A 57,671-nucleotide genomic window follows, 5' to 3' on the forward strand; every position below is an offset into this window, starting at 1 on the left:
CGGCGCGGATACGCGACCGTTCCAGGCGCGTTCTGCCCGGGACATTCACACTGGCTGAAAGTCCTGATGGACCCCTACATCCTCTTGCTGGCAGGCGTGGGCGTGCTGATCCTGCTGATGGCCTGGCTGCCCATGGTGCTGCGGGAACTGCCGCTGTCCCTGCCCATGTTCTGCGTCGCCTTTGGCTTCGTCGCCTTCGGCCTGTCGAGCGGCAACACCCCGCACCCGCAGGATCACCCGGAGATCACCGAGCGGCTCACCGAGATCGTCGTCATCATCGCCTTGACCGGTGCCGGCCTCAAGCTCGACCGACCCTTCGGGTGGCGCACCTGGGCGATGACCTGGCGCCTGCTCGCCATCGCCATGCCGCTCTCCATCCTCGGCATCGCGCTGGTTGGCCACTAGATGCTTGGCTTTGGCCTGGCCACTGCGCTGCTGCTGGGCGCCGCGCTGGCCTCGACCGATCCGGTGCTCGCCGGCGACGTGCAGGTGGGCCCGCCACGCTCGGGCGAGGAGGACGAGGTGCGTTTCACCCTCACCGCCGAGGCGGGGCTGAATGACGGCCTTTCCTTTCCCTTCGTGAACCTCGCGGTGGCCGCTGCCGCGCACGGGAGCCTGCCCGGACCCTGGCTGCTCGACTGGGCAGCCGACGACGTGGCCTGGAAGCTCGGCGCCGGCCTGGCCGTGGGGCTGGGAGTTGGGTGGGCGCTCGGCTGGCTGGTCTTCCGCGTGCCGAACCGCGCCGGGCTGTCGCGCACCGGGGAGGGCTTCGTTGCGCTCGGCATCACGTTTCTCGCCTACAGCCTGACCGAGCTTGCGCACGGCTATGGCTTTCTTGCCGTCTTCGTCGCGGCGCTGGCGGTGCGCGCGGCCGAGCGCGAGCACGAGTACCACGAGCGGCTGCACGACTTCGTCGACCAGACCGAGAGGCTGCTGCTGATGGTCCTTCTTGTGCTTTTTGGCGGCGCGCTGGCGGGCGGGCTGCTGGAGGCGTTGACCTGGGAAGGCGTGGCAGCGGTGGTCGTCATTCTTTTCGTGGTGCGGCCGGCGGCGGGGATGGCCTCCCTGGCAGGCGCGCCGCAACCCCTGGGCGAGCGCGCAGCCGTGGCCTTCTTCGGCATCCGCGGGATCGGCAGCTTCTACTACCTCGCTTATGCCTTGAACGAGGAGCGCTTCGAGGCAGCGGAGGAGCTATGGGCGGTGATCGGCTTCACCGTGCTGGTCTCAATCCTGCTCCACGGTGCGACCGTGACACCCGCCATGCGCTGGCTCGATAGACGGCGCCAAGCCCAAGGCACCCTGCCGCTGGAGTCCGACTGACCACACCTCCTGTCTCGACAGACAGCCCGATCCCGAAATCCCATGATCAGGAACGGAATTTCTACCGCCCACCCGGAGGTTTCCGGGCGAGAACTTATGCAAGTACTCGCCAAATCCAGTCGGGGTCTGCATCCTGGCGCATGGTGACGGAGTTGTTTTCGTCAAGGTGCAGGGCACGCGGTCAATGGATGCACATCAAATTCCTCAGTGGCGCAGCTTTGACGTTGAGAGCGGGCAGGTCGAAGCTACACAATCTCGCATCCTTATTTTGGAAGGAGTTCCTGTCGTTGGGGTTTTTGTTGCGGCGCGGCTTCTTGGACAGGGCGCCCAGGTCCTTGGCCCCTTTATTCATGCCCCAGACGCGCTGATGGCGCTTAAGCAGGACCACCCGACGGCGGCGCTGGTCGATGCCGACATCGCCCACGAGCGCGGCCATGAGGAGCTGCTGGCCGAACTCGCTCAGCGGAAGGTGCTGACCGTGCTTACGACAGGCGAGCGGATCGATGCCATGCGTTTGCATTTCCCGGATTGGCCGTTGCTCGGCAAGTCCTTTGCAGGACATCACGTCCAGGATGTTCTGCGGCGCCTTCGGGTGGCTTGACGCGGCATTGAAGTCCCACAGACCCATGCCGGAAAACTGCTTCTTCCATCGGCAGGGCGTCGGCTCCGAGACTCCGAGCTTGCGGCAGATCTCGGAGATGGTTGTGCCGCTTTCTGCGTGAGGCCGGGCGAGGCGACCTGCTTCTACCGTGTAACGCTTCTTCTTCATGGCACCTTTTCCGCCTCTTCAGGGGTTCAATGTGCGCACGAAAATTTCGCTCCGGCCGGACCAGTCTCCGAGGTCAGGGGCCTGAGTTTGCCCTGGCACAAACCCTCACTCAGCAAGGCGCTCCGGGCCCGGTTCCGAAATGATTTCCATGGTCGTGGCAGGGACCGAGGCGCGTGGCTCCTCTGACTGGCATGCGGGTTTCCGGTTGGTTCCCGGCGTAAGAGAAGTCGACCCATGGCCCGCGATCAGCCTTCAAGTGCCGGGAGCGCGAGACGCTAGCTCAATCAGGTCGGTCCCCTCAGCCATCTCGGGCCGGTGGGCAATGCTGATCCGGGTGATGTCGAGCCTCCGGAGCGCCACGTTGATCCGCCGCTCGCGCTCCAGGTCGAGATGGGCAGTGCCTTCATCAAGAAAAAGCACCCTCGGTCGCCGGTAGAGTGCCCGCGCCAGCAGCACGCGCTGCTTCTGGCCTCCGGAAAGGGAGCTGCCCATGTCGCCGATCAGGCTGTTGTAGGCCATGGGCATGGCCATGATCTCGTCGTGGATCTCGGCCATTCGCGCGCATTCGGTTATCCATTCCTGGTCGAAGCCGGCTTCGAAGAAGCAGATGTTGTCGGCAATGGATCCGGACAGGAGCTGATCCTCCTGCATGACCGCGCCCACCTTCTCGCGGTACGCGCGCGCTCCGATGACCGGAAGCGGCACGCCGTCGATCAGCACCTCCCCGCTCGTGGGCTCGAGCAGGCCGAGCATGATCTTCATCAGCGTGGTCTTCCCGCCTCCGGACGGCCCTGTGATGGTCACGAACTGCCCTGCCGCGATAGTCAGGCTAACATTCTCCAGGACGAAGCGCTCGGTCTCGGCGTAGCGGAACGACACGTTCCTGAGCTCGATCCCACCCCGGATCGGGCGGGAGGCGTCGAGCGGGGCGTCGTGGCCAGGCTCGGGCTCCGCGAGCGCGATGTCCGAGATTCGTTCCAGGTGCAATCCCAGGAGCCGGAACTCGATCCCCTTCTCGACGAGCAGGACCGCCTTCTCGATAAAGTGACGCTTGTAGCTCATGAACGCGAAGATCATGCCCACGGTGAGGGCGTTGTTGAGCGCCAGCCGCGCGGCCAGATAGATGACCAAGATATTCTCCACGCCGAAGATCAGGTCGTTGAGGGTCCTGAAGGTGATGCTGGCCCGGCCGAGACGCACATTCGCGTTCACCACCTCCGCATGGCGGTTGAGCCACTGGCCCTCGCGCTCGCTCTCGCGGTTGAACAGCTTCAGGCTCTGCACGGCCCTCGCGGTTTCGATGAACGTCGAACTCTCCTGCGCGCGGCTCTGGATCAGGGCTTCGCTGCGCTGGCGCAGGATCGGGAAAAGGGCGAGCCGGAGCGCCGCGTAGAGCAGCAGCGCCACTACCACGACGCCTGCCAGGGCAGGGCTGTAGAGGAAGATCATGACCAGCGTCGCCAGCGCCATGATCCCGTCCACCATCGCGATGATCAACCCTTCGGCCAGCAGGTTCCGCACGGGCTCGATGGAGCCAAAGCGGGACATCACGTCGCCCACGTGACGCTTCTCGAACCAGGCGAGCGGAAGCCGGAGGAGGTGGTGGAACAGTCGCGCGCCCATGCGGAAGTGCAGCAGGTTCTGCACGATGAGGACCACCTGACCCCGCAGCGCCGTCGTGGCGACCGTGAGAAGCATGAGCAGCCCGAAGCCGAGCGCCAGCACGAGCAGCAGGTCCGCGTCACCACGTGCGATCACCTCGTCCACGGTGATCTGCATGTAGAGCGGCCCGGCAATCACCAGGATTTCCAGCACCGCGGACAGGACGAAGATCTGCACCAGCGGGTGCGTGAGCCCGCGCGTGCCCGACCAGAAGGCCGAGAAGGGAAGCTGCGACCTCTCGTCCTTTCGCGCGAAGTCCTCGCTGGGCGAAAGCTCCAGCGCGACGCCTGTGACATGGCGCGAGGCTTCCGACAGCGAGTAGCTTCGCTCGCCAAGGGCCGGGTCGTGCACCACGATCCCCTTGGCCGTGACCGACTTCAGGACGACGAAGTGGCTGAGATCCCAGTGGAGGATCGCTGGCAGGCGCAGCTGGCCGAGGTGGTCAAGCTCGAAGCGGAGCGCTCGGCAGGCGAGGTTCATCTGGCTTGCGACCTGGACCATGCCCCGCAGCGTCACGCCCTTCAGCGAGGCGGGGTGGCGGCGGCGCAGCGTGTTCAGGTCGATCTTGTGCCCGTGATAGGAGGCGACCATCGCCAGGCAGGCGAGGCCGCACTCCGCGGCCTCCGTCTGCCGGATCACGGGCAGCCGAGCGCGGCCACGGAAGTCCAGCCGGCTCTCGATCACGGCTGCAGCGCCCGCGCCCCGGCGCCGAGGAGTGGATTCACGAGCCAGCTCACAAGCGTGCGGCTGTCGAGGATGATGTCGGCTCGCAGGAGCATGTCGGGCTGCAGCGGGATGCGGTTGCCATAGGCGTCCACGTCCGGCCGCTCGAGCTCAACGGTGACTCGGTAAACGGGCTCGTCGAGCTGGACCGGGACCGTGATGTCGGCGGAGGTGAGCACCGTGTGCGAGATCCTGATCACCCGCCCACCATAGGTGCCGAAGTTCTGGTAGGGGAAGGCGTCGTAGAGGATGCGAACGCGCTGTCCCTGACGGACGAAGCCGGCGGCGCGGGTCGGCACGAAGAGTTCGGCCTGCAGGAGGCTGCCTTCAGGCACGATGGTGAGCTGGAGCTGACGGGGGTCGGCGGGCCTCCCGACCGTTGCCTGCAAGGTCGAGACACGTCCGGCGATGGGCGCGCGGATTTCATACGCCCGGCGTCCCCCGATCTCGGCGATGCGCTGATCCGTGGCTGAGAGCTCTCCCTCCAGGATGCGGATGCGGTCAGCCACGGCGATGGGGAGCTGCTCCAGCGTGAAGCGCTGCTCGGTGATCTGGTTCCGCCGCGCGGCCAGCTGCAGGCGGAGCGCATCGAGGTTCTGTCGCTGCTCAAACAGATTCTCCTCACGACGCCGGAGGTCGAGATCCGAGACGTAGCCGCGGGGATTCAGCCGCGTGGCCGCGGCAACAAATTCCTCGGCCAGGCGGATGCGCTCACGCTGGGTAGTAACCTGGCCCTCGATGTGGGTCGTTTCTGTCTCCGATCCGCGGATGAGGGCGGTAAGGCGAGCGCGCTCGGACAGGTCGCGCTCGCCCTCGGCCGCGATCTGGCGCGCCAGCACATCGCGCTGCCGGTTGAGTGCGTCGAGCACGGCTGCGTTTACGTCCCGGCCGTCGGCCGAAACTTGCGGTGTCGTCACGCTGAGAAGTGGCTGGCCCTCGCGAACAAGTTGACCTTCTTCCACATGGACCGCGCTGACGATGCCGGACTGCAGGGCATGGATGCGGGCGGTGCCGGTTGTCGGAGCAAGGTAGCCGGCCACGGTTTCCTTGCGCGCATAAGGCGCGATGAACAGAAATGCGATGATCAGGACAAGGGCCGCGAGGGCCCCCCAGACCAGGATGCTGGTCGAAACTGGCTGGAGAAGCGCGACCTCGCCCCATTGCCGACGGTCGCGTTGAAACGCCAGCGCTTCCGAGCGGAACAGCGCACGCTGAGGTGCTGGAGGGTCGACTGGCTGGTTCATCCGCGCTCGAGAGATTGCAACATCACGGCCGATCCGCATGCTTGGCTCGGGAGGCGAGTGGTCAATCATTGCGAAACAGGCGCCTCCGCCGCGCAGCCTGGATGACTATCCCGGGCTGGCGGCGGAGGCCATGTGATGGTCGAGGCTCAGGCCTGGACGATACGGCCCGGCCTACCCTGTGCTGCACCGGCCACTGCGCCACCAAGGACGCCGATGGCCACCGCAGCGTTTACAGGGATGGCAACCGCCACGTTGTTGTTTTCAATGTCGACGACATCGACCGCGACGACATTGATCAGCCCGCCAGCCACGGCATCGAGTTCGGCAGCGGTCAGCTCCATCGGAGCAGCAAGACGGTCCTCAGACATGTGATAGTCTCCCTCGTTATTTGCCGACAGTGGTGCCGGCCGAGTCAAAACACATGCCATTCTATCGAGTTTCCGAAAAAATCAGCGACAAATCTTCGTATTGTATTTATTATTATGGGAGGATACTGTTGGATGGCCCGAATGGATTGTGGCTTTCTTTGGGCAATGAATAATTCTCAGAAGGTATATTTCCAGAATGGCCTCGAATGTTGTCAGGGAATACTGAACCTTGGAAGGGCACCCTGGTGGTCTTCAATGTGAAGAATGGCCAGCCGCGTTGCGGGTCGCGGAACTTGAAGGAGGTGGACCATAGGCTCCGCGACGTGCCGTACGTTATCGTCTATGGTGCCCGGACTATCCTCCTAACCACGGCCTGAAGGCCGTCACAGGCGAGCAGATCTGAAATCGCATCCCTGGAAACCCACCTCGCCGGTTACCGGTTCTTGCAGCCTGCGGCGCCACGCAATGGCGTGGACCTCAGAAAGCAAGGAGGAAAATGCCCCATGACCATCCACCATTCACTGTCGCTGCTCGCCACCGCTGCCATTTTGGCAAGCACACCCCTTGCATATGCACAGACTCGGCCCGACGGCACGCCTGGCAACCCACCTTCGACCGCGACTGGACGCGCCGTGGATCGCGCGCAGGGTGAGGTGCCCCGTCCGGACGGTACGCCCGGCAACCCGCCCGGCACGGCCGTGGGCCGCGCCGTTGACAGCCCCCTCGGCACCAACACCACGGGCGCAAACCCATCGGGCGCGGCGACAGGCGCAACGACCATGCCCGCGACGACCTCGACCTCCCCGATGACCGTTGATGCCGCAAGCCTGCGTGGTGCACTGAGCGCCCAACGGCTGATCGATGCGGATATCTATGGCGCCAACGACCGTGAGATCGGCGAGGTCGAGGACGTCATCATCCCGCAAGGCGGGACGGGAGGCCTCGTCGTGGTGCTTTCGGTCGGCGGCTTCCTTGGCATGGGTGAGCGGCACGTCGCCGTGCCCTTCAGCCAGCTGCAGCACAACGCCGAGCGCAACCGCTGGGTCCTGCCGAACGCCACGCAGGAGACACTCCGTGCAATGCCGGTCTTCAATCTTGACGAGTTCGGGCGGAACCGGAATCGGGCCAACTCCGATCGCACGACAAGGCGTGACTCCGTCACTGGCACCACGACGGACGGCACAGCGCCGCGGCCGGGCGTTCCCGCCGGCACCAGCACGACGCCCGGGCAGTCTGCCCCGGCCAACGCGCCGACGCGTTGATAGGAGAGCATTAGAGCGGGAGGGGGGAAAACCACCCCTCCCTGCTTGACCCGTAGCGTAATGCCCCGCTTGGGAAGTGTCTGGCTTAAGCTACCAAGAGCAAATCAAGATGTTTGCGTGTCCCCGCATCCACCTTTACCGAACCGGTGAACAAAGAAAGCCCGTCTGAATCCGCAGACGGGCTTTCGGCGTTTCTAAGCCCCATACCAAGCTTCGCCGAAAGGGTCCCCTGGAGCTCGATGTGGTCGCGATGCACCTCCACGCGCTCGACCAGAGCCCACAGCGCCTCACAGACTTCCACGCCGCCCTCGCGAGCCATCGCCTCGCGAAGCGACGCCACGCGCTGATGATAAAGATCCGGCAACCGGGGATGCAGGGCAGGGGCCTTGGCCACCTGACCAGCCTCCCGGAGTTCTGTCTCGAGCTTGGCCAGCGCCGTGGTCGTCCGCAAAGGGCGGGCGGGGGCAGGAACGGCGCCGCCGGCGACCATTCGGCATCGGTCAGGCATGTTGCATAGGGCTGGCTTGAGCGCGCAAGCTGCGCCCGGGAGGCGAGGGTCCACATGGGCGACCTCGAAGGACACACAGACATCCCTCGAACGCACGAGACCCGCCGCTCACCCCTCCCGCAATCATTGCGAAGTCGTTCCGAAGCGAGCTCTCACACCAGGCCACCGAGGCTCTGGCGAATTTCTCATTCCGATGCCGCCACGTCGTCTATTGCTTCCCTTTATGCGATCACATCACAAGGATGATTTGATGATCGCGAAATAGCCAAAGAACAGAAAATGCAAATCTCTTGAGATCCATGGATCTCCGACGCCTCATGATCATCTCGCAGGCGGCTCAAATGATTTGCTTTTTCATGCCGAGGAATGCAACGTTGCGGAGAAGCGGGGAGGGAGCTTGTTCATGCGAGGGCTGTGCTTCTCCTATTGGCGTGAGCAAACATCTTGTGACGGATTGGGTGCAGTCGTGGCTCGGGAGACGCCCGGAAGCGGCGAGATTCTGGCCTCGCAGCCGAATCCTGCGACCGTCCAACGGGCTGCGCCATGTCCGCCAACCCTCATGAATTTTCCGGACTAACACTCCACCGGACTACCATCGCGGAGCAGGTCACGCGACACTGGGCAAAAGAATCACCAGCGGTCGCATTGTCTCCAGTTCTCTCGGGAGAGTAGGGAGGATGTGCCGATGTCGACGCCGCTGGCCGACCTGTTCAGTGGCCCCTTCGGGTCCCTTTTTCGGGACATTGCGGACCGCTTCACGACGGATGGCGTCACCTCGACGCCCTTTGCTGGCGGAGTCCAGCATAGTGGCACGCTCAAATCCGTCCGAACCGACCCGATCGACCTCGGCTTCGGCGAGCTGGAACTGCTGGGGATCACCGCGGGTGTTCCGTTTCGCCTTGCCGAGTTCGATAGCCCAGATGGGCATTGGCACCTCGACATCGTCTCGAACGGGCTGAGCCTCAAGCTGCGCGACCTGTACGGCGCCGACTTCGTCAAGGAAAGCGGAACGACCCCGCGGCGGCTGATCCGCCGCGCGACCGACACCGCAGTGGTGATCTCGGGCGACGCGACGATCCGATTTGCCAAGGCCTCGGCCGACGCACCGGTGATCCTGCTGTTCGTCGAGAACCTGTCTGCTGCGGATCCGCTCGCCGACACCGGTGCGGTGGTCGAACTACGCTGCACACCCAAGCACTTCTTTTTCGGCACTTCCCAGTTCGGCATGACGCTGGCGGAGGTGCTGTTCGACGCCTCCGCGACCTTCTCGCCCAGCTTCGTGATCGGTCAGGGGCAGACGAACGAGTGGATTGGGTTCGCCGTGTCCGAGGCGACCTTCTACGCACCGCCGAACGCGATAGGCCGGGGCGGCTTCTCCGGCGGCGTGCGCAACCTGCTGATCGGCAGCCCGCGCGGCGTGCAGGGCGAGTTCGAGATCCAATGGGGGCGCGCGCCGCTCGATCCGTCGACCTTCGTATTTACGCAGGCCGGCCACCCGCAGACGGGCGCGACCGGGAGCGGCAACGCCCGCCTGGTCGCGATCACCGGCGGCCAAAACGACGACGTCGCGATGACCGCGAGCTTCGTCGCCTCGCAGCCGCCCGAAGGCGGCGCCGTCACGGACTGGAGCGCCACCTGGCGCTGGCCCGACGGAAGCGAGAGCAACGGCGATGCCGCGACCGGTCAGGTGCGCCATGGCCAGGTGCTCCGCGTCGTTCCAGAAGAACGCATCCCGGGTCGGCCCATGGTTCGCCATCCCGAGATCGTGTTCCGCTTCATCGCCGCGGGCGAAGTGCCCGAGATCGACATCATCACGGCCGGTACCTCGGTCGTGAACGCGGTCCACATCGCTGGTCCGCAGGCCGAGATCGCGGGACTGTCGTTCCGCGCCCGCTCCACCGCCCCAGTCGCCGGCACGTTTCGCTGGAAGGTCGAGCCCGACGGCGCCGAGCAGACCGGCACGTCGGTGACGATCCCGACCGGCGAGCTGTCCGGCGACAAATATTTGGTGCTGCGCGAGACCGACGCGAGCGGCCATTCCCGGATCGCGCGGATACGCCTGCAGGTCGTCGAGGGCGTGACCTTGCTTGTCGGCAGCGAGGACGGCGTGGTGGCAGCGCCTTCCCCGACGAGCCCGATCACGCCGGCCGGTGTCGAGGGAACGTACGACCTGCCCGACTATCATGCGCGGGCGCGCTTCACCGCAATCCTGGACGATGCCGAGATCGACACCTCGCGGCCCGAGAAGGTGATGGTGCCGTCGGGCGGACTGGCGCTGGTCACGATCCCATCGGTCGGGGTGCCGCCGACCGTCGAGCACGACCGCCATGTCGAGATCCTGTTCGAGTTCGCGACCGGGCGCGCCTTACGTTGGGGCGCGGACCGGCCAGCGGGCATCGGCCAGGGCGGCGACGAGGCGGGCTTGCAGCGCCAACTGCTGCAATGGGCGGCCAATTATCCGGGCGCCGAGTTCCTCGTCGTCGGGCGCTGCGACGATGTCGGCAGCGACAGCCTGAACGCGACGCTCGCCCGTACCCGCCGCGATACCGTGGTCCGCTTCCTGACGACCGCGCCGGCGGGCAGCAACCTCGTCGCGATCGATCCGTCGAGGATCACCGCCTGGGGTGAACAGGACGGGCAGCCTGGCAGCGTCGCGACCAGCCCGCTCGACGACGAGGAGAAAGCGGCGCAGCGTCTCGTCCTCGCGACCGACGCCGGCGGTAATCCGCTCACCGATCGCAGTGACTGGATCAGCGGCGCGGCCGCCCCGACCGAGCCGCGGCGCGAGCCGTTCCGACGCGCCGACATCTACGCCGTCGGCGGAACACCTGCCGCAGGCGCCGTCCGCCGCGAGCTCGATCCGGGCCGCGCGCCCGACCTGCGTCGCATGCTGATGCCCGGCGAGACGGCTGATCCGGTGCCAGCGACGGTGACGACACCGGAACTTGATTATCGCGTGAAGCTGCTGGCCGCCTGGGACAAGCCGACAGGGGAGGGATGGAAGGACCTGATACCCTCCAAGGCCGAGTTCGAGTATGCGTGGTCGCCCGCGGACCAGCCGCTGCCGTCGCTGGGCGGAAAACCCGTCACGCTTGAGGTGTTGACCGTCTACGGCAACTGGCGCCACGACGACGCGAGCGGCTTCACGCGTGCGCAGCTCGGCATCCGCTCGGACGGCGATCCCGACGGGTTGGTCCGCATCGACCAACAGAATCTTGTCGCCGCCCTGGCGCTTGGCCCGGTGCTGTTGTCCGGCGTCAATTCGACGACCGATGCGGTGGAAACCGGCGCGCGGGTGGCCGCGCTGGCGGCGGGCGTCGCCTTCGCACAGGTCGATCTCGGCGGTGGGCCGCTGCTCGGCACCGCGTCCAAGGCCGCGATCAAGAAGCTCGAGGCAACGGCCCAGATCAAGAACGTCGACGATGTCGGTGATGACTATAAGATCAGCCTGACAAGCGACTATACGACCACGCTTCACGTCAATACGGGCCGGCTTGGCCTTCGCACGCATCCCGACCAGCCGGCGAAGTTCCGCTACAAGGACGTCGGGATCGTTTTCGACCAGTCCAAGTCCAACTTCTGGGACAAGATCGCTCTCGCATACCCGACCGATGCGCTCAGCATCGAGGATCCCGGGCGCTGGCAGATCGACGGCGTGCTTGGCCAGCTGCTCCGCGCGGTCGAGACGGCACTCGGCCAGGGCTCGATCTGGATCGAGACGCGCTTCGCCTTCGCGCTGTCTATCGGCGTGGTCGAGGTCAGCGAGGCGGTCATCCGCGTCACCTTCGACGGATCGAGCCCGATTCCCGCCTTCTCGCTGCGCGGATTGGTCGCGAAGATCGACGTTCCGGCGACCGTGAAAGGCGAGGGGCGGCTGCGGATCGAGGATCCGGGCGGCGTGATCAAGGCGGGCATCGACCTCGAGGTCATTCCGCTCAAGCTCAAGGCCTCCGCCGCCTTCGCGATGGCGCAGATGACGACGCCGGAGCCGTTCACCTTCGTGAACCTCTACGCGAAGGTGCAGTTCCCCGTTGGCATCCCGCTTGGGCCGTCGGGCGCCGCGCTGCACGGCTTCATCGGGCAGACTGTAATCAACGGCACGCGCGACGTGATCGCTTCGACCGACATCGTTGCCCGTGAGATCGGCTGGTGGCGCAAGAACCCCGAAGACAAGTACAAGCCGCTCAAGAACCAGCACGCGCTCGGCATCGGCGCCGTGGTCGGCACGCTGCCCGATGCGAGCTTCTCGCTGTCGGCTACCGGGATGATCGTCGTCGCCTTCCCGGATCCCGAGGTCATCTTCGCGGTCGAGATCTCGCTGCTCTCTGTCCCGGACAAGACGCCCAAGGAGAAGAAGGACGGGCAGAGCGCGTCGATCACGGGACTGATCGTCATCAACGACGAGGCGGTCGCGCTCGCCGCGCAGGCACGGTACGAGATCCCGAAGGTTCTGCAGGTCACCGTCCCGTTCGCGGCTTACTTCCCCTATTCGGGCGTCGGCACCTATGTCCGCATCGGGTCGGACGGGCAGTCGGGCCGCGCTGGCGAGCCAGTCACGCTGACGTTGCTGCCTTCGACGCTGAACCTGAAGGCCTGGTCGTACCTGATGATCGAGCAGGATGGCCTGCCCAATTTGGGCGGCGACCCGCGCTTCTCGTTCCAGGGCTTCTCGGTCGGCTTCGGGGCCGGCGCCGGACTGGAGTGGAAGGCGGGCCCGATCCGCCTGTCCGCCTCGATCAAGCTGCTCGCCGGGATGGGCACCGACCCGCTGCTGATCAAGGCCGGGATCTTCGTGAAGGGCGAGCTTGATCTCGTCGTCATCTCGATCTCGGCGCGTGGCGAGATCCTGCTCACCTACCAGGACAGCCGGATCTGGATGGACGGCGAGTTCTGCGGCGAGGTCGACCTGTTCTTCTTCTCGCTGAAGGGCTGCGTTTCGTTCCGGATCGGCAGCGACATGACAGGCCCGCCGCCGCCGCCGCTTGCGCCAGTCGCGAGCATCTTCCTGACCGACCGCGGCGGCCGGGTGATGGGCGAGGCGCTGCGCGACGGCACGGGCACGATCCAAGCGCTGCCAATCTTCGATTTCGTGCAGATTGGCGACAAGGTCGAGAACCGTGGCGTGGCGCCCAGCGGCAACCATACCGTGTGGGCCGACACCGCGCCGCTGGTCAACTTCCGCCACTACATCATCGATGCCGAGGCCGGCACGCGGCAGTTTGAGCGGGCGGCGCAGTATTCGGGGCAGGTCTGGTTCGGCTCCAACCGCCTGAAATACGCCTATCGGCTGGATGGTGTCCGGCTGGTGCGCGACTCCGACGGCGCGCCGGTCACCGGCGCGCAGCCGCTCAAGGCCGGCTGGCAGACCTCGCCGGCGCGGCAGCCCGGCAGCGGGGGTCCGGTGGTTCCGTCGGGCGCGGAGACGCTCAGCCTCAAGCTGCTCGATTGGCAGCCCTGGGGGTGGGCGCTGCCGATGTCCGACGGCGGCGAATCCGCGCCAGGCGATCCGGCTGATACGGTCGGCAATCTCTGCCAGCCCCTGCCGACGCCCACGCGGTCCTGCCTGTTCGGGCGCGACGCGCGCGGCTTCGGACCCGACCGGATCGGCCTGTTCCACGAGACACCACCGTCCGCGCCCTATCCGAGCTGGTTCACGCTGATCGGCCGGCCCGGCCTGCGCATCGGCGGCACGGTCCTCGAAGGACCGGCGCTGACCGGGCTCGTCGCGTCGGCGGGCGCGCTGCCGCTCCCGGGCGGCGTGATCACGCTGTCGCAGCCGGTCGCCGGCCCGCAGGGGTCGCTCCAGCAAGGCTATCGCCTCCCTGCGGCGCAGCTGGCGACGCCGGGGCAGGTTTCGGTCACCACCTTGCCGTGGCTTGCCGAGTTCGACCGCACGATCCGGCGCGGGTCGCTGCTGCTCCTGATCTGCGACGCGCGTGGCGGTCGCGCGACGGAGCCGCCGCGCGACTGCTACCGCTTCACAGGGCTGCCGCTGGGCAAGCAATTCTCCGCGCTTGAGGTGCCGCGTTTCAAGCTCGAGGCCATGCGTGCGGAGCGACCGTTCACGATCACCGATCGCGTCGACCTGACGCATAGCGGCGGGATGCTCGGTACCGACCAGCAGCCCGACGTGCTGATCGCCGAGCCCGGCCTCGTCATCCGGCCGACCACGCCCGTCCGCGCGATTGAGCTGCATTTCTTTCGCGGCGGCCCGCTGTCGGCCGCGATCAACTGGCAGGACGCGGCCGGCAACGGCGACGTGATCAAGTTCGAACCGGACGAACAGGGCGCCAGGACGGTTCGCATCGATGCGTCGGCCGACCTCGCCGAGATCGCGATTCGCGTGAAGGGCGGGATGCTCTTCCTAACCGAGATCTGCACCCCCGAGGCCGGCGGCGACCACACCTGCTTCGACTTCGGCAAGGTGCCGTTGCGCGCGGTCGCGCAAGGCAGCTTCAGCCATGGCGGCGTCACCTTCACCGTGCTCGACCCGACGATCGGCTTCAACCTCGCCGACTGGGTCGACGCGCGGCCATCCCCTGCCACGCGCGGACAGGATCACACGGCAGAGCTGCGCTTCCCTGACAAGGGGCTCGAGATGCGCCTGGCGGAGGCGTGGGACGCGATAGACCTCGGCGTCTGGAGCGGCGGCGGCGGAATCGTCGCGACCGCGTTCGACACGCGCGGTAACGTGATCGACCAGACGCGCGCCGATGCGCACGATCCGGTCGCGCTGCATCTGCAGGGTCCCGGGATCGTGCGGGTAATCGTCTCCGGCGGCAGCAACGAGGCAGTGCTGTTCCGCGTCTGCCGACGCCGCACCGCGCTGGCCGACCAATGCGTGACCTTCGGCGACAAGGCGCAGCGCGGGCTGAAGACGCTCGAACGGAATGGACTGACGTTCACGCCGCGCAGTGATGCCGAGACACTGATCCTCGCCGATATCGGGCGCGAAACCGAGCCGGTCGGAGCCGGGCGCGATGGTTCCGTCGAACTGATCGTGCCTCCCAAGGGCTTGGTGATCGCCACCGGCACGCCGCGCGCGTCGCTGACGCTGTTCGTGCTCGCGCTCGGCGATGCCCGCGTCCAGGCGGCTGCCTTCGACGCAGCGGGCACGAAGCTCGCGACGGCGACGGGCGGCGGCGCGGGCAACTCGCTGGTGCGCCTTGTCGTCGCCGCCGCAGGCATCGTCCGGGTTGAGGTGAGCGCGCGCGGCCGCGCCGCGGTGACGCGGGTGTGCAGCGAGGCGCCGCAGACCGGCATGCTCGCGCGCGCGGCAACGACCGGCGGGCTGCCCATGGTGACGACGCGACTCGGCGCGCAGGTCGAGCGCTGGCCGGGAACGGTCGTGGGGGCCGTCGTATCGCAGGAAGGTCGCCCCTGCCGCCTGATGCGCTTCGATCAGCCGGCGACGCTGGTGGATGCACCGGGTTTCGACATCGTCGCTCCGGCCGGCCTCAGCGTCACGCTGCTATCAGTGTGCGGCGTGGACACAGTTGCGGACGTTGCACAGGCGCAAGATGCCGCGGCGCGGGCCGATCTTGGCGCGACGGTCGGCGGCGCATCGAGCGCCGATCCCGCCGTTCCCTCTCGCGAAGTGCTGCTCGAACCGGGTGAGACCTATCGCATCGAGGTCCTCTGGAGCTGGCAGGCCTGGACTTCGAACCCGGCCGGGACGGACAGCCCCGGCGCGCCCGATCCCGCCAAGTGGCAGCCCGGCGCGTCCGAGACGTTCCGCTTCCGCGTGGCGGCTGAGGAGCTGGCCCCGACCGGCACGCAGGACGGGCTGAACGAATTCAAGTTCGATCCGCGCGACATCGTTCGCTACCTCGGCCGCACTGAACCGGCCGACGGCCGCGACGTCGTCTTCACCAACGATCCGCTCTGGGTGCACTTCAACGCCGGGCACGTCGAGGCGCTGGCGGATCGCTACGAGCGCGAGCTGGTGCTCGAGGTGAAACGCACCGATCCGCCGCCGCAGCCGGACCAAGCGTCGATGGACTTGGTGGTCTTCCCGTTACTCATCGAAATCATCAGGGCGAAGGGCGTTCAGTCGGTGATCTCGGTCGCCGAGCAGCGGATCAACCAGGCCATTCTCGACGCGCCGTGCCTGCCGGACGACCCGGCGGTCGGTGGCCGGTCGATCGGCGGCCGGTGGAAGCTGGCGCCGAACGCGATGTACGATTTCAACCTGCTCGCGGTACGCAAGGGTGCGCCACCGGCCGCGCGGGATCCCGTCGTCGTCAACGCGACCCGCTTCAAGACCTCGCGCTACGCGACGCCGGCCGAGCTGCTCGAGGCAATGGGGTTCGCGACGAGCGGCGCCGCGCCGATTCCGCCCGAGGAGCTGCTGCTCGGCGACGCGATGACGTTGCCGACCGGCCCGCTATCGGTTTCGGACCGCGACATGGCAAACGCGCTGGCAGCGATCGGCGCCGACACGCTGCCGCTTCCGGGAGATCGGCCGCGGACGATCGCGCTCTGGCGGCGGGTGGGCACCGGCTACCGGATCGTCGGCTTCCTGGCTGACTCGCCCGAACCGATGCGCCGTGAGGCCGCGGTGCTGGTCAGCAGCGCGGCCGTCGACTCGGTGCGGTGCGAGCCTGACCGGCTGCTGGTCGACGGCACGGCGTTCCTGCCGGTCCGTGCCACGCTCAACTGGACGCGGGTGTTGTTCGTCACCGCCAGCCCGGTTGCCCCCGCCGCCGAAGGCGAACTCGCCTTCCGGCTGCGCGTTGCGCCGGGTGGCATGCTGATCGGCAAGCGCACGTTGCGCGCACGTCCGCTCATGCTCGACACGGAAGGGTTCTGATCATGCCGATGATCGTTCCGCCGACACTGCTCAACCTCGCCGTGCTTCCCGGGCTGCCGGGCGAGCCGCACATTCGCAACGGCAATCACCTGCGCGTCGCGCACCACCCGTTGCTCGGCCTGCCGGTCGCGCCGTTCATTGTCCAACGAGCGACGCTTGAACGGTTGCCGGACCAGTTCGCGGTGCGGCGCGACGTCGTGTTTCGCGATCGAAACGGCGTGCCGCTCACTCTGCCGATCACGGTGCGCAAGGGCGATGAGGTCCATGCGACCATCGTGCAGGGCACGGCGACGAGCTGCATCCTGGTCTCGATGCTGACCCGGCCGCTCGAGACGCCTCCGGTGCGCCAGCCACTCGGGCGCGGCCGGCTGGCCGTGCGCGAGCCGGTGCTCCCTGCCAACGCCTTCGATCGCCTCGATGGCCAGCGGCTGAGCGCGGTCGTCACGGCTGCGCCGCGCGCCGCAACGAGCGACACGTCCAGCAAATCTCTGGTGATGCGAGCGGTGGGCGCATCGGTCGGCAACGGGCCCACGCTGCTCGGCGAGCGGCGCGGGCCGCCCTATACCGTCGCGGCACCCGGCATCGTGGAGGTGGTGATCACTGGCCAGGGGATCATCGCCGACCTGGTCTGGCTCGGGGCGAGCGACCTCGACCGGCTCGACTGGCGCACGATTGAGGTGCTCAACCTGCCGCACCAGGCGGGGCGCCGCTACTTGTCGGTCAACGATCCCTTCAAGCGATCCGAGGCCTGTCTGCGGCGCCAAGCGCCCAAGCTTGCGCCGCTGCAGGAGACGTCCGGCGCGATCGCGCCCACGGCGGCGCCCCCGTTCAGCGAGCCCGAGGAAAGCGACCGGGTTCATACGCTCGGTGATCCGCTCGCCGCCGATCTCAACGTGTTGATCGACGGCGCGGCCGCGCCGCTGACGGCGAGCGAGACGATCGAGGTCACCGACGCGGCGGGCCATCGCCTGAGCGATGACCCGGCGCAGGAAAGCTCGATCGCGATCAGCCATCTCGGCCGCGTGCTGCAGGCGACGCTGGATCCTGGGGTGGCCGCTTGGCTAGGCTACAAGGGGATCGACGACCGCGACCCGCCGGAGGGCGTCGCTTTTTACCGCGTCTTTGGCTTCTTCCGCCACCCGCTCGGCGCCGGCGCCGACCCCAAGCAACTGCAGGGCGTGCCGGTCAACGTGGTGCCCGAGCCGGATCGCACGATGTCCGCGCCCGAGACGTTCCGGACCTGGATCAAGCTGGCGGGGAATGTCCTCGAGACCGAGAGCGAGGCACTGGTCGGCGAGCTCGAGCCGGCCGGCGACTATATGATGATGGGCGCCGTTGCCGCAGTTGATCGCCGTGCACCGCCGGAGCCGCCAGCGTCGCCCGAGCTGCTGGCCCCCGAGCATATCGCATGGCTTCCCGCAGCGCCGCCTACGGCAGTGCGCGAAGTCGACTGCCCGATCCGCGGCCTGCTCGTTGGCGCGACGCTTGCCGGCGAGCGCCAGCAGCCGCTGCCTGGCGGCGGACTTATCGGCTTAAACCGGTCGGTCGGGGCGCGGCCCTGGCATGCGCTGCTGACCCTCGGGCTGACCAGCCAAGCCGATGGTACGCCGCTGGTCTTTGCCGACGGACGCCAGGGGAGCATCGGCGACCGATATGCCGGACCCGATGCTGCGCGCTACTATTTCGCGCAGCAAGATCGCTTCGGGCGTTGGTCTAACTTCGCCGCACGCGATGCGGCCGCCGGGCCGCGGCCGAAGCCGCCGCGCCCGGTGTTGCAGGGCAGCTACCAGCAGCCTGCCCCGCCGTCCGCAGCCGCGATCACCGGCGGCACCTTCTCGCTGCGCGTGGCGCTGCCCGAGCCCGCCGCGCTGGCGCCGGGATCCTATCCGCTCTCGCATGTGCGGATGAGCTTCCGTCACTCTGACGCGACCGTGTCCGGAGGGCCCGAGATCGCGATGCCCGACGTGGATGCGCCCGCGGCGAGCGCGATCGTCGTTGAAGCACCTCCCCCGCTCGGGCAGCCGCCGCAACGCGCCGTACCCGTCACGGTGACGGGCCCGGTGCTGGCAGCGAGCGCGCAGCGCCGCATGGTCATCACCGCGCGCTGGTTCGACACGGCAGGCCAGGGCTCCGAAGTGTCGGAGCCGCTGCGTCTGACGATGACCGATCCGCGGCCGCCCGCCCAGCTCGCCATCCCGGACACGCTGCTCTATTCGTCGCGCCCCGACGCGACCGGCCTTGCCTGGGTCGAGCGCGCTTGGCCGGTGGCGGCGAGCGACAAGGCCACTTATGCCGCCTATTACACCGACGAAAATCGGTTGCTCGCATGGCTCAGGGCAGAGGGCCGCACGTCCGAGGCGAACGCAATCGCCGCGACCGAGGATCGTGCCGCTCGCGCCGGCATGATGCGGGCCATTCAGGGTGATTTCCCGGATTATCTGTTCGAGCGACTGCCAGGTGCGGTGGTGTCGCCCAGCGCCACGCAGCGGCGACTGCGCCATGCCGTGTCCGGGTCGAGCCGCATCCTCAACGCGTACAAGATCGCGGCCGAAGCCGGGCAAAGCGGTGCCCGGCCAGACCTTTCGGGGCTCGACATGGTCTTCTACGGCGTTCCGAACTCGGATCCGCCGCCGCGCCCATCTGTGACGGTCAGGCTGGTCGAGCCCCAGGCCGGCGAGCCGGATCTGGTCGTCGAGGTGACGGTGATCCTGGAAGCCGGGATGACGCGCGGGCAGACGGCCCGAATCTTCCGCACGCGCGGCACGCAAGCTGATCCGATGCACGCGCCGTTGGTGGCGGACCTGCCTTTCTCCGCGCCGGACCCCGATTCGGGCCAGCAACGAGTGGTGCTGCGCGACGTCGGTGCCGCCGGGATCGCGCCCGCCGCGCGGCTGGCGGCCTTCTTTCGTTATCAGTGGCTCGCGCAGGCGCAGGGCGCGCCAGAGTCAGGATCGGACGTACCGGGCATGTGGAGCCGTCCCTCTGACCCCGTGAGCCTCGCCACCGTGCCCATGGTCGCGCCTGCGACGCCTGTCTTCGGCGGCTTTGGCGGGACGACGGTCGCGGGCGGGACGCAGGATCTGACGCTCGCCATCTCCCATCCGCTGGGGCTGGCGCCGACCGCGCTCGGGCCGTGGCGCTACGAGGTGCTGCGCGCCGCGCCCGGCGAAGACCCGACGCTGATGGCCGCAGGCAGCGTCGGCGCGGTTCCATTCACGATCGCCGACCCGGTCTCCGGCGGGGTGACGCCATCCGCGACGCTATTCACGGTGCGGCTCTTTGACCCCATCGGGCGTCCTACCCCGGCTTTGTCGCTGATCACGAGTTGATGCCGGGGACGACATGTCGCGTCGCGCGGCGCGCCGTCGGATAAGATCGCCACGCAACCCAGATCGATGCGTTCGTCGAGCACTTTGATGACCAGATCGTCTGGACGCACGGCGTAGTCCTGCGCGCGATCCGGGTTGTCCCGCTCGCGTCCGCCGTAGAATACCAGTGGCGTAGCGAGCCCAAGCCGCCAAACCGATGGCGAGGCCCTGCATCTGCATGTCCGTCCCATAGGCCAAGCCGCCTGGTTGCTGCGCTACCGCCTGCATGACCGCCAACGCGACCTGCGGCTGGACGGCTATCCGGAGGTGGCTTCGCCAAGGCCCGTGACTTCGCCCGCGAAGCCCGGGTCCCACTACGAGATGATCATCTGCTCCTCCTCACGTCTGTTGACCCACCACCACGTTCGTTTGGCTCAGGCGCTAACGGACGTTAGCCTTTCCCAAGGCTAACCGCAGCGGCGGCCAAGTGGGAGAAACGACGTGACGCACAGAGCACCTAGTGCGGCTGGGAGGATCGCGTCGGGCGCTCAATGGAGTGATGCCTGCGAAGGAAACAGCGATGTCGAGCGCCACCCCAAGCTACCATCTCTTCGGCAACATTCTAGGTGTTTGATCCCGCGGTGTGGTGGTACAATTGATCACCATGCCGCGAGGGATGCGCTATGGGCCAGGTTCTTCACGGAAGCGCCCGCACGACGGAGGCAATCCGTCGCGCGATCCAGCTACGTCAAGAAAGCGTGAGGGCACTGGCCCAGCGCTTCGGCGTCAGCCCCACCACAGTGCAGAAGTGGCGCAAGCGGACCACCACAGCTGACGCGCCGATGGGGCCCAAGGAGGTCCGCTCCACCGTCCTTTCGGCCGAGGAGGAGTGAGGTGACACGGCGGAAGTGGTCCATGTTTGATGTTAGTTTTTCGGCGGGTTTCCCCTCATGCGTGCCTTCCGCTTTGCCGCGCGGGGCGGCGGGGCCGTGAACTGAGTACTCGATTACGACCAGATCGAGCCGGAACTGGTGGCACTGCTGCTGCAACAGCCGCCTGAGCGCCGCAGCATGGGTCTTGAGGGCGCGAGGATACTGGCCCGCGAGATGCGCGACTGGATCCGCGACGGGACCGACCTCGTGCATTCGGCCGTGGGTGTGCGCTCCGACTGCTCCTTTGATCTCCACAGCTTGGTTCCGATCCTCTGGCGGGTCCTGCAACTCGGGCCCGATGATCCGAAATCGCTCGCCTGGATGTGGGAGAACTGGGGCACGACGTGGACGCTTCGCCGCGTCGAAGAGGTGCCGCTTGCGAAGGCGGGGAAGAAAATGGTCGCGCTAGGCCAATCCCTCGTCCGGTATCGCTTCTGGTCGGCCGACTGGTCGCTTTATCAGCCGCTCGAGAAGCTGAGGGGCGAGCTGCCAGCGCTCAGCGTCCGGCTGTCCTACCAGGTAGAATGGCCGGACCTGCAGCAGATCAACGAGGCCAGCCGAGGGGAGGCTGCTGCAGCCTCTGACCGAAGGGCAGCTCAGGAACTCGGGAGTGCCGCGATTTTGACTAAAGGCCCGGCGCCAGCAGGGGCCTGATGAAACTCGGTGCAGTGCCTGGCCTTCCGCCTCTCCACCCTTTTGCCGCGGTCACCAAAACTTCAACCAAGCCTACGTCCTGGGAACAAAGGGCGGCTTGGAGAGCAGATCTTCCACCTCGGACGAGCGAATGACGCGGCCGCTGCGGACGAAGGCCTCGTGATTGGCTTCGATCGTGTCGCGGTCATAAAGGTAGTTCACCATGAGGCCATAGGACTCACGCATCCCGCGCGCCGAGGTGTTTGCCCGCGAGTTGATGCGCTCGAGGCGCGCTCCGTTGCCCAAATGAAAGCGCGCGACGGGGTCGATCCGCGCCCCAGATCGGGGGGGGCGGGTCAAGTAGAAGGCGCACCAGCGCAGCAACAGCCTGTCCAGAGTTGCCGAGCGGTTCCCGTCGCGCCAGCCTTCGCTGGCCACCGCCTTGACGACCAGTTCGGCCGGGCTGCTATCCGCAGGAAGTCCGGCCTCCCGAGCGAGTGTCTCCCTTTCTTCGGAGCGCAAGGCTCCCGCCCCATCGGGCTCCACCAGATGCTGTTCCAGCCACCGGCGGAAGCCTGGAACGGGGGAGAGCGTCGCAAAGCGCGTCAGTGTCGGCAGCTCGGCCTTCAGCTCCTCGACGACCTGCTTGATCAGGAAGTTGCCGAAGGAGATGCCGCGCAGCCCCTCCTGACAGTTGGAGATGGAGTAGAACGTTGCCGTGTCTGCCGCTTCGGCGCGACACCGACGGCCTTCGTGGGTGTCGCCCCTGTCCATGGCCAGCAGCGGCTGCACGGCACAGGCCAAGCCGGTCGTGAGCGCCACCTCGACAAAGATCAGCGGCTCACCGGGAAGCGCCGGGTGGAAGAAGGCAAAGCACCGCCGGTCAGGCGCCAGGCGGCGTCGGAGATCCTCCCAGCCCTGGATCTCGTGAACCGCCTCGTAGGCGATCAGCTTCTCCAGCACCGCAGCCGGGGTCTGCCAGTCGATCCGGCGCAGCTCGAGAAAGCCCCTGTTGAACCAGGAGGCCAGCAAGTGATGAAAGTCGGCGTCCAGCAGCTTGAGCGCAGGGTGATCAGCGGCGTGCGCAAGCAGCTCCTCACGCAAAAGGATCAGAGCATGGGTGCTGCCGGGCGCCATGTTCATGCGCCGAAGCAGTTCCTGCCGGGGCGGCTCGGCGGCCTCGCCGAGGGCGGCGGCACGCGCGGGTGTCGGCTCGGCGAGATAAGCCTCAGCCGCCGCGCGCAGCACCTTTGGGTCGGGCGCAAAACTCTCGGCCAGGAAAACCAGGAAACTGATGCGGTCATCGGGAGAGAGTTCGCGCAACGTGTCGTGCAGTTCGCGTGCGACTGCTGCGCCGGATGCCTCGCCGCGTCCGGACAGCAAGGCTCGGGCGAGTTGCCGTGCCCGCTCCAGTGCAGGGAGGGAGGCGGCAGGGACCGCCGCGTAAGCTTCACCTCGGTCGGCAATCCCGGACCACAGCTTGTCCAGCCAGGCGCGAGCGTCGGAAGCCAGAGAGGACACGGTGCTCAGTGTGGACGATGCCATCGTTGACGCTCCTTCACAGCTTGCGCTCGCGGTTCAGCATCTTTCCAGCCAGTCCGACGGGTTCTTCCCGGGGAACGGGCCTATTCCGCTGTTATGCCGGCCTCGCGGATCAGGGCCCCCAGCCGTGCCGTTTCCTCGTGCAGCCCCTCCCTCGCCTCGTTCGCGCTGCCGCCAACTGTAACGGCGCCAATGTCGATGATGCGCTGCCGTACGGCCGGTTCTTCCAGCACCTTGCGGAAGGCCTCATTCAGCGTCGCGACCACCGTGGGCGGGGTGCCGGCCGGCGCCACCAGCCTGGCCCGGGCAGAAGACTCCAAGCCTGGCACGCCAGCCTCACCCATGGTCGGCACGTCGGGAAGCTGTGGCGCGCGTTCCCGCCCCGTAACGCCGAGCGCGACCACCTCACCCGACCGGACCTGCGCCAGCGCGCTGGCGACCGTGTCGAAATAGAAATCGACGCGCCCCGAGAGTACGTCGGTCAGGGCGGCAGCGCCGGAGCGATAGGGGATGTTCACCATCTCCTGTCCGCTGAAGCGGCGGAAAATCTCGGCGGCGAGGTGGTTCGACGAGCCGGCACCGGGCGAGGCATAGGAAAGCCCCCTGCGCGTCTCGCGCGCCTTCTGCAGAAGGCCCTGTACGTCGGTCACACCTAAGCTGCGCGGCACCACGAGCACCAGAGGCAGGTCGGCCACTGCGATCACAGGTGCCAGCGCGGTGTTCGGGTCGAAGGGGGCCGGACGATACAGGGCGGGGGCGGTGGCGCAGATCGGGGGGCAGATGGCCAGGGTATAGCCGTCCGGACGAGCCTGGGTCAGGGCGACGATGCCGACCGTCGCACCACCACCCGCGCGGTTCTCGACCACGATGTTCTGGCCCAGCACTTGGCCTGCCCGTTCTGCCACGACGCGCGCGAGCAGGTCGGTACCGCCGCCCGGGCCGAAGGGCACGATCAGCCGCAGAGGACGGTCAGGGAAGGCCTGCGCGGCGGAGTGCCCAACGAGGCCAGCGCTCAGGGCGAGGCCGAGCGCCAAGGCGCGCAGCAGATGAGGGCAGGACGATGACATAGGTCTGAACCTCCGTTAGGGCGGTGTTGGGAGAGAGCAGCGTCCTTGCGGGGCGGCCAGCTCCTGGCAACACGGCCTATGATGATCTTCTTCGAGCCGAGCGGACGATCCACTCGCACGAGACAGGAACTCCTGTCCCGGCTCGCGAAAGTTGGGGGGAGCCACGATCGGCGGCGCCATGGCGAGCCGGTCGAGATCGGGCAGCCGAGCGCGAGGGGTCGAATCGATTGCCGGTTGCGCCGTGCACCATGTTGCGGGTGTTAGCCCCCGCTGCGAATTCCGGTGTGTTGGTCTTGCCGACAACAATTGCCCCGGCTGCACGCAGGCGCGCCACCACGCCGAGGTCGCGGCCAGGCACATGGGTGGAGAAGATCGCGCTGATGTAGGTTGTCCGAAGCCTCGCCGTATCCTCGGTGTCCTTGATGGCGATGGGCCGGCCATGCAGCGGGCCGAGCTCGTCGCTGCGCATCAAGGTAGCCTCCGCCGCGCGGGCGCCAGCGCGCGTGCCACCTTCGTCGAGCGTCACAATGGCATTCACTGCCGGGTTTACCCGATTGATCCGGGCGAGGCAGGGGTCGAGCAGTTCCATCGGCGACAGCGCTCGGGCGCCAATCAGTCGGCGAAGCTCCACAGCGGAAAGGCCGCAAGGCTTGGTCATGCGGGGGCGCCGTGGCCGCGCTCGCAGTTGGCGGCGTGCTCCGCGTCGGGCACCAGCGAGCCGCCGGTGCACCAGAGCAGGTGCGTAGGCCGAACGCCTGTCCCAAGTCGGCTCAGGTAGCGCCGACCCTCCTCGCTGTCCTCGATCCAGCCTGGTCCAGTGAAGCCGGCGACAGCGGATGGCTCAAGGCGCAGCCCCAGCAGGGTATGGGCACGTGCGACGAGACTAAACAAAAGATCATCTGGCACGGTGAAGGCCCCGGAGAGAAGGCGATGAGTGGCCTCCCAGGCCAACTCGGACGCCGTGGGCACGGCCAGGCCGTCCGCCGCCGTGCGGTTATCGAGGCCAATATCGTAAACAGAAATCCCTGGCCCAATCGCAAGGCGTGCCAGCATGCAGGGTGCCGCGACCGGCTCGGCCAGGAAGCAGTGAACCGCGTCCCCGAAGACCTGCTTCAGCCCAAAGGCGATGCCGCAGGGAGCGCCGCCGACGCCGCAGGGCAGGTACACGAAGAGCGGGTGCGCCGCGTCTACGCGGACGCCTTCTGCCTCAAGCTGTGCCGCCAGTTCCCACGCGGCGGCGGCGTACCCCAGAAACAGGGGCAGGGAGTTCTCGTCATCCACGAAGTAGGTGTCGTCGCGTGCTGCGGCGATGGCACGGCCGGCCGCGACGGCGGCAGCGTAGTCGCCCGCATGCTCCACCACCTCGGCGCCAGCCTCGCGGAGCCGCGCTTTCTTCCATGCCTTGGCCTCGTGCGACATGTGCACCGTGGCACGGAAGCCCAGCGCCGCCGCCACCGTACCGATGGCCAGGCCAAGGTTGCCGGTGCTGCCCACCGCGACAGCGTACTGCCCGAAGATGGCCCGTGCTGCCGGGGTGGACAGCGCCTCCTCACGCGACAGCCCACGACTCATCGCCAGCGCCTCGGCATGGCCGAGCACCTCATGAAAGCCCCCCCGCGCCTTCACGGATCCGGCCACGGGCAGCAAGTCGTCCCGCTTCAGCAGGACATCACCCGACAGGGGATAACCAAGCACCGAACTGGCCTCTCGCAGGCGCTCTAGCGGCGAGGCGATGCTGCCATCCACCATCGCACCGGGGAAAAGCGTGCGCAGAGCGGGTCGCCAACGCTGGAAGGCGTCGGCGGCTTCGCGCACGGCTTCCCCGCGCACGGACGAGGCGGCGAGCGCCTCAGAAACGGCGATACGGTCTTCGTTCAGCCAAAGCAGCGGCTTGGCACGGCCGAGGCTTTGGCGCAGCAGGTCAGGGGCGGATTGGTGTGTCATGATCGCTCCTGCAGTCTTGGCGGCACCATAGCCCCCGCAAAAGTCATCCTTTCTCTGGTCTCCCATTAGGTATGCTAATGGCGATCCAGAATCTGGCAGGCTCGGAGGGTGAGCGAGAATGGCAGCTCAACCGGATGAGGAGCTCCCAAACCGCCGCGGCGGGCGGCAGTGGGGCGGGCTGCTGCCGCTGCTGCACCATTTCGATGCGGCGGCGCGGCACCTCAACTTCACCAAGGCGGCGTCGGAGTTGAACGTGACCCAGGGGGCCGTCAGCCAGCGCCTACGTTTATTGGAGGGGCGGCTCGGCATTCGCCTGTTCCGCAGGTTGCCACGCGGCCTTGCATTGACCGAAGAAGGCGCGCAGCTCGCGGCCGCGGTGCGGCGCCTCCTTGCTGAACTGGACGATACCGTCTCTCGTATTCAACCACGGCGCCGGGGACCACAACTGGCGCTGGGATGTCCGCCTTCGTTCGCCATGCTCTGGCTGATTCCGCGCATTCACGACTTCAGCCAAGCGCACCCCGAGGTTGGGATCCGCTTCCACGGCGAGTTTATCGGCCTGGCCGCGAGCGGCGCAGCCGAGGCGCAAGGCGGACTGATGATCCGCTATGACCCCGACATGGCGCGGCATCCTGGCGCAGAGTTCCTGCTGCCGGAGTACCTGATTCCGGTGACCGCTCCCCTCCCATCCAGGGGCTGCCCGGAGCCGTCTGCAGGGCTTGATCGGTTGCACGAGGCGACCTTCCTTCATGATGCCGCGCCATGGGAGGGCGCCCCGGCCTTTTGCGAGTGGAGGGAATGGATTGAGGGGGCCCTGCCCGCGTCCGCGCGCCGGCGGCTGGGAGACGCATATCGATCTGGGCACCAGTACAATTTGGCGCAACTCGCGTTGCGGGCTGCGAGCAGTGGCCAAGGCGTGGCGATCGGACGCAGTGCCCTTGTGCTGGAAGAACTGGCGGCGAAGCGGCTGCGAGTATTGAAGGGCGCCGTACCAGTCCGTGCGCGCGCCGGTTACTACGTGACGCATGACGGCGCATCGAGTGATGCGCGCGCTAACTTCCTTACGTGGTTGCACGGCCAGTGCAAGGACTTTGAGGTGGCGCGCGATCTGCAGTTGCGACGCGTACGCTGAGTTGCGCCGAGCTAGATCGCCGTCATGAGGGCTAAGGATAAGATCCTTGCTGAAACGACAGGGGAAAGGACGGCTCTGCTCGTTAAGAAGTTTAGGGCGGTGACCCACGAGGACTCCATCACCCGCCTCATCGGCGCCGTCATGCTCGCGGCCGACGATGAATGGTAGATGCAGCACCCACCACCTAGACGCTGCGTCGTGTCGAGGAGGTGCCGCTTGCGAAGGCAGAGAAGAGAATGGTCCCGCCAGGCCAATCTCTCGCCCGGTATCGGTTCTGGTCAGCCGACTGGTTGCCCTGGCAGGCGATCGAGACGCTGAGAAAAAACCGGCCCACCCTCAGCTTCCGGCTCTCGTTCCAAGTGGAATGGCCGGAGCTTCAGCAGGGCGCGGGGCAGGGCCGCCTGAGAATTCGAGGCTACCCCCCGAAACTCAGCAAAGGCCTATCACCACCAAACTCGGGTGCCACTTCGATGAGCCGCTGATCTCTTCAGTTCCGCCGCTGCGAGGAAACTTCGGCCCCGCCCCAGGACTCGAGCAACCGGATCAAGGCGGTGACGTCCTGCCCCTCTCCGCCATGTACGTAGGCGTGGTCGTAGAGTTGCTTGGCGGTGGTGCAAGTCAACATGGTGGTGCCGAGCGCCTCGGCCTCGGCCAGGGCCAGCCGCACATCCTTACGCATCAGTTCCAGCCGGAAGCCGAAATCGAAGCTCCGCTCCAGCACCGCTTTCGGCATGAAAACCTCAGTGGAGAAGGACCGGCCGCTACTTCTCGCGATCACCGCGTGCATGACCGCTGGGTCAAGCCCGGCCTTGGCCCCCATCACCATCGCCTCGGCCGTTGCCGCCCAAACTGTCGCGGCGATCAGGTTGTTGACGAGCTTCAGGGTCTGCCCCTGGCCCACCTCCTCGCCGACATGAATGGTCCCTCGGCCTATCGTTTCAAGCAGGTCGCGCACCTGCTCAAAGGCCGCTCGGTCACCCGAAGCCATGACCGAGAGCGTCCCCGCCTTCGCGCCAGCCACACCGCCCGAGACGGGGGCGTCGAGAACCGCAACACCTTTGGCGGAAAGGCCCTCTGCCACCTCGGATGCCACGCGTGCGCCGGTGGTCGAAAGGTCGGCGTAGATACGCATCGCCGATCCTTCGACGAGCCCACCGGCGCCGAGGGCCACCTGCTTCACCACATCCGGCGTCGGCAGGCTGACAAAAACAATCGGTGCAGCGTCTGCCACCGCAGCCGGAGATGGCAGGGCAGTAGCCCCCAAGGCCTCCGCCTGCGCCAGCGCCGCCGGACTGACGTCATGCACCAGCAGGCGATGGCCCGCAGAGATCAGCCGCTCGACCATCGGGCCACCCATTGCGCCAAGGCCGACAAAGCCGACAGTTAGGACGTTCGCGGTCACGGGCGCACCAGCGGGCAGCCGCCCTCTGCCAAGGGCCGGAACGCCTGCTCGGCCGGAATGGTGGCGAGGACGCGATACAGGTCCCATTCGCCGCGCGAGTCCTCAGGACGCTTGGCCTCTACCAGATACATGTCGTGCACATGGCGCCCATCCTCCCGCACACGCCCATTCCGGGCGAACATGTCATTCACTGGCAGCTGCCGCATCCGCGCCGCCACCGCTTGGGCCTCGTCCGTCCCGGCCGCCTCGATGGCGCGCAGGTAATGGCGCACGGCCGAATAGACGCCAGCCTGATACTGCGTCGGCATGGCGCCCCGGTGACGTTCAGCGAAGCGGCGGGCAAAGGCGCGAGATTCGTCATTCTGGTCCCAGTACCAGGCCTCGGTCGCCACCACCCCCTGCGCAGTCTCGAGGCCGAGTGCGCGAATGTCCGTGATGTTCACGAACATGCCCACAAGCCGCTGACCGCGCCGCGTCAGGCCAAACTCCCCGGCCTGCTTGATGGAGTTGATGGTATCGGTCCCCGCATTGGCGAGCGCCACCACCTGTGCGCGGGATGCCTGCGCCTGTAGCAGGAAGGATGAGAAGTCGGGCGCGTTGAGCGGGTGCCGAACCCGTCCAACCGCCGTGCCGCCCTCTGCACGCACCGTGGCTTCCGAGGCGCGTTCAAGTGCGTAGCCCCCTTCATAGTCCACCGTAAGGTAGAACCAGGATCGTGCTCCTTGCTGCAGTACCGCGCGCGTGGTGCCAGAGGAAAGAGCGTAGCTGTCCGACACCCAATGAAAGCCGACAGGTGAGCATTGCCGTCCTGTGAGTTCGGTTGAGGCGGCGGAGGTGTTGATGATGACGCGGTTGCGCTCCCTTCCGACCTGCTGAACCGCCAGCGCGACCGCCGAGTTCGGCATATCGATGATCATGTCGACGCGTTCGGTGTCGATCCAGCGGCGGGCGGTCGCAGCGCCGGTGTCCGGGCGGTTCTGGTGGTCAGCGAAGACCACCTCCACCGGCCGTCCAAGGGCGCGGCCACCATGATCCTCGATAGCCAGCCGCGCGGCAGCGACCGATCCAGGTCCGGCGAAATCCGCGTAGGGCCCCGTCATATCGGTCAGCACACCGATACGAACAACATCATCGGAAACCTGCTGGGCGGTGGCAGCGGATGTCAGGCCGAGCGCCATGAGTAGCGCGGCCACGCCGGAACGGATGGACATGCAGTTTCCTCCTTGCCCTGGTCGCCCTGGGTCGCTCTGCAGGCTGCGCACCTTATGGCCTGGACACGATCCCAAAGCGGACAAGTGTGGTCAATCCTGACGAGATGTTCGCTGGCAGCATTTGTACACACTGGGTTGCCGCTGCCGCGCCGGAGGTGAAGGTCGGCGGCCACGACCGCTTCAGAGCTCTCCTTTCGGGCCTTGATACTTCGGTGATGGCCCTGTCGATCGCATCCATCGCTCCAGCCGAATCCCGCTGTGTTTCAAGTGAGCCCGAGTTGCGAGCCTACACGGAAGCACTCGCGGAAGCCGAAAAGTGCCCCTCTGCCCTCCTTCGGACCTGCAGGCGACCTGCAGAAGCGGTCGGCTGCAAGGGATCACTCCTCGGCGTAGTCGGCGAGATCGACGGTCTTGATGCTGAAATCGACCCGATCAGACCGGCGGGCCGCCTCGCGCAGCAGGTTCTTGCTGCCTGAAAGCAAGTCTTCGAGCGAGCGGAAGGGGAAGTCGGTTTCCTCTCCATCCTCGGACTTGATCACAAGGGCCTTGCCGGGCCGCGAGGGGGCCGAGCCGCGCTCCTTGGACAAAGAAGGCGGCGAGGGTCCACGTCGGCCCTTTCCCGTGTCTTTTGCTTCGGATCGAGACTCGGACAGAGTTATCGGCAACGGGGGCGCCGCCGGAGGGGGAGCCTTGGCCGGCGCGGGGGGAGGGGGCGAAACGGGATCGGACACCAGAGGCCGCGCTTCCGAGGCGGGCTGGAATTGTCGCGCTTTCGCCTCAACTGCCGACGGAGGTGCCGCGGCGATAGGCGGGGCGAGGCTGAATAAATCCTCCGCTTCTGTTTGCGTGCGCGAAGCCAAAGGCGCGATTGCTTCCGGGGCCGCCGCACGATTCCTCGAGACGTGTTCTTCATTGATGGAGCTTGCCGACCCGCTGGTGCCGGTCGCCTCCGTTTCGGAAGCGGAAGCGCTCGCTGCCAACGCGTTGGCTTCGCACGTTGCATCGAGATCCTCCGCCGCAACGATGGCCGGGACCACGGGGATGTTTTCAGCTTTCTCTCCAGCCGCAGCGCTTGCGGTGGGCGAAGGAAGCCCTCGATCTTCTGCCTCAATGGCCCGCTGCTTGCGGGCGATGATGGTAATGTTGGCCGGGGTGACCCCGAACTCGGCAGCGATCTTCTTGGTCGGCTCCCGGGCATCGACGCGTCGAAGGATGTCGGGCCAGTGGCTGCGGGTGATCTTGATGGCGGGCATCGGGGAGGCCTGTGTGCGGAGGCGGGCGGGGCCGCGCGGTCTGGAGAAAGCAAAGAAGGATGTTGTGGCTCGAGGCCGCGCTCGCCAGGGCAAAGGCGCCAGCGAAGTGCAGCGAAAGCCGCTCAATCCTCTCGGCCGGGCTGAAGGAGGGTGTCAAGGACAACGAAAGCCGCTGATGTTCAGGGTCGTCGCCGGTGACGCGGCCCTCGGTGATGACCAGGGGCCGAACCGTGCGGCTTTGGCCACCTCCGCGCGGGCCCGGATCGCTGGCCGGACTGTCGGGGTTCCCGAGGCGACGCTTATTCAGCTGCCCTTGGCTTCCTGGCCCGGCTTCGCGCCCGGTTGACCCGCGCCGCCGGAAGCAAGCCGCCCAGAAGGAGTCCGGCCGGTCTCGCCGAGGCCGCCTGAGACGACAGCGAGGAGGGGCGATGCCATCGCACTCCGTTCCCGAGATCCAACACCTGCTCGCGCACCTTGTGCTCGCCGTCGCCCCTTTGCGCGAACTGCTGCTCGAATGATCCCTCTGGCGACGGCGGCACCAAACCGAGGCATGCGCCGCACACATCCGATTACGCCTGCAGAAGCACCTGTAGTACGAGGCCTCTGTGTGGCCGCGCGGAGGCGTGTGCCGGCAACTCCAGCCGGGCCGCTCTGCCTCTTGGACGGCCGCTAAGCGCATAGGCCAGCAACCGCGGCAGCCGGCCCCGCCGCTTCTCGGCTTGCCGTGGCGGGCGCATCGACCTGCGCGGGGGCTATGGTGAGGAACCGGGCGTCAGGACAGCATGGACAGGCTGAGCGGCGCGATCTCGTCACCATCACGTCCACGGTAGTCCCGGCCGCAGGCCTCGCGCAGCATTCGCGCCTGGGAATCCGCAAGGATCCCTGCGGCCTCGGCCACGTCGAGGCGCGTCGGGCGGCCATCAGCCCAGATCGTCTCCCCACCGACCACCACACGCCGCACCGCCCGGTCTGCGGCATGGTAGATCAGCGAGCGGAGCGGATCGCGCGGCGGCGCCATCAACGGGTGGTGCAGATCCACCAGTACCACATCCGCCGCTGCCCCGACCTGCAGCCGGCCCAGGTCGTTCCGCCCCAGCGCTTCCGCGCCGCCGACCGTGGCGGCGTGGAAGACGCCCTCCGTGGTCGCGGCCGCAAGATCGCGCTCCGCGTTGCGCGCCAGGATGAGGGCGGTCCGCATTTCCTCGATCAGGTTGTGCGGCGCGACATCCGTGCCGAAGCCGATCCGCACCCCGCGTGCCCGGTAGGACCCGAAGCTCCGCAGGTGCTCCCCATAGCGTGAGAAGGGGGAGGGGCAATGCGCCACGCTCGCGCCATGCTCTGCCATCAGCCCAACATCGCGCGCCGTGTGCCAGCGGATGGAGGGGTGCTCGTCCACGAAGATGGCGTGGCCGAGGATCGTGCGCGGGGTCAGCATCCCGATGCTGGCCGCCCACTGGATGGGGGTGACGCCATGGCGGCGGATCATCTCCTGCACCTCCACGACTGCCTGGGCGATGTGGGTGGTGAAGGGTCGGCCGGTCTCGGCGGCGTACGCGACGCCCTCGCGCAGCATCTCCTCCTCCACCGTGTCGATCTGGGCGGGAAAGACGACGCTGCTCAACCGGCCCGAAGGGTGGTCCTCGGCCTCCCGCATGACCAGCTTCGCGGCCTCGAACTGGCGGTGCGCATCCTCGCGGTTCCACATCCAGGTGACGGTCTGTGGTGCGGACATGCCCCAGCGCGCCGCCGCATAGCCCGGGCCAGCCCAGCTCCGCAGTCCGCTCTCGGCCATGACCGTGAGCCAGCGTGGGAACGGGGCCGAGAGGTCGACAACCGAGGTCACCCCCGAGGACATCAGCTCCGCATAAGCGAGGCGCATCGCCGCCTCTCGCCCCGCTTCATCGAGGCGGAAGGCCTGGGAGCGCTCAAAGAGCCCGCTCATTCCCTGTTCCGGGACGCCGTGGTCCTCGCGCACGCCACGGTAGCCCGGCTCGGTGGTCGGGTGGGTGTGGATGTTCACCAGCCCTGGCATGACGAGCAGGCCGCGCCCGTCCACCACTTCCGCGTCCGGCTCTGGCGGGGAGGACGGGTCGTGCGGGCCGATCTGCGCCACCCGTCCGTCGCGCAGGAGGATGTCAAGGTCACGGCCGAAAGCGTGGCGGACTGCGGCGTCGTCCCAGACGATGGCCCAGGCCGCGTTGCGGATCAGGAGAGGCACGATCATGGTGTGCCTCCCGTCAGAGCTTCTCGAGGTTCCAGTAGAACAGGGCCGGGCCCGGCAGCAGGCCGCGCACATTCGAGCGGTGCGCGACAACGCCACGGTACTGGCCCAGCGGGATGTTCGTGGCGTTGCCGATATGAACGCGCTCCAACTCCTTCAGGATCTCCTGGCGCCGCACCGGATCCGTCTCGTAGGTCCAGGCGTCGTTCAACTGGGGCACGCGCGTGTCGCAGGGCCAGCCGAACCAGGCGCTCTCGCAATTGCCGACGAAGACGTTCAGCAGCGGGTTCTGGACACCGGTGATGGTCGCGTTGGTGACGAAGACGTTCCATCCGCCCTGGGTAGGTGGGTTGCGGGAGGACCGGCGCTGGACCAGACCGCTCCAATCCATCGCTATCAGGTCCACATTCGCGCCGATGCGCCGCAGCGCCTCCGCCGCCAGGAGTGCACCGGGATGGAGCACGGCGTTGTCCGCCGGGTCCATCACCACGATCGGCCGGCCGTCGTAACCGGCGGCCCGGAACGCGTCGCGCGCCTGCTGGTCGGTCAGGCGCGGCCAGCCAAGGGTGTCGAATTGCGGCGTCTCGGAGGGGGCGCAGCCGAAGGGGGCTCCGCATTCGCGCCAGGGCTGGTCCTGCCCGACGGTGGCCACCATGAAGTCCGGCTGGCGGATCACCCCCATCAGGGCCCGCCGCGCCTCGAGGTTGTCGAAGGGCGGGTGAAGGTGGTTCATGGCCAGGAACAGGACGTAGCCCAGCGGATCGTTGGGGGCGACGGTGACGTTGCGCATCCGCGTCAGGCGGGGCACGAGATCAGGCGCCGGGCTCTCGAGCAGGTCGATCTCTCCGGCCGCGAGTCCGTTCGCGGCGGTCGCGACATCGGGGGTGTAGAGGCTCTCGACGCGATCCACCTTGACCACCTTGCCACCCGCCGCTTGGCTGGGCGGCTCCGCGCGCGGCACATATTCTTCGAAGCGCTCATAGACGACGCGTGCACCAGGCACCCATTGATCTCGCCGGAAGCGGAAGGGACCGGAGCCGACAGGGTCCGTGATTGCGGTGTTCGGATCCGTACGCGCCAGGCGCTCCGGCATCATGAAGGGCACGTTGCTGTCGATTTTGCCCAGGGCCTCGAGCACGAAGCCCACAGGGCGCGTGAGGCGCAGCCGGATGGTTCGCACGTCGGGCGCTTCGAGGCTCTCGGTCACGCGCATCAGGGCACGGCCCATGCCGTCCCGCACGCCCCAGCGGCGGATGGATGCGACGCAGTCCGCAGCCGTAACCGGGGAGCCGTCGTGCCAGAGCATGCCGTCGCGCAGACGGAAGGTCCACTCCTTGCCATCCCCGCTGTTTCCGTAATCGCCCACCATCTGCGGCTGGGGCCGGTTCTGGGCGTCCATCGCGAACAGCGTGTCCCAGACGAGGTAGCCGTGATTGCGCGTGAGATAGGTGGTGGTCCAGATCGGGTCGAGCGCGCGCAGATCGCCGATTGGCACCGAACGGATCACGCGCCGCGGATCCTGAGCCATGGCCTGCCGCGACTGCACGCTCAGGAGGGCTGGTGCGGCCACGAGGGTCAGGTGACGGCGGCTGATCGACATGAGGGGCTCCTGGTCGCCAGAAGTCCATGGTGAGACCTGCTATCGCCCACAGCAACGAAAATTCGATCGAATGCGTCGGCGCGGGTGCTGTCCCAGCCTGTACCGCAACCGAAGGCGTAGACCACGGCAATCTAGAGGCGTGACGCCGCATCATCTCTCGCCCAAACTCGCACAAGACAGAAGGGGAGGCCGGCTTCATGACCATCCTAATCGAAGGTGCGATTGTCGTGACAGGTGACGAAGCAGGCACCATCTGCCACGATGCGGCACTGGCCATCGAGGGCAATCGGATTGCGGCACTCGGCCCGCGCGAGGCGGTCTCCGGCCGCTTTCCGGATGCGGAGCGGGTGGACGGCACGGGCCGGGTTATCCTGCCCGGTTTTGCGAACATCCATACGCATCTGGTGATGACGCTCGCCCGCGGCGTTTTCGAGGATTTGTCCCCACCTCACGAACCACCTTTCGACGGCGGGCTGTCGCCGATCCCACTGCCCCCGATGACCCCGCAGGAACAGGCGGTGATGTGCCAGCTTGGCGCGCTGGAGGCGATCCGGTCCGGCACCACGGCGCTGCTGGAGGACGGGGTAGACATCGCCAACTACGCGCAGGAAATGGTGGGCACCGGGCTGCGGATGCTTCTGGCCGAGCGCTGCTGGGACCGCGCCGGCGCCTCGATCGGCGATCCCTCCGAGTTCCGCCGCGACGAGGCGGTTGGCCGTGCGGGGCTGGAGCGCATCGAGCGGCTGCACGAGCAATGGGATGGCACGGGAGAGGGGCGCATCCGCGTCGGCGTCGCAGCCTGGGCACCCGACATGTGCTCCCCCGAGCTGCTGCGGGATGCGCGAGCGTTGCAGGATCGGCTGGGCACCATAGCCACCATCCATCTCAACCAGATCTGGGGCGAGGTCGCGGCAGTGCAGGCGCACCACAATATGCTGCCCTCCGAGTTCCTGGAGAGCATCGGCTTCCTGAGCGAGCGGCTGGTCGCGGCGCATTGCCGCTGCATGGAGCCGCTGGAGGAGAAGATCCTCGGCAAGCACCGGGTGAACGTTGCCTTCAACTCTGCGATCGCCGCGCGGCGGGGCCTGAGCCCGCGCGTATGTGAGATAGAGACGGCGGGGTGCAACGTCGGCATGGGCACCGACAACATGGCCGAGGATATGGTGGAGGTGATGCGCACCGGACTTTTCATGGAGCGGGTGCGGCGGCGCGATGGACGCAACCCGGCTCCGGAGGAGGCGCTACGCTGGGCCACGCGCAACGGGTATCGCGCGATGGGCGTGCCGGATGGCGGCTGGTTGGCAGAAGGAAACCTCGCCGATCTCATCATGCTACGGGTAGATCGCGCACACCTCGCGCCCTTCCTACGCCCTGTCTCGGTCTTTGTGCATCAGGGGCAGGCACGGGACGTCGAGGACGTGATGGTCGACGGGCGCTGGATCATGCGCGATGGCCAAGTGCTGACGATGGATGAGGCGCGCATCATTCGCGAGGCGGAGGCGGTGGCGGACCGTGCCTGGTCACGTCTCTTCGCGCGTAACCCGCAGATCAAAGTCCCCGAAGGATTCCGGCCCCTTCCGGACGCACCTGCCGAGGCCCTGTCTCCCGATAACCAAGCCCTCGCGCCGCCCCGGTCTTGATGAGACCCCGTTGCCGGAGTGCGGAGCGCCGTTCCGGCGCGGAAGCTTGGCGAGGTTAGGGTGATGGCAGGACAAGGCAAGCCGGTGGCGGCCGTGATATACGAGCGACCTGGATCCAGTTCAGCAGACCTGGGCAGTTCGTCAAGCGTTGCTGCGCGGGTCCGCAAAGCTGGATCAAGGGCGAACTGAACATCGCGAACGCGCTATAGACAGCGGCCGGGGGCCATTCTCGCTCGCGGCGACTACGCAGTCAGACCACCGTCTTGCAAGACTCGACGGCACAAGATCAGGTTTCCATGTTTAGAGCCTGTTGGCTTTCATCGAGTGATGAACTGGTGTGACCCACGATCTCGGTGGCTACCTCGCTCAACAGCCAGTCGCGGAAGGCGCGCAGCACCGGCTGAGCCGCGATTTCTTTCGGATAAGCCAGGCAGTAGGCTTGTCCGTCATCCAGCGGCAGGTCGAATGGCACGACGAGCCGCCCGGCGGCCAGCTCTGGCTCCACCATGAAGCGCGGCATCAAGGCGACGCCCAGGCCTGCAGCCGCAGCCTCTACGACGATGGCGTGGTGCTGGTACTGCGGCCCGCGCAGACCGTCCACCCCGGCCACGCCATGGGCCTGCAGCCAGTGCACCCAGGCGCGCGGCCGCGTAGTATGCTGCAGCAGCGTGTGGCGTGACAGGTCGGCGGGCTCGCGCAGCGTGCCGCCCGCCAGCAGCGCAGGCGCGCAGATCGGAACGCGCACATCAGGCACGAGCGGATGAACTGCCACGCCCGGCCGCTCCACTGAGCCCATCTGGATCGCCGCCTGCACTCCCTCCCCCGAGAAGTCGAGCGGCCAGGGCAAGGTGGTGTGATTGCGCATGTTGACCACGACCAAGCGGTGGAGCGTCTGGAAGCGTGGCATGCGCGCCATGAGCCAGCGCGCGCCAAAGGTGGGTGAGACGGCCAGGTTCAGCGTGCCGCCTGCGCCGCGATGCGCCAGCACCTCCTGCGTCGCAGTCTCGATGCGTGCCAGCGCGGCCCGCACCTCCGGACCATAGGTCGCCGCTGCCGCCGTCAACACCAGGCGCTGCCGCACACGCTGAAACAGCCGGAGGCCAAGCTTCGCCTCAAGTGCTGCAAGCTGGCGGCTGACCGCGCTCTGCGTCAGCGACAGTTCCTCTGCGGCCCGGGAGACGCTGAGGTGCCGGGCGCAGGCCTCAAAAGCCTGCAGCAGGGCGGTCGGCGGCGTGTGGCGGCGCATGGCCCGGATCCCAACAAGTTCATTCCATTCCGTCATGAAAGCATGACAAGTTTTCGGTTGCGAGCGTGGCCTTTGCGCGGAAAGCTGAATGAGGGGCAGCCGTTGTCCCGGGCACATCATGCGGCCCGGTCATAAACCGCTCCTCCAGGGTCGGGCCAGAACCGGCCATCGGGAGGGACGCGCACATCGCGGCGCATTTCCGGGAGGTGCATATGACCAATGCCCATGATTCTCTGCCCCGCCGCCTCGTGCTGGCCTCGGGCCTTGCCGTCGCCGCGCCGCTCCGGGCACGCAGCGCCTGGACGCCGAGTCAGCCAGTGCGCCTGCTGATCGGCTTCCCACCGGGCGGTGCCGTTGACATCCTGATCCGCATTGTCGGCGAAGGCATGCAGCGCGTCCGCGGGATCACCGCGGTCCCTGAGGTGCGCAGCGGCGCCTATGGCTTCATTGCCGCACAGGCCGCAGCACGCGCCGCGCCAGACGGCCACACCCTGGCCAGCGCCATCATGGGCACCATGTCGGTCGCGCCGGTGATGCCGGGCGTGCCGGTGCCCCTTGACCTCGACCGCGAGTTGACGCCGGTCTCGAACCTGGCCGGCACTCCGATGGCCCTCGTGGCGCGGCCTGACGCGCCCTTCTCTGACCTCGAGGGCTTGGCCGCCTATGCGCGGCAGCGCGGTGGCACGGCAACCTACGCTTCAGGCGGCAACGGCTCGATCAATCATCTGGCTGGCGCGCTGATCGCAAGCTCCATCGACGCGCGCATGGTGCATGTCCCTTATCGTGGGGGTGCGCCCGCCGTGCTGGATGTCTCGGCCGGCCGCGTGGACATCATGGTGGCGAACGTCGCCGAGGTCGCAGGACAGATCCGCGGCGGGCAGCTCAAGGGCATCGGCATCACCTCCGCACAGCGCAGCGACATGGTGCCCGAACTCGTCCCGCTTGCCGCCCGCATCCCGCAGCTCGAGATCACGAACTGGTTTGGCCTTGCCGGGCCCGCCGGCCTCCCGCCCGAGATCCTGGACGGCCTCGCCGGCATCTTCGGCGCCGTGCTGCGCGACGAGCAGACCGCCCTCACGCTCCGGCAGCGCGGGCTGGAGCCGCTGCCCGAAGCCGGCCCAGCCTTCGGGGCGCGCATCCGCCGCGACCGCGAGCGCTGGCGGCAGGTGATCGAGGCCAATGCGATCCGCAGCGACTGACAGACCTCGGCCACGGCACAATCCTCGCAAGGATGTTCATGACAGCGTCACTCTCCCTTGGAATCGATATTGGCGGCACCTTCACCGACCTCGTCCTGCTTGATCCCTCCGACGGGCGCGCGGTGATCTGGAAGGAGAGCACCACGCCGGACGAGCCGGCGCGCGGCGCGATGACCGGCGTCGAGCGGCTCCTGGCGAAGGCTGGCGTTCCCGCCAGCCGTGTCGGCCGCGTGGTGCATGCGACGACTCTGTTCACCAACGCCCTGATCGAGCGGAAGGGCGCGCCGACCGGCCTGCTCACGACCGCCGGCTTCGCCGACGTGCTGGAGATCGCGCGGGAGCGGAAATACGAGCTTTATGACCTGTTCCTGGAGATGCCGCAGCCGCTGGTTCCCCGCCCCTGGCGACGGGAGGCGCCAGAGCGGCTGGGACCGGACGGCACCGTCGAGAGGGCGCTCGACGTCGCCGCGATGTTGGACGAGGTGGCCGCACTGGTGGCACAGGGCGTGGAGAGCCTCGGGATCTGCTTCCTGCACGCCTACGCGAACCCTGAGCATGAGCGGCAGGCGGCCGAGGCGATTGCGCGGCGCTTTCCCCAGCTTTCGCTGTCGCTCTCCTCCGAGATCGCGCCAGAAATCCGCGAGTACCCGCGAACCGTCACCACGGTCGCCAACGCCTATGTCCGCCCTCTTGCCGAGACGTATCTCGATCGGTTGGAGGCCGAACTGAAGCGCGTCGGTGTCGGGGGTGAGCTGTTCCTGATGCTCTCCAGCGGCGGTCTCACTCATGTCGCCGAGGCGAAGCGGGCGCCCGTCCAACTGCTGGAAAGCGGGCCCGCCGCCGGCGCGCTCGCCGGAGCCTGGTTCGGCCGGCACGCCGGGCTGGAGCGTGTGCTCGCCTTCGACATGGGCGGCACCACCGCGAAACTCGCCTTGGTGGACGGAGGCGAGCCGCTGGTCGCCTGGGGCTTCGAGGCCGCCCGCACCAAGCGCTTCCTGCGCGGCAGCGGGCTGCCGATCCAGATTGCGACCGTCGAGCTGATCGAGATCGGCGCCGGCGGCGGCTCGATCGCGCGGCGCAGCGACCTCGGGACGTTGCAGGTCGGTCCCGACAGCGCCGGCGCGCAACCCGGGCCGGTCTCCTACGGCCGTGGTGGGACGGAGCCAACGGTGACGGACGCCGACCTCGCCCTCGGCTACCTGAATGGAGACTTCTTTCTCGGCGGCGCCATGCGCATCGACACCAGCTTGGCGCGCGAGGCGCTTTCCCGACTTGCTGGCGACCTCGAGCTGGATGAGCCACGCGCTGCCTTCGGCGTGCATGACGTGGTGAACGAGAACATGGCAGGCGCCGCCCGCGTCGCCATCGCCGAGCGTGGCCGCGTCCCGCAGGACTATGCGCTGCTTGCCACCGGAGGCGCCGCGCCCGTCCATGCCTGGCAGGTCGGCACCAAGCTCGGTATCGGCCGCGTGGTCTGTCCTCCCGGCGCCGGCGTGGGCAGCACCATCGGCATGCTGATGGCGCCCGCGCGGGTCGACCGTGTCGCCTCGTTCAACCGGGCCCTGGCCCACACCGACTGGACCGAGGTCGATCGAACGCTCGCCATGCTGCAAGCGGACGCCGAGGAGGTGGTGCGCGCCAGCGGCGCCGACCTCGCGCAGAGCCGCCTGCGCAAGCTGGCGGACATGCGCTACGTGGGGCAGGGATCTGAGATCACCGTCGTCCTGCCGGAGCCACTCTCGACCGACGGCGTGCTGGAGGCCTTCGAGGTGGCCTATCGCCGCCTGTTCGGCCGCACGCCGCCGGGCGCTGCCGTGCAGTTCGTTGCCCTCCGGCTGTCCGTGGCCGCACCGATGCCCGGCGCGGGGGCGGCGCTGCGGCTGGAGACCCATGCCGCCGAGGCGACCCTGAAGGGCCGCCGTCCTGTCTATTTCCCGGAGGCTGGCGGCACGCTCGAGACCCCGGTCTACGACCGCTACGCCTTGCCGGCCGGCGCACAGCTGGAGGGCCCTGCGGTGTTCGAGGAGAACGAAAGCACTTTCGTCGTCGGTCCCGGCGCACGGATCCGCGTGCTGCGGGACCTTTCGATCCTGGCCGAGCGCGCAGCCTGACGGTGCAAGCCATGCAGCAAACCCCACGCCGCTTCGATGCTGTCGAGCTGGAGCTTCTCTGGCGCCGCCTGATCTCGCTGGTGGATGAGGCCGCGGCGGCGCTGGTCCGCACCTCTTTCTCCACTCTGGTGCGTGAGAGCTACGACTTCTCGTGCGTCGTCACCGACGCGCAGGGCCAGTCTCTCGTGCAGGCGACGGAGAGCATCCCGAGCTTCATCGGCACGCTCCCGGAGACAGTGAAGCACTTCCTGCGCTTCTTCCCGGTGGAGACGCTGCAGCCCGGCGACGTCCTCATCACCAATGACCTCTGGCTGGGAACAGGCCATCTTCCCGACATCACCGTGGCCAAGCCGATCTTCCGCAATGGGCGGGTGGTTGCCTTCAGCGCCTCCACGGCGCATGCGCCAGACATCGGCGGGAAGATCCGCAGCCCGGAGCCACGCGAGGTGTTCGAGGAAGGGCTGCAGATTCCCCCCATGAAGCTGATGCGCGGTGGCCAGGCGGACGACACTCTGGTCGCGATCATCCGCAAGAACGTGCGGACGCCGGAGCAGACCATGGGCGATCTCTGGGCGCAGGTTGTCGCCCTGGACCTCATGGAGGAGCGGCTGATCGTCCTGATGGATCAGGCCGGGCTCGAGGACCTCTCGGACCTGGCGCGGGAGGTGCAGGCGCGCTGCGAAAACGCGATGCGGGCTGCCATCGCCGCCTTGCCCGATGGCACTTACCGCAGCGAACTGCAGACCGACGGGCTGATGGACAAGCCGGTCACCATCCGTATGGCGCTGACCATCACAGGCGACCGCATCCACGTCGACTATTCTGGCACTGACCCGCAGGTGGACCGCGCGATCAATTGTGCGCTCTGCTACACCTACGCGATGACGATGTACGGGGTGAAGGTCTGCACCACGCCCGCCCTGCCGAACAACGAGGGTGCCTGGAGGCCGATCTCAGTCGCCGCGCCGGAAGGCTGCATCGTCAATCCGGTCTTCCCGGCCTCTGGCGGTTCCCGAATGTTGATCGGGCACTACCTGCCCATGCTGGTCTTCGGCTGTCTGGGTCAGGTGGTGCCGGAGCGGGTCATGGCGGCCACCGGCTCTCCCATGTGGGGCATGAACCAGTCGGGCGTAAACGCCGCCGGCAAGCCCTACGCGAACATGTTCTTCTTCAACGGCGGAATGGGCGGCAACGTGCGCGGCGATGGCATTTCCTGCCTGTCCTGGCCGTCCAACGTCTCGTCCACCGCGATCGAGATCAGCGAGCACATCGCCCCCATCCGCGTCCACCACAAGCGGCTCCGTCCGGACAGCGGGGGGGCGGGGAAGCATCGTGGGGGCCTCGGGCAGGAGATCCTTATCGAGAGCCGGTCGGAGACGCCGATCGCCGTCTCCTTCCTCGCGGAGCGCACCATCTTCCCTGCTTTCGGTGTCGAGGGCGGCCGGGACGGCGCGCCTGGTGTGCTGCGCATCAACGGCGAAAAGGTGGATCCGAAGCGGCAGTACGTGCTGCAGCGCGGCGAGACGGTGCTGCTCGCGACACCGGGCGGTGGTGGCCATGGCGACCCAGCGGCGCGTGACCCGCGCGCGATTGAAGCAGACCTTGCTTCTGGCCACGTCACGGATCCAGTACCCTACAGAGAATAGCGGCGCCAACGACACGCACTGCGAGGAAACTGGGATGGGACTCCGTCAACAACAGAAGGATGCAAACCATGCTGAGACGTAGCCTTGCAATCCTGCCGTTCGCAGCGCCGGGCCTTCTGCCCCGGGCCGTGGGGGCGCAATCCGCGCCGTTCCCGAGCCGGCCGGTGCGCATCGTGGTGCCCTTTGCCGCCGGCGGCACGGCGGACGTGCTGGCTCGCCTGGTGGGGGAGCGGCTGTCGGCGAAGTGGGGCCAGCAGGTGATCATCGACAACCGCCCCGGGGCCGGGGGCAACATCGGGGCCGAGCAGGTCGCGCGCGCGCCCGGGGACGGCTACACCCTGCTCCTCGGCACCATTGGCATCCATGCCGCAAGCTCGATTTATTCGAAGCTGCCCTACAACCCTGACACCGACCTGGCGCCTGTGACCGTGCTGGCGGAGATGCCGAACGCGATCATCGTGCACCCCTCCGTTCCTGCCCGGACCCTGCGGGAGCTGATCGAGCTGGCGCGGCAGCGGCCCGGAGGGCTGACGTTCGGCTCTGCCGGCAGCGGCAGCTCCACGCACATGGCGGGCGAACTCTTCATGCAAGTGGCGGGCGTGCGCATGGTCCATGCCCCCTACCGCGGCAGCGCGGCCGCGCTCAACGACCTCGTGGCCGGAAGCATCCAGGTGATGTTCGAGAACGTGCCCACCGTGCCGCCCCTGGCCCAGGCGGGCAACGTGCGCGTGCTGGCCGTCACCTCCGCGGAGCCCGTGAGCGCGCTTCCCGACGCGCCGCCGGCGACACAGGCCGGCCTCCCCGACTATGTGGCGACGGCCTGGATGACATTGGCGGCTCCATCCATTGTGCCGGTGCCACTGCTCCAGCGCCTCAACACCGACACAGTCGCCGTGCTGAACGAGCCTGCGATCCAGCAGCGGCTGACCCAGCTTGGCGCCCTCAAGCGCGGCCTTTCCGTCGAGGAAAGCCGGCGCTTCTTCGCCGAAGAGACGCAGAAGTGGACGCGCGTCATCCAGACCGCAGACATCCGGGTGAACTGAGCCGATGCACGACGCGCCACGGGCCTTTGACTCCGTTCATCTTGAGCTGATCTGGACCCGCCTCGTCTCCATCGTGGATGAGGCGGCGGCGGCGCTGGTGCGCACCTCCTTCTCCACGATCGTGCGGGAGAGCCATGACTTCGCCTGCGTGCTGACCGACGCGCGCGGCCATTCCCTGGTGCAGGCGACGGATGGCGTTCCTTCCTTCCTCTGCACGGTCCCGCGCACCATCGGTCATTTCCTGCGTGAGTTCCCACCGGAGACGCTAGAGGAGGGTGACGTCCTCATCACCAATGACATCTGGCTGGGCACCGGACACCTGCCGGACATCACGGTGGCCAAGCCCATCTTCCTCGACGGGCGGCTGGCGGGGTTCGCCGGCTCCGTCGCGCATGCGCCGGACATCGGCGGCCGCATCCGCACTGCGGAGTCGCGCGAGGTCTTCGAGGAGGGGCTGCAGATCCCGGTGATGAAGGTCGTACGCAGGGGGGTGATGGACGACACCTTCCTGCGGTTTTTCCGCAAGAACACCCGCATGCCCGACCAGACTCTGGGCGACCTGCAGGCGCAGTTCACGGCGCTGGACCTGATGGAGCGCCGGCTGCGCGGGGTGCTGGCCGAGCACAGGCTCGCCTCCCTGGAGGAGCTTGCGGACGAGATCCACGGCCGCTCGGAGCGTGCCACCCGCGCGGCCATCCGTGCCGTGCCCGATGGGACCTACCACGCCGAAGTGCTGACCGACGGGCTGGAGCGGCCGATTCGGCTGAAGCTCGCCCTGCGCAAGCAGGGTGACTCCATCCATGCCGACTATGCGGGCACGGACTCCCAGGTCCCGCGCGGCATCAATGTCTGCCTCGCCTACACCCTGGCCTACACCGCGTTTGCGGTGAAGGCGGCGTTGTGCCCCGAGGTTCCGAACAACGAGGGCGCTTTCCGCCCCATCACCGTCTCGGCTCCGCAGGGCTGCATCCTCAACTCCACCCCTCCCGCGGCGGGAGCGAACCGCGCCCTGACGGGGCACTTCATCCCGCCGATGATCCTCCAGGCGCTCGCCTCCGCACTCCCAGACCGGGTCATTGCGGGAACTGGCTCTCCCCTCTGGAGCCTGAACTTCGCGGGCACGCGGCCGGACGGCACACCGATCGCGAACCAGTTCTTCATGAACGGCGGCTACGGGGCCAGCGCGGGGCGTGACGGGCCGAACGTGCTTTCCTGGCCCTCCAACGTCTCCGCGGCCCCCGTCGAGATGATCGAGCAGGGCTATCCCTTCCGCATCCGTCACCGCCGGCTGCGCAGGGGCACGGGCGGCGAGGGGCGCCACCGGGGCGGCACCGGGCAGGAGTGGGCGTTCGAAAGCCGCTCCACGACACCGGTCGCCGTCACCTTCATGGCGGAGCGGACGAAGTCCGAGGCCGCCGCGCCCGGCCTCGCGGGCGGGCGGCCCGGCACTCCGGGCGCGGTGCTGATCGACGGCGTCCCAGTAGACCCGAAGCGGCAGCATATCCTGCAGCCCGGCAGCGTCGTGGAACTCCGCACGCCCGGTGGCGGCGGCCATGGAGACCCTGGAGAGCGCGCACAGGAGCGGATCACGCGCGACCGCGAGGACGGCCTGCTCGGGGAGGCACAGGCATGAGCGCGGACCGCCACGCGCTGGCGATCGACATCGGCGGCACCTTCACGGACATCGTTCTGTACGATTCCCGCACCGGGCGCTTCGCCGCGCACAAGGAGCTGACGACGCCCGCAGATCCCGCATGGGGTGTCATCACCGGCATCAGGCGGCTCCTGTCGCGTGAGAGCGTGGAAGCCGCGGCCGTCGGCCGGGTGGTGCACGCCACCACGCTGTTCACCAACGCGCTGATCGAGAGGCGCGGTGCGCGCACCGGGTTGATCACCACCGAGGGCTTCCGGGACACGCTGGAGATCGGCCACGAGCGGAAATACGAACTCTACGACCTGCATCTGCCGCTGCCCCAGCCGCTGGTCCGCCGCGCCCGCCGGCTGGAGGCGCGCGAGCGCCTGGCACCCGATGGCTCCGTGGAGGTCGCTCTCGAGCCGGACAGCGTGCTCCAGGCCGCCGACGCGCTGGTGTCGCAAGGCGTGGAGTCGGCCGCCATCTGCTTCCTCCATGCCTACGCCAACCCCTCGCACGAGCAGGAGGCGGCGAGCCTGATCGCCGCACGGCACCCTCAGCTGATGCTGTCGCTTTCGTCGGAGGTGGCGCCACAGATCCGCGAGTTCGAGCGTTCCTCCACCACCGTCGCCAACGCCTATATCAAGCCGCTGGCCGAGCGCTATCTGAACCGCCTCTCCGAGGACCTGACGGCTCTGCGGATCAAGAGCCCGCTCTTCATGATGCTGAGCAACGGCGGACTGACACACGTGGACGAGGCGAAGCGCGTGCCGGTGCAGCTCCTGGAGAGCGGCCCGGCGGCCGGGGCGCTGTCAGCCGCGTTCTTCGGGGCGCGCTCCGGCGAGAGAGACCTCCTGGCCTTCGACCTGGGCGGCACCACCGCCAAGCTGGCGCTTGTGCAGGACGGCGAACCGCATGTGGTCCACCGCTTCGAGGCAGGGCGTGAGCGCCGCTTCACCACAGGGAGCGGCCTGCCACTGACCATCTCCACAGTGGAGCTGATCGAGATCGGTGCCGGTGGAGGTTCCATCGCCGCGCATGATGCGCTGGGACTGCTGAAGGTCGGCCCACGTTCCGCGGGCTCCATGCCCGGCCCGGCCTGCTACGGCCGTGGCGGTGCCCACCCGACCGTGACGGACGCCAACCTCCTGCTGGGCTATCTGGACCCGGAGACTTTTGCCGGTGGCACCATGCGGCTGGACACCGGCGCGGCGGAAGCCACGGTGGGCGCCCTGGCAGGTGAGGCCGGACTCAGCGCGGCACGCGCCGCGGAGGGCATCCACGCCGTCGTGAACGAGACCATGTCTGCGGCGGCCCGGGTCCACGTGGCCGAGCAGGGGCATGACGCTCGTGACTTCGCGCTGCTCGTGACAGGGGGCGGGGGGCCACTGCATGGCTGCGAGCTGGCACGCCGGCTGGGCATCTCCCGGGTCATCTGCCCACCTGGGGCGGGCGTCGCCTCGGCGCTCGGGCTGCTGCTGGCCCCGGCGCGGGTGGACCGCGTCGCCACCATCTCGCGGCCCCTTGCCGGGATGGACTGGGCGGCGCTGGAAGCCAGCTTCTCGGCGATGGAGCAGGACGCGCGCACGGTGATCGCGGCCACGCTGGGCGCCACGGCGGCGCTGAGCATCCGTCGCGGTGCCGACCTTCGCTTCGCTGGCCAGGGCTACGAGGTCGTGACGGATCTGCCCGCCGGCCCGTACGGCCCAGATTCCGAGGACATGATCCGGGCTGCCTTCGAGAGGGCCTATGAGCTGGTATTCTCGCGGCGGCCCGGTGTGGCGACGATCGAGATGATCAACATCCGCGTCTCCGTCACCGGCAGCGCCGCGGAGGGCGCGCTCGACCCGGAAGTCCCCGAGACCTCCCTCGGGGAGCCGCGGACCGGCGCCCGTAACGCGCGTTTCGGAAGCGAGGAGATGGACACGCCGGTGCTGGACCGCTCCCGGCTGCCCGCCGGCGTGGAGGTTCCGGGCCCGGCCGTCATCGAGGAGGCCATGTCGACACTTCTTGTGCCTCCCGGTGCCCGCGCAGTGGTCGAGGCCTCCGGCAACATTGTCATCCACCTGCCTCTGGCCGTCACGCGGCAGGGCCAGCACCAGCATGAGGTCGTGTGATGAGCCTTCCTTTGTCCCATATCCGTGTGCTCGACCTCACGCGGGTGCGCTCCGGACCGACATGTGTGCGCCAGCTGGCCGACTGGGGCGCCAACGTCATCAAAATCGAGGCGCCGGACGAGGTGGACACAGGCAAGGGGATGGGCGGCGAGCGCCACGGGCCGGACTTCCAGCACGTCCATCGCAACAAGCGCGGCATCACGCTGAACCTCAAGCAGGCAGCGGGACGCGCCGCCTTCCTGCGCATGGTCCGCCAGGCGGATGTGGTGGTCGAGAATTACCGCCCAGACGTCAAGGACCGGCTGGGCATTGGCTACGCGGCCCTGGCGGCCGAGAACCCGCGCATCATCCTGGGGTCGATCAGCGGCTTCGGTCAGGACGGCCCATACGCGCGGCGACCCGGCTTCGACCAGATCGCCCAGGGCATGGGCGGGCTGATGAGCGTGACCGGCCTGCCTGGCCAGGGGCCGGTGCGCGCCGGCATCCCGGTGGCCGACCTCTCCACCGGCCTCTACTGCGCCATCGGCATCCTGGCCGCGCTGGTGGAGCGCGACCGGACGGGGAGGGGCCGCTGGGTCCACACCAGCCTGCTGGAGTCCATGGTGGCGATGATGGACTTCCAGGCCACGCGCTGGACCATGGCCGGCGAGGTCCCCCAGCAGGCGGGCAACGACCACCCGACAACGGTGCCCACCGGCCTGTTCCACACCGCCGATGGCGTCATCAACCTTGCCGCAGGGGGGGATGAGATGTGGCGCCGCATCGTCGAGACCCTTGGCCTTGAGGAGGAGGCGAGGGCGCCTGAATTGGCGACGGAGGCGGCACGGAGCGCCAACCGCGCCAAGGTCAACGCCGCGCTCCAGGCAAGGCTGTTGGGCGACACCGCGGCGAACTGGATCGAGCGGCTGAACCAGGCGGGCGTCCCGACTGGCCCGGTCAACGATATGTCCGAGGTCTTCGCCGACCCGCAGGTCAGGCACCTGGCGCTCGGGCTTCCCATCTCGCATCCGAGGCTTGGCGACATCACCGTGGTGCGAAACCCCGTCCAGATGCCTGGCGTCGAGCCACCGCGCCGCCCCACTCCCGAGCGTGGTGAGCATACGGACGAGGTCCTGGCCGAGTTCGGCTTCAGCCCGGGCGAGATCGTGGCGCTGCGTCAGGAGAAGGCATTGTGACCGCCCTGCTGAGGCTGGAAGTGGCCGATGGCGTCGCGCGCCTGGTCTTCGACAACCCGCGCCGGCTGAACGCCATCAACGCCGAGATGTGGCAGGCCCTTCCTGGCCTGCTGGGACGCGTCGCCGAGGATCCTGCGATCCGCGTCCTGATTCTGTCCGGTGAGGGCGACCGCGCCTTCTGCACCGGCAACGACGTGAGCGAGTTCGAGACCATCCGCGCCACGCCGGAGGCCGCCGCGCGCTACAACGCGTGGCAGCATGAGGTGGGCGAGCGTCTGCGCGGACTGGAGAAGCCCGTGATCGCCGCCGTGCACGGGCATTGCCTCGGGGCCGGTCTGGAGATGGCGCTGATGTCCGACATCCGCATCTGCTCGGCGCAGGCCAGCATGGGCGTCCCGGCCGTGAAGCTGGGCCTGCCCTACCGGCTGGAGGACATCGAGACGGTGGCCGCCGTGACCGGCCCCGCCCGTGCGCGGGAGATGGTGCTGCTCGGCCGGTCCTATTCGGGTGACGCGCTGCTGGCAATGGGGCTGGCCAACCGGGTTCTGCCGGACCGCGCCTCGGCGATGTCGGCGGCGGAGGCGCTGGCCCGCGAGATGGCGGGGCTCGCGCCCCTCTCGCTCGCGGCGGCGAAGATCGGCTTCCAGGAGCTGATGCGGCGCGACGGCCCCTCCGACCGTGCGCGCGCCCAGGCCGCCGCCGACCGCTGCTACGCCAGCGAGGACTACGCCGAGGGCCGCCGTGCACGAGCCGAGAGACGCCCGCCGCGCTTCCTGGGGCGCTGACTGGCGCGGCATCCCGGCGCGCGCCGTCGCGCCGGCACTCATGCGACGGCATGCGCAATCGGCGCGGCGCCGTCTGTCGGCTCCATGCGGAAGGTCCGGCGGACGGGACGTCCAATGCGTCCTGTCCAGTCCTTAGACCAGGTCGCGGCAGAACTCCTGGATGCGGCCGCAGGCCTCGCGCAGGCTGTCCGTGTCGGTGGCGTATGAGACGCGGACATACGGGCTCATGCCATAGGCAGCGCCCTGCACCACGGCGACCTGCTTCTCGGCGAGCAAGGCGGTGACGAAATCCGTGTCAGTCTCGATCCTGCGACCGCCCTTGGAGGTCTTGCCCAGGCAGCCCGCGACATTGGGGAACACGTAGAATGCGCCCTCGGGCTTGTGGCAGCTAATCCCGGGTGCCTTGTTGAGCATGTCCACCACGAGGTCACGCCGGTCGCGGTAGACCGCAGCCCGTTCGGCGAGCAGATCCTGCGGTCCATCCAAAGCGGCGATCGTGGCCGCCTGGCCAACGGTCGAGACGCCGCTGGTGGACTGACCCTGCACATTGGCCATGGCCTTGATCAGCCGCTTGGGGCCGCCGCTGTAGCCAATGCGCCATCCGGTCATCGCATAGGCCTTCGAGGCGCCGTTCACGGTCAAGACGCGATCGCGCAGTCGCGGCTCCACCGCAGCAATGGTGGCGAACTCGAAGCCGTCATAGAGCAGGTGCTCATACATGTCGTCCGTCATGACCCAGACATGCGGGTGTTTCAGCATCACCTCGGCGATAGCCTGCATCTCCTTGCGAGAGCACGCGGCGCCGGTCGGGTTGTTCGGGAAGTTGAGGATCAGCCACTTGGTGCGCGCGGTGATCGCGGCGTCGAGTTCCTCAGGGGGCACCTTGAAGCCGTTGTTCTGCGGACAGGAGACGCTGACCGGCACGCCGCCTGCGAACTTCGCCATGTCGGCATAGCTGATCCAGGAGGGGCGCGGGATTACGACCTCGTCGCCTGGGTTCACCGTGGCCATCAGCGCGTCGAAGATGATCTGCTTGCCGCCGTTGGCGACGAGGATCTCATCTGGGGCGTAGTCGAGCCCGTTGTCTCGCTTGAACTTCCGCGCGATGGACGCCTTCAGCGCTGCAGTGCCCTCGGTGGGGGGGTACTTGGTGTCGCCGGCGCGCGCAGCAGCGTGGGCGGCCTCCACCACATGCTCGGGCGTCTGGAAATCGGGCTCGCCCTGGGAGAGGCTGATCACCGCTATGCCACGCGCGCGCATGTCGCGCGCCAGTGCGGTCATCGCGGCGCTGGCCGAGACTTCGACATTGGCGAGGCGGTCGGCGATTCCGGGCATCCAGGGCACTCCAGGCGAGGGCACAGCGCGTGCCGTCTGTCGGTATAGAGTTTCATTGAGCGAAATGAGGCCGTCAAGTCTCTTCTCGTGACGCGGCCTGCGTGATACCGGCCTGGGTATGATGTCCGATCCTCGCAACGCCCCGGGACTGTTCGCCGAATGAGCGGCGGGGTCATTGCCGTGGACCGCGCCATCGACATCCTCAATGCATTCCGGTGGGGCGATGAGGGTCTCTCGCTCACCGAGCTGGCCAACCGCACCGGCCTGCACAAGACCACAATCCTTCGCCTTGCCGTCTCGCTGCAAAGCTCCGGGATGTTGACGAGAACCGCGACCGGAGAGTTCCGGCTGGGGACGAACATCCTCAAGCTCTCGGCCATCCTCCGTGCCTCGCAGCGGCTTGACAGGGAGGTGCAGCCATTCCTCGAGCGACTGGCCGAGGAATGCCGGGAGAGCGCGTCTCTGTTCATCCGGGATGGGGATGCGCGGATCTGCCTTGTGCGCGTGGAGGCTGAACAAAGCGTCCGGGACAGCACGCGTCGCCTTGTCCCGATGGCGCTCGATGACACTTCCGCCGGACTGGTGCTGCGCGGGTTGAGGGGAAGGGGGGCAGCGCCGTCAGGCGGGCCTTTCAGTCCCGTCTTCACCTCGGGCGTCACCGACCCGGAGACGGCCTCGCTCAGCGCCCCTGTCTATGATGCCGAAGGGGACGTGGTCGGCGCGATGACCGTGTCCGGGCCGGCGTTCCGGCTCACCAGCGAAGTGGCGGAACAGCACGGGCCAAAGCTTTCTGCCCAGGCGGAAGCCTTTTCCGCCACCCTGGGCTATCGCCCGGACGTCTCGCCGGCACGAGGCGCGGTGCCGGTCAGGGATGTCAGCACGTCCCGTCGCCCCAGGGGCGGAACGCGCTGACGCGGACGCTTCAGTTATTGGTGCCTTGGCGCACGATCTCCGTGATCACCGGGCGCATCGCATTCTCCTCGCGCGTCCAGTAGCTGTCGAACTCTGCCGGACCCATGAAGCTGATGTCGAGGCCAATGCGCTGGAGCTGTTCCCGGTGCGACGGGCTCGTGATCGCGCGCTCCAGAGCCTCGGCCAGGCGCCGCACGACCGGCTCGGGCGTCCCCGCCGGGGCCACAAAGCCCCGCGCGGACCCGGCGGAGAGCGGCACGCCCAACGAGGCGAGTGTTGGCACCCCAGGAAGGGAGTCGTTCGGCCGGTCGGACAGGACGGCAAGGACGCGCACGACGCCTGCCCTGCTCTGGATCACCGCCGTGCCGCCCGAGGCCATGGTAACGTCGATTTGGCGCCCGGCCAGGGCGGTGATCACCGGCGCGGTGCCCGGGAAATGCACTTGGTTGAACTCGATGCCGAGCGCCTTCTGAAGCTGCAGCGAGGAGATGTGCTCCCAGCCAAGCATCCCCGGGTCGGCCATGGAAATCGCGCCGGGCCGCGCACGTGCCGCGGCGACGAGGTCGGCAAAGCTCTGGATCGGGCTGGCCGCCGGGACGAGGATGGCGCCCGGATCAATCACATGCATCGCCAACGGCGCGAAACTGTCGCGGTTGAAGGGCGTCCGCCGTGACGGGTCGAGATACAGGGTGAAAGTGGAGGGCCAGAGCCCATAGGCTATGGTGTGTCCATCGGGCCGCGCGCGGGTGAGTTCCGTCATGCCGATCTGAGATCCGGCGCCCGCGCGGTTCACGATGACGACGGGAGCGCCAAGCGCGCGCTCGAGTTCCGGGGCCAGCATGCGGGCCGTGATGTCGCTGCCCCCGCCCGGAGGATAGGGCACGATGACCGTGATGGGCCGGCCGGGCTCTGGGAAAGGCGCCTGCGCAGCAGCGGGCATCCCGCCACACATCGCCAGGAGCGCCGCAGCGCAGAAGAATCGCCTCATAAACCATCTCCTCAACATGCGCGAGCGGCGCTGGGGCCGCCCTGACCTTTTGCCCGTGTGGCGCGGCGTCTTTGGCCGTCATTCTCGCCTCGCCTGTGTGCCAGGGCGTCAGCTTAGCTTATCGAACTCCACCCAGGGTCTGGGGAAACGGTGCGACGCTGCCTCCCGCCGCCTCGATTGCTCCGCGGATGGTGCGCGCAAGATCAACCGCACCCGCCGTGTCGCTGTGGATCAGGATGGAATCGACCTGCATGCGCAGAGCCTCGCCGGTGACCGCGACGACGGTCCCGTCGGTCAGCAGCCGGGCGACCCGCTTGCGCACCGCATCGGCATCCTTGACCATCGAGCCGGGAAGCTTGCGCGAAACAAGCAGGCCCTTCGCGTCATAGGCGCGGTCGGCGAGGAACTTGGTGAACACGCGGAGCCCCTGTGCCTCGGCGGCGCGCGCGATGGCGGTGCCGGGGGAAGACGAGACGAAGAGTGTCGGGTCGAAGGCTCGCACGGCGCGGGCCATCGCGTCGGCCATCGACTGGTCGACGGAGATCAGGTTGCCGAGCGCACCGTGGAAGCTCGCATGCGTCATCCGTGCCCCGGCGGCGCGTGCGATGCCTTCCAGCGCGCCAAGCTGGTAGATGGCGTACTTCTCCATCTCCTTCGGCTCGATCTGCATGAGCCTCCGGCCAAACCCCATCAGGTCGGGAAAGCCGACATGCGCACCGATGGCGACACCGCGTTCCTTGGCTAGGCGGACCGTGCGGTCCATGATCACGGCATCGCCGGCATGGAAGCCGCATGCGAGGTTCACTGAGGAGACGATGCCGAGCAGCGTCTCGTCCTCCGCCATGCGCCATGCGCCGAAGCCCTCGGCCATGTCGGAGTTGAGGTCGATCTTCATGGCGTTCTCCCCTCAGGGCTGAATTCGAACAGCTTTGTGCCGAAGCCGACCAGCTTGCCCGGCGCGGCGAGGCAGCGTCCGACGATGCCGTCGCTTGTCGCCGTGACGGGCTGCAACAACGGGCCGATGCGCAGGAATCCGACGATCTCACCTGCCTGCACGCGCTGGCCCGGCTGGACGGGAGGGGTCGCGCGCCAGGGGTGGGCCGGCAGGAAGAGGCCCGTCGCGCGCGCATCGATGCTCGCCGGCGCGGCGCTTGGCTGGGGCGCGAGGTTTCCGGTTTCGGCAGGCGCTGGGGCACCGAGCCTCAGCCGCAGCTTTGCCCGCGGAGAGGCCAGTTCGAGGGAGTCGAGGCCCGCGGCTTTGAGCCAAGCCGTGATCTGTCCGATCTCCTCTGCGGTCATGGCGCGCGGCCCGAGCTGCAGAGGGACCGGTACTGTTCCGCCAAACGGCGGAGCGCGGCGATCCAGGCGTCACCCTGCCGCAGCGCGTCGAGGGCGGCGCGGTAGGTAACCGGGACGAAGCGCAGCCGGCTGCCGAGCGGTGCCTGTGCCAGCCGCCAGAGATCCGCCTCGATCACCGTCCCGATCTTTGGATAACCGCCCGCGGTGTGCGCGTCGCTGAGCTGGATGATGGGTTCGCCGGAGGGTGGGACCTGAACAACGCCTGGCACGATGCCATGTGAGCGCATCTCGATGCGCTGCGCGAATTCGAGCGGCTGGCCGGCAAGGCGGAAGCCCGCACGGTTGCTCTGGCCGGTGATCTTCCACGCCGTGTCCCAGAAGCGCCGTTGCGATTCCTCCGTGAAGAGGCCGTACTCGCCGGCAGGCAGGACGCGGACGGAAGTCGTGTTCGGTTGCAGGTCGAAGTGAGCCCAGTCGGCGGGGAAGGCTGTCTCCGGTGGCTCGGCGCCAAAGCCCGGCGCCATCACCGTTGCGTCGGCAGTCGCGCCGGCCGGCAGCAGATCGCCCGATTGCAGCCACCGCCCCTCATGCCCGCCGAATGATCCGCGGAACTGGGTGCTGCGCGAGCCGAGCACGGACGGCACGTCGATCCCGCCCGCGACGGTGAGGTAGGCGCGGCTCCCTCGTCGCGGTGCGGAAAGCGTCAACTCGGCCCCCTCTCTCGCGGGAGCGGCCCACCAGGGTGGAAGCGGCAGGCCATCCAGCGTGGCGGCACAATCCGCGCCGGTCAGCGCGAAGGCCCGTGCGGTTCGGAAGCGGATGCGGCAGGGAAAGGCCTGGATCTCGATGCAGGCCAGATTCTCCGCGTTGCCGAGCAACGCATTGCCCGTCCTGAGGGCGAGCTGGTCCATCACGCCGGAACAGCTCACGCCATAGCGCAGATAGGGCGCGCGCCCGAGATCCTGCACGGAGGAGAGCGGCGCGGTGTCGAGGATCTCGATCACAGGATCACCCGCTCGGCGTGGAAGCGCACGGTGTCACCGGGGGCGAGCAGCGCCGGTGGATCGCGCTGGGCGTCGAAGACCGGGATGCTGGCGCGGCCGATGCAGTTCCAGCCACTCGGCCCCGGCGTGCCGCCCAATCCGGCCTGCAGGCCTCCGATCGAGGTGGACCCTGCCTCCAGGCGCAGCCGCGGGATCTTTCGCCGCGGCATGGCGATGCGCGGGTCGAGCCCGCCGAGATAGGCATTGCCCGGATGGCTGCCGATAGCGAAGACGATCAGGCGGCTTTCGGCGTGCAGCCGCACGACCTCCTCCGGGGGCAGCTCTGCGTGGGCCGCAAGGTCGAGCAGGTCCGGCCCGTATTCGCCGCCGTAGATGACCGGCACATCGACCACACGGCCTTCGGTCTGATCCGGCTCGGCGGCCTCCCAAGCGGCAAGCAGCGCGTCCTCGAGGCGTTCGGGCTCCTCGGGCGGCGTGACAAAAGTGAGCATCACGTTCGTCATGCAGGGGGCGGCTTCCTGCACGCCCGGCCAAGCGGAGACCATGCGGGCCAGCGTCCAAATGCGCCGCTGCGTGGCGAGGCTGAAAGCGCCCGGGGCCTCGAACAGCATCGCGCTCGTCCCGAGCATGCTGACATTTGGGCGCGTGAGGTGGTTGTCAACCAGCATCCGTGCCTCCTGCGGTACGCTCGTTGAGCCAGCGTTCGAGATGATGGATATCCGCCGCGCCGGCGCGGAAGCGCGCATCCCGCATGATGGCAGCGCAGAGCGGGGCATTGGTGGCGATGCCCTCCACCCGCAACTCGGTCAGTGCCGAGGACATGCGCGCGATCGCCTGCTCTCGCGTCGCGCCGTGTGCGATCACCTTGGCGATCAGGGAGTCATACTGGGACGGGACCGTGTAGCCCGCCGCGATATGCGTATCGACGCGTAGCCCCGGCCCGCCAGGCAGGGAGAGCGCGGTGATGCGTCCTGGCGAGGGAGTGAAGCTGAAGGGATCCTCGGCGTTGATGCGGCATTCGATGGCATGGCCGCGCGGGGCGACGTCGGGCTGGGCGAAGCCCAGCGTCTCGCCCTGCGCGATGCGGATCTGCTCGCGGACGATGTCGATGCCCGTGACCATCTCGGTGACCGGATGCTCGACCTGCACGCGGGTGTTCATCTCGATGAAGTAGAAGGCGCCGTCTTCGTAGAGGAACTCGAAGGTGCCTACACCACGATACCCGATGTGCCGGCAGGCCGCGACGCAACGTTCCGCGACGCCGCGCAGAACATCCGGCACAATGCCGGGGGCAGGGGCCTCCTCGACAACCTTCTGGTGCCGCCGCTGCATGGAGCAGTCACGCTCGCCCAGCCAGACCGAGTTGCCATGCATGTCGCAGAGCACCTGGATCTCGACATGCCGCGGAGCTTCGAGAAACTTCTCCATGTAGAGGTCGGCGCGGCCAAAGGCGCGGCCCGCCTCGCTCCGCGTGACGGCGACAGCTTCGGCCAACGCGTCAGGGATCCTCACGACGCGCATGCCACGCCCGCCGCCACCGCCCACGGCCTTCACGATCACCGGGTAGCCGATCCGCGCGGCGATGCGCTCGATCTCGGCTGCATCCTCCGGCAGCGGTTGGTCGGGGCCGGGCACGCAAGGAACGCCGGCCTCGATCATGGTGCGCTTGGCGGCGATCTTGTCGCCCATGGTGCGGATCGATTCCGCGGTGGGGCCGATGAAAACCATACCCGCATCCTCGGCCACCTGCGCGAAGCTGGCGTTCTCGCTGAGGAAGCCGTAGCCCGGATGGACCGCGCCAGCATTGCAGGCCTCGGCGGCGAGCAGGAGCGCGGGGATGTTGAGGTAGCTGTCGCGCGAGGGGGCCGCGCCGATGCAGATCGCTTCATCGGCCAGCGCAAGCCAGGGCGCGCCGCGGTCGGCGGCCGAATGGGCGGCGATGCTGCGCAGGCCCAGTTCGCGGCAGGCACGGATGATACGCAGCGCCACCTCGCCGCGATTGGCGACAAGGACGGTGTCGAAGCGCATCATGCCCGCAGCCGGAACAGGATCTGGCCGGCTTCAATTTCGTCTCCGGCCTCGGCGAGGATGGCTTGGACCACCCCGGCGGACGGGGCGGTGAGCGAAGTGAAGACTTTCATGGCCTCGATCAGGCAGAGGGTCTGGCCAGCTTCGACCGTCGTGCCGACCGTGACGAAGGGCGGCGAACCCGGGTCGGGCGTGAGGTGGAAGACCCCGAAAGAGGGTGCGCGCACCTCGTTGTCGCGCGTGCTGGAAGGGGTGGGTTCGGCTGAGGGTGCCACGAACGGCATCGCGGCGGGCTTCGGAGAGGGCTGCTCTGCATCCGCACGCCCCGCGGGCGGGAAGTGAGGCCCGCGGCCGATCTTGAGGGTGGTGTCGCCCTCAGTCAGTTCGAGTTCGGTGACGCCTGAACGCGAAACCAGATCGATGAGCGCTTTGATCTTCGCAAGATCCATTCAGTGAGTCCTCAAGCGGCGCGCACGCAGAAGCCGCGACGGCAAACGGGGCCGCGACGTCCGAGGATCATACCGTTACTCGAAACGGCATCCCATGCAATGAAATTATCGCTGCTAGGCCGCCGGGTGGACATCCCCCGGGCGCGGC

General features: G+C 67.8%; 40 protein-coding genes and 2 pseudogenes. 18 read left to right on the forward strand and 24 right to left on the reverse strand.

What is annotated here, in order from left to right; translation table 11 throughout:
• Window positions 1–66 precede the first annotated feature (66 nt).
• Window positions 67–405: a cation:proton antiporter gene (locus OF850_RS17075; protein ID WP_301591536.1), complete on the forward strand. Its 339-nt coding sequence runs from the start codon at window positions 67–69 to the stop codon at window positions 403–405.
• On the forward strand, window positions 406–1,320 hold the full coding sequence (locus OF850_RS17080) for a cation:proton antiporter (protein ID WP_301591537.1): 915 nt from the start codon (window positions 406–408) through the stop codon (window positions 1,318–1,320). It begins immediately after the preceding gene.
• Window positions 1,321–1,501: 181 nt separating this feature from the next.
• On the opposite strand, the gene OF850_RS17085 is transcribed toward OF850_RS17080, so the two are convergent.
• From OF850_RS17085 to OF850_RS17100, 4 genes are all read right to left on the reverse strand, one after another.
• Window positions 1,502–2,089 (reverse strand): transposase, encoded by a 588-nt coding sequence (locus OF850_RS17085; RefSeq protein WP_301591539.1) that lies wholly within the window; start codon window positions 2,087–2,089, stop codon window positions 1,502–1,504.
• 252 nt (window positions 2,090–2,341) lie between these two features.
• Complete coding sequence (locus OF850_RS17090) at window positions 2,342–4,435, reverse strand: peptidase domain-containing ABC transporter (RefSeq protein WP_301591541.1); 2,094 nt, start codon at window positions 4,433–4,435, stop codon at window positions 2,342–2,344.
• Window positions 4,432–5,757: an HlyD family efflux transporter periplasmic adaptor subunit gene (locus OF850_RS17095; RefSeq protein WP_301591542.1), complete on the reverse strand. Its 1,326-nt coding sequence runs from the start codon at window positions 5,755–5,757 to the stop codon at window positions 4,432–4,434. The genes OF850_RS17090 and OF850_RS17095 overlap by 4 nt, the downstream gene beginning before the upstream one ends.
• A gap of 107 nt (window positions 5,758–5,864) precedes the next feature.
• A complete protein-coding gene (locus OF850_RS17100) occupies window positions 5,865–6,086 on the reverse strand; it encodes a hypothetical protein (RefSeq protein ID WP_301591544.1) in 222 nt (73 codons plus the stop codon).
• 503 nt (window positions 6,087–6,589) lie between these two features.
• On the opposite strand from OF850_RS17100, the gene OF850_RS17105 reads away from it, so the two are divergent.
• A complete protein-coding gene (locus OF850_RS17105) occupies window positions 6,590–7,348 on the forward strand; it encodes a PRC-barrel domain-containing protein (RefSeq protein ID WP_301591545.1) in 759 nt (252 codons plus the stop codon).
• An 85-nt stretch (window positions 7,349–7,433) separates the two neighbouring features.
• On the opposite strand, the gene OF850_RS17110 is transcribed toward OF850_RS17105, so the two are convergent.
• Complete coding sequence (locus OF850_RS17110; RefSeq protein ID WP_301591628.1) at window positions 7,434–7,742, reverse strand: hypothetical protein; 309 nt, start codon at window positions 7,740–7,742, stop codon at window positions 7,434–7,436.
• A gap of 32 nt (window positions 7,743–7,774) precedes the next feature.
• A pseudogene (locus OF850_RS17115) lies at window positions 7,775–7,912 on the reverse strand (IS5/IS1182 family transposase); the annotation flags it as partial.
• A 629-nt stretch (window positions 7,913–8,541) separates the two neighbouring features.
• On the opposite strand from OF850_RS17115, the gene OF850_RS17120 reads away from it, so the two are divergent.
• The 4 genes and pseudogenes from OF850_RS17120 (at window position 8,542) to OF850_RS17135 (ending at window position 21,562) form a co-directional block, all read left to right on the forward strand.
• Window positions 8,542–16,668, forward strand: coding sequence for an OmpA family protein (locus OF850_RS17120; RefSeq protein WP_301591547.1), 8,127 nt, complete (start codon window positions 8,542–8,544; stop codon window positions 16,666–16,668).
• A 2-nt stretch (window positions 16,669–16,670) separates the two neighbouring features.
• Window positions 16,671–19,997 (forward strand): hypothetical protein, encoded by a 3,327-nt coding sequence (locus OF850_RS17125; protein WP_301591549.1) that lies wholly within the window; start codon window positions 16,671–16,673, stop codon window positions 19,995–19,997.
• 662 nt (window positions 19,998–20,659) lie between these two features.
• Window positions 20,660–20,866, forward strand: a pseudogene (locus OF850_RS17130) (helix-turn-helix domain-containing protein); the annotation flags it as partial.
• A gap of 141 nt (window positions 20,867–21,007) precedes the next feature.
• Window positions 21,008–21,562, forward strand: a complete 555-nt coding sequence (locus tag OF850_RS17135) for a hypothetical protein (protein WP_301591551.1) — start codon at window positions 21,008–21,010, stop codon at window positions 21,560–21,562.
• Between the two features lie 72 nt (window positions 21,563–21,634).
• On the opposite strand, the gene OF850_RS17140 is transcribed toward OF850_RS17135, so the two are convergent.
• The 4 genes from OF850_RS17140 to OF850_RS17155 all read right to left on the reverse strand — a co-directional run bounded on the left by OF850_RS17140 (window position 21,635) and on the right by OF850_RS17155 (window position 26,094).
• Window positions 21,635–23,086: a malonyl-CoA decarboxylase gene (locus OF850_RS17140; RefSeq protein ID WP_301591552.1), complete on the reverse strand. Its 1,452-nt coding sequence runs from the start codon at window positions 23,084–23,086 to the stop codon at window positions 21,635–21,637.
• A gap of 80 nt (window positions 23,087–23,166) precedes the next feature.
• Window positions 23,167–24,150, reverse strand: coding sequence for a Bug family tripartite tricarboxylate transporter substrate binding protein (locus OF850_RS17145; RefSeq protein WP_301591553.1), 984 nt, complete (start codon window positions 24,148–24,150; stop codon window positions 23,167–23,169).
• Window positions 24,151–24,226: 76 nt separating this feature from the next.
• A complete protein-coding gene (locus tag OF850_RS17150) occupies window positions 24,227–24,808 on the reverse strand; it encodes an amidase family protein (protein ID WP_301591554.1) in 582 nt (193 codons plus the stop codon).
• Window positions 24,805–26,094 carry a D-serine ammonia-lyase gene (locus OF850_RS17155; RefSeq protein ID WP_301591555.1) on the reverse strand — a complete coding sequence of 430 codons (1,290 nt, stop codon included), beginning with the start codon at window positions 26,092–26,094 and terminating at the stop codon, window positions 24,805–24,807. Before OF850_RS17155 ends, OF850_RS17150 begins: the two co-directional genes overlap by 4 nt.
• A 118-nt stretch (window positions 26,095–26,212) precedes the next feature.
• Here OF850_RS17155 and OF850_RS17160 point away from each other — a divergent pair, with 118 nt between their 5' ends.
• Window positions 26,213–27,226 carry a LysR family transcriptional regulator gene (locus OF850_RS17160; RefSeq protein WP_301591556.1) on the forward strand — a complete coding sequence of 338 codons (1,014 nt, stop codon included), beginning with the start codon at window positions 26,213–26,215 and terminating at the stop codon, window positions 27,224–27,226.
• A gap of 487 nt (window positions 27,227–27,713) precedes the next feature.
• On the opposite strand, the gene OF850_RS17165 is transcribed toward OF850_RS17160, so the two are convergent.
• The 5 genes from OF850_RS17165 to OF850_RS17185 form a co-directional block, all read right to left on the reverse strand.
• Window positions 27,714–28,628, reverse strand: a complete 915-nt coding sequence (locus OF850_RS17165; protein ID WP_301591557.1) for an NAD(P)-dependent oxidoreductase — start codon at window positions 28,626–28,628, stop codon at window positions 27,714–27,716.
• On the reverse strand, window positions 28,625–29,839 hold the full coding sequence (locus tag OF850_RS17170; protein ID WP_301591558.1) for an ABC transporter substrate-binding protein: 1,215 nt from the start codon (window positions 29,837–29,839) through the stop codon (window positions 28,625–28,627). Before OF850_RS17170 ends, OF850_RS17165 begins: the two co-directional genes overlap by 4 nt.
• A 377-nt stretch (window positions 29,840–30,216) precedes the next feature.
• Entirely contained in the window at window positions 30,217–31,092 is an 876-nt protein-coding gene (locus OF850_RS17175; RefSeq protein ID WP_301591559.1) for a hypothetical protein, read from the reverse strand.
• A gap of 772 nt (window positions 31,093–31,864) precedes the next feature.
• Window positions 31,865–33,316, reverse strand: a complete 1,452-nt coding sequence (locus tag OF850_RS17180) for an amidohydrolase family protein (protein WP_301591560.1) — start codon at window positions 33,314–33,316, stop codon at window positions 31,865–31,867.
• A gap of 13 nt (window positions 33,317–33,329) precedes the next feature.
• Window positions 33,330–34,913: an ABC transporter substrate-binding protein gene (locus OF850_RS17185; protein WP_301591561.1), complete on the reverse strand. Its 1,584-nt coding sequence runs from the start codon at window positions 34,911–34,913 to the stop codon at window positions 33,330–33,332.
• A gap of 197 nt (window positions 34,914–35,110) precedes the next feature.
• Here OF850_RS17185 and OF850_RS17190 point away from each other — a divergent pair, with 197 nt between their 5' ends.
• Entirely contained in the window at window positions 35,111–36,553 is a 1,443-nt protein-coding gene (locus OF850_RS17190; RefSeq protein ID WP_301591562.1) for an amidohydrolase family protein, read from the forward strand.
• A 286-nt stretch (window positions 36,554–36,839) separates the two neighbouring features.
• Here OF850_RS17190 and OF850_RS17195 read toward each other — a convergent pair whose 3' ends face one another.
• Entirely contained in the window at window positions 36,840–37,799 is a 960-nt protein-coding gene (locus OF850_RS17195) for a LysR substrate-binding domain-containing protein (RefSeq protein WP_301591563.1), read from the reverse strand.
• A gap of 212 nt (window positions 37,800–38,011) precedes the next feature.
• Between OF850_RS17195 and OF850_RS17200 the strand changes: the two genes are divergently transcribed.
• The 8 genes from OF850_RS17200 (at window position 38,012) to OF850_RS17235 (ending at window position 49,508) form a co-directional block, all read left to right on the forward strand.
• A complete protein-coding gene (locus OF850_RS17200) occupies window positions 38,012–38,998 on the forward strand; it encodes a Bug family tripartite tricarboxylate transporter substrate binding protein (RefSeq protein WP_301591564.1) in 987 nt (328 codons plus the stop codon).
• A gap of 38 nt (window positions 38,999–39,036) precedes the next feature.
• Complete coding sequence (locus OF850_RS17205; RefSeq protein ID WP_301591565.1) at window positions 39,037–41,109, forward strand: hydantoinase/oxoprolinase family protein; 2,073 nt, start codon at window positions 39,037–39,039, stop codon at window positions 41,107–41,109.
• Between the two features lie 11 nt (window positions 41,110–41,120).
• Entirely contained in the window at window positions 41,121–42,755 is a 1,635-nt protein-coding gene (locus OF850_RS17210) for a hydantoinase B/oxoprolinase family protein (protein ID WP_301591566.1), read from the forward strand.
• Window positions 42,756–42,823: 68 nt separating this feature from the next.
• Entirely contained in the window at window positions 42,824–43,798 is a 975-nt protein-coding gene (locus tag OF850_RS17215; protein WP_301591567.1) for a Bug family tripartite tricarboxylate transporter substrate binding protein, read from the forward strand.
• 4 nt (window positions 43,799–43,802) lie between these two features.
• Entirely contained in the window at window positions 43,803–45,431 is a 1,629-nt protein-coding gene (locus OF850_RS17220; RefSeq protein ID WP_301591568.1) for a hydantoinase B/oxoprolinase family protein, read from the forward strand.
• Entirely contained in the window at window positions 45,428–47,548 is a 2,121-nt protein-coding gene (locus OF850_RS17225) for a hydantoinase/oxoprolinase family protein (RefSeq protein WP_301591569.1), read from the forward strand. The genes OF850_RS17220 and OF850_RS17225 overlap by 4 nt, the downstream gene beginning before the upstream one ends.
• A complete protein-coding gene (locus OF850_RS17230; RefSeq protein ID WP_301591570.1) occupies window positions 47,548–48,723 on the forward strand; it encodes a CaiB/BaiF CoA transferase family protein in 1,176 nt (391 codons plus the stop codon). Before OF850_RS17225 ends, OF850_RS17230 begins: the two co-directional genes overlap by 1 nt.
• Window positions 48,720–49,508 (forward strand): enoyl-CoA hydratase/isomerase family protein, encoded by a 789-nt coding sequence (locus OF850_RS17235; protein WP_301591571.1) that lies wholly within the window; start codon window positions 48,720–48,722, stop codon window positions 49,506–49,508. Before OF850_RS17230 ends, OF850_RS17235 begins: the two co-directional genes overlap by 4 nt.
• Window positions 49,509–49,640: 132 nt before the next feature.
• Here OF850_RS17235 and OF850_RS17240 read toward each other — a convergent pair whose 3' ends face one another.
• Window positions 49,641–50,843 carry a pyridoxal phosphate-dependent aminotransferase gene (locus tag OF850_RS17240; protein ID WP_301591572.1) on the reverse strand — a complete coding sequence of 401 codons (1,203 nt, stop codon included), beginning with the start codon at window positions 50,841–50,843 and terminating at the stop codon, window positions 49,641–49,643.
• 180 nt (window positions 50,844–51,023) lie between these two features.
• Between OF850_RS17240 and OF850_RS17245 the strand changes: the two genes are divergently transcribed.
• Window positions 51,024–51,755, forward strand: a complete 732-nt coding sequence (locus tag OF850_RS17245) for an IclR family transcriptional regulator (protein WP_301591574.1) — start codon at window positions 51,024–51,026, stop codon at window positions 51,753–51,755.
• Between the two features lie 10 nt (window positions 51,756–51,765).
• Here the strand turns inward: OF850_RS17245 and OF850_RS17250 are convergent, their stop codons facing one another.
• The 7 genes from OF850_RS17250 to OF850_RS23515 form a co-directional block, all read right to left on the reverse strand.
• Entirely contained in the window at window positions 51,766–52,743 is a 978-nt protein-coding gene (locus tag OF850_RS17250) for a Bug family tripartite tricarboxylate transporter substrate binding protein (protein ID WP_301591575.1), read from the reverse strand.
• A 118-nt stretch (window positions 52,744–52,861) separates the two neighbouring features.
• Window positions 52,862–53,638 (reverse strand): LamB/YcsF family protein, encoded by a 777-nt coding sequence (locus OF850_RS17255; RefSeq protein ID WP_301591576.1) that lies wholly within the window; start codon window positions 53,636–53,638, stop codon window positions 52,862–52,864.
• Complete coding sequence (locus tag OF850_RS17260; protein WP_301591577.1) at window positions 53,635–54,042, reverse strand: acetyl-CoA carboxylase biotin carboxyl carrier protein; 408 nt, start codon at window positions 54,040–54,042, stop codon at window positions 53,635–53,637. The genes OF850_RS17255 and OF850_RS17260 overlap by 4 nt, the downstream gene beginning before the upstream one ends.
• Entirely contained in the window at window positions 54,039–55,046 is a 1,008-nt protein-coding gene (locus OF850_RS17265; protein ID WP_301591578.1) for a 5-oxoprolinase subunit C family protein, read from the reverse strand. The genes OF850_RS17260 and OF850_RS17265 overlap by 4 nt, the downstream gene beginning before the upstream one ends.
• On the reverse strand, window positions 55,043–55,714 hold the full coding sequence (gene pxpB / locus OF850_RS17270; RefSeq protein ID WP_301591579.1) for a 5-oxoprolinase subunit PxpB: 672 nt from the start codon (window positions 55,712–55,714) through the stop codon (window positions 55,043–55,045). Before pxpB ends, OF850_RS17265 begins: the two co-directional genes overlap by 4 nt.
• Window positions 55,704–57,077, reverse strand: coding sequence for an acetyl-CoA carboxylase biotin carboxylase subunit (gene accC / locus OF850_RS17275; protein WP_301591580.1), 1,374 nt, complete (start codon window positions 57,075–57,077; stop codon window positions 55,704–55,706). The genes pxpB and accC overlap by 11 nt, the downstream gene beginning before the upstream one ends.
• Window positions 57,074–57,523 (reverse strand): acetyl-CoA carboxylase biotin carboxyl carrier protein, encoded by a 450-nt coding sequence (locus OF850_RS23515; protein ID WP_302474433.1) that lies wholly within the window; start codon window positions 57,521–57,523, stop codon window positions 57,074–57,076. Before OF850_RS23515 ends, accC begins: the two co-directional genes overlap by 4 nt.
• Between the last annotated feature and the right edge of the window lie 148 nt (window positions 57,524–57,671).

The sequence above is a fragment of the Sabulicella glaciei genome, from assembly GCF_026183895.1.
Classification (GTDB): Bacteria; Pseudomonadota; Alphaproteobacteria; order Acetobacterales; family Acetobacteraceae; genus Roseococcus; species Roseococcus glaciei.

Excerpts from the sequence above, each read along its gene's own strand:
- OF850_RS17075 (WP_301591536.1), top strand. The coding sequence starts at position 67 with ATGGACCCCTACATCCTCTTGCTGGCAGGCGTGGGCGTGCTGATCCTG.
- OF850_RS17080 (WP_301591537.1), top strand. The coding sequence starts at position 406 with ATGCTTGGCTTTGGCCTGGCCACTGCGCTGCTGCTGGGCGCCGCGCTG.
- OF850_RS17085 (WP_301591539.1), bottom strand. The coding sequence starts at position 2,089 with ATGAAGAAGAAGCGTTACACGGTAGAAGCAGGTCGCCTCGCCCGGCCT.
- OF850_RS17095 (WP_301591542.1), bottom strand. The coding sequence starts at position 5,757 with ATGCGGATCGGCCGTGATGTTGCAATCTCTCGAGCGCGGATGAACCAG.
- OF850_RS17100 (WP_301591544.1), bottom strand. The coding sequence starts at position 6,086 with ATGTCTGAGGACCGTCTTGCTGCTCCGATGGAGCTGACCGCTGCCGAA.
- OF850_RS17105 (WP_301591545.1), top strand. The coding sequence starts at position 6,590 with ATGACCATCCACCATTCACTGTCGCTGCTCGCCACCGCTGCCATTTTG.
- OF850_RS17120 (WP_301591547.1), top strand. The coding sequence starts at position 8,542 with ATGTCGACGCCGCTGGCCGACCTGTTCAGTGGCCCCTTCGGGTCCCTT.
- OF850_RS17125 (WP_301591549.1), top strand. The coding sequence starts at position 16,671 with ATGCCGATGATCGTTCCGCCGACACTGCTCAACCTCGCCGTGCTTCCC.
- OF850_RS17140 (WP_301591552.1), bottom strand. The coding sequence starts at position 23,086 with ATGGCATCGTCCACACTGAGCACCGTGTCCTCTCTGGCTTCCGACGCT.
- OF850_RS17145 (WP_301591553.1), bottom strand. The coding sequence starts at position 24,150 with ATGTCATCGTCCTGCCCTCATCTGCTGCGCGCCTTGGCGCTCGGCCTC.
- OF850_RS17150 (WP_301591554.1), bottom strand. The coding sequence starts at position 24,808 with ATGACCAAGCCTTGCGGCCTTTCCGCTGTGGAGCTTCGCCGACTGATT.
- OF850_RS17155 (WP_301591555.1), bottom strand. The coding sequence starts at position 26,094 with ATGACACACCAATCCGCCCCTGACCTGCTGCGCCAAAGCCTCGGCCGT.
- OF850_RS17160 (WP_301591556.1), top strand. The coding sequence starts at position 26,213 with ATGGCAGCTCAACCGGATGAGGAGCTCCCAAACCGCCGCGGCGGGCGG.
- OF850_RS17170 (WP_301591558.1), bottom strand. The coding sequence starts at position 29,839 with ATGTCCATCCGTTCCGGCGTGGCCGCGCTACTCATGGCGCTCGGCCTG.
- OF850_RS17175 (WP_301591559.1), bottom strand. The coding sequence starts at position 31,092 with ATGCCCGCCATCAAGATCACCCGCAGCCACTGGCCCGACATCCTTCGA.
- OF850_RS17180 (WP_301591560.1), bottom strand. The coding sequence starts at position 33,316 with ATGATCGTGCCTCTCCTGATCCGCAACGCGGCCTGGGCCATCGTCTGG.
- OF850_RS17185 (WP_301591561.1), bottom strand. The coding sequence starts at position 34,913 with ATGTCGATCAGCCGCCGTCACCTGACCCTCGTGGCCGCACCAGCCCTC.
- OF850_RS17190 (WP_301591562.1), top strand. The coding sequence starts at position 35,111 with ATGACCATCCTAATCGAAGGTGCGATTGTCGTGACAGGTGACGAAGCA.
- OF850_RS17195 (WP_301591563.1), bottom strand. The coding sequence starts at position 37,799 with ATGCGCCGCCACACGCCGCCGACCGCCCTGCTGCAGGCTTTTGAGGCC.
- OF850_RS17200 (WP_301591564.1), top strand. The coding sequence starts at position 38,012 with ATGACCAATGCCCATGATTCTCTGCCCCGCCGCCTCGTGCTGGCCTCG.
- OF850_RS17205 (WP_301591565.1), top strand. The coding sequence starts at position 39,037 with ATGACAGCGTCACTCTCCCTTGGAATCGATATTGGCGGCACCTTCACC.
- OF850_RS17210 (WP_301591566.1), top strand. The coding sequence starts at position 41,121 with ATGCAGCAAACCCCACGCCGCTTCGATGCTGTCGAGCTGGAGCTTCTC.
- OF850_RS17215 (WP_301591567.1), top strand. The coding sequence starts at position 42,824 with ATGCTGAGACGTAGCCTTGCAATCCTGCCGTTCGCAGCGCCGGGCCTT.
- OF850_RS17220 (WP_301591568.1), top strand. The coding sequence starts at position 43,803 with ATGCACGACGCGCCACGGGCCTTTGACTCCGTTCATCTTGAGCTGATC.
- OF850_RS17225 (WP_301591569.1), top strand. The coding sequence starts at position 45,428 with ATGAGCGCGGACCGCCACGCGCTGGCGATCGACATCGGCGGCACCTTC.
- OF850_RS17230 (WP_301591570.1), top strand. The coding sequence starts at position 47,548 with ATGAGCCTTCCTTTGTCCCATATCCGTGTGCTCGACCTCACGCGGGTG.
- OF850_RS17240 (WP_301591572.1), bottom strand. The coding sequence starts at position 50,843 with ATGCCCGGAATCGCCGACCGCCTCGCCAATGTCGAAGTCTCGGCCAGC.
- OF850_RS17250 (WP_301591575.1), bottom strand. The coding sequence starts at position 52,743 with ATGAGGCGATTCTTCTGCGCTGCGGCGCTCCTGGCGATGTGTGGCGGG.
- OF850_RS17255 (WP_301591576.1), bottom strand. The coding sequence starts at position 53,638 with ATGAAGATCGACCTCAACTCCGACATGGCCGAGGGCTTCGGCGCATGG.
- OF850_RS17260 (WP_301591577.1), bottom strand. The coding sequence starts at position 54,042 with ATGACCGCAGAGGAGATCGGACAGATCACGGCTTGGCTCAAAGCCGCG.
- pxpB (WP_301591579.1), bottom strand. The coding sequence starts at position 55,714 with ATGCTGGTTGACAACCACCTCACGCGCCCAAATGTCAGCATGCTCGGG.
- accC (WP_301591580.1), bottom strand. The coding sequence starts at position 57,077 with ATGATGCGCTTCGACACCGTCCTTGTCGCCAATCGCGGCGAGGTGGCG.
- OF850_RS23515 (WP_302474433.1), bottom strand. The coding sequence starts at position 57,523 with ATGGATCTTGCGAAGATCAAAGCGCTCATCGATCTGGTTTCGCGTTCA.